The sequence below is a fragment of the Pseudomonas sp. O230 genome (assembly GCF_045447035.1).
In the GTDB taxonomy this organism is placed as follows: domain Bacteria; phylum Pseudomonadota; class Gammaproteobacteria; order Pseudomonadales; family Pseudomonadaceae; genus Aquipseudomonas.
Window position 1 is genome coordinate 230,687 of sequence record NZ_JBJGXN010000008.1, and the last position, 56,682, is coordinate 287,368.

A 56,682-nucleotide genomic window follows, 5' to 3' on the forward strand; every position below is an offset into this window, starting at 1 on the left:
AGTAATGCATGTGTGCGTTTCATAGGGGGCGACTCCCGGGCTCAGCAGAACCCAATCGTTACTCCTTTTTAGATTTCATCCCGGAAACCCAAGTTTTAGATCGATTAGCACTTGGGATCACTGCGAAGTGGACTACACGCTGTATTCCTCGATCCCGGCTTTCCGTCGGAGCGATCTCGCAAAACCAATCGGGTTTTCCTTCAGGCTTACCAGCTGCGCCCGGCATCATTAACCCATCCATCTCTGCAATCCTCTTCTGCCTGTTCATCCAGCGGCGGACGATTTATGAACGAACTGAAACCCCAAAATACTCAAGACCCACATTTCGCCTCATTACTTGGAAATCTCGGTGAGCTCATCCGTGATTCGCGACATAAGGTGCTACGAGCGGTCGATACCGTTCAGGTACAAACCTGTTGGCAGATTGGGAGGCATATTGTCGAGTTCGAACAGGATGGGGCTCGGCGGGCGGGTTATGGGAAGCAATTGCTGGCAACGCTAGCCGAGGTACTGACCGCGGAGTTCGGGAGGGGTTCTGACAACTCCAACCTTCGCTACATGCGCCTTTTTTACCAAGCATTCCCAATTCGTGACGCACTGCGTCACGAATTGAGCTGGACCCACTACCGCAGGTTGCTGCGAGTCGATAGTGACACGGCACGTCAATGGTATATGGACGAAGCTGCCAGCCAAAACTGGTCATCCCGCGCTCTGGAGCGCCAGATCAACACCCTCTACTATGAACGCCTCCTGACAAGCCGCGACCGACCCGCCGTCATGCAAGAAGCCGCCACCAACATCCAGAAAATGAAAGCGCAGCCACGGGATTTCATCAGGGATCCGGTGATGCTGGAGTTTCTTGGCTCGACCAACGCAGGCCTCACCCAGGAAACCAATCTTGAGCAGGCATTGATCCATCAACTTCAAGCCTTCCTGCTGGAACTGGGCAAAGGCTTCGCCTTCATAGCCCGCCAGCAACGCATCAGTACAGAGAGCAAAGATTTCTATATTGATCTGGTGTTCTACAACTACCTGCTCAAGTGCTTCGTCATCTTCGATCTGAAGCGTGGCGAACTGACCCATCAGGATGTCGGCCAGATGGACATGTACGTACGCATGTATGACGACCTCAAACGCGAACCGGAGGATGGCCCTACCGTCGGCATCATTCTCTGTGCGAAAAAAGATGAATCAGTGGTGCGCTACTCGGTGTTGAAAGACAACGAACAACTCTTCGCCAGCAAATACAAAACGGTCCTGCCAACCGAAGACGAACTCCGCGCTGAACTGGACCGGGAACGGGCGGCAATCGAGGAGCGACTGCTCGATCAAATCCCACTGTAACCACGCATGGATTGTTCACCTGCCGCGCAAAGACTATCGTTGGCAACTACCCGCAAAGGTCCACGCCCGATGAATTTGCAGGACATGCCATTGGCCCCCACTCAAATCGAGTTGCCGCTGCCAATCGCCGTTTCTGGCGAACCGTTCAAGGAGCCCGCCGCAGACGGTTTCATCCTCGGCGGTTTCACCTGGCGGCACGCCGGTCAGGACATTGCGCACCCGGTCGTCATCATCAACGCTGCCACCTCCGTCCGCTGCCGGCATTACTCACGTTTCGCCGATTATCTGTTTGCCAACGGCTTCGACGTCATCACCTATGACTACCGCGGCATTGGCGAATCACGCCCTGCATCATTAAAAAATCTCGACGCTTCATGGTCCGACTGGGGCGCGCTGGATTTCGAGGCGATGCTCAAGCGCGCTCAGCGCGAGTTTCCCGGCCAGCCCATCGACGTGGTCGGCCACAGCTTTGGCGGCTGTGCAGCGGGCCTGGGAGCCTCAGGACATCTGATCCGACGCCTGGTGACCGTCGGTGCGCAATTCGCCTACTGGCGCGACTACGCGCCCGCTCATCGCTGGCGGATGTTCGGCAAGTGGCACGTGGTGATGCCGCTGATCACGCTGATCTGCGGATATTTCCCCGGCAAACGCCTCGGCTGGCTGGAAGACACGCCCGCCGGCGTGGTTCGCGACTGGAGCACGCCCACCGCCCGCTACGAAACGCGCCCCAGCGGTCGAGCCGTCGCCGCCAAGACCGGCGCCCTACCCTTTGCGACGATGACAGCCAAAACCCTGGCCATCAGCATTGCCGACGATCCTTACGGCACGATCCCGGCCATCGAACGCCTGCTCAGTTACTTCAGCGGCGGTACGAACACCCACCTGCGAATCGCCCCCGAAGACATCGGCGAAGCAGAAGTCGGACATTTCGCCTTTTTTCGTAGCGCATACCAAGCCACACTATGGCCCATTGCATTGTCCTGGCTGCAAAGCGGCGAACTGCCCCCCGACACCCCCGGGCGGACAGTGCCGCGCAGCGAGTCCTTTTAACGCACGACGGATCAAAACCATGGCCTCCGCCAACAAGCAGCAAAAACGCGCCACCCGCGCCAAAGCCAAGGCCAAGCAGAACCGCACCCAACGGGCTGCTGCGCCGGTCGAGCTGGACCCGAACGACGATCGCATCGACTTCGAATCGGTGGACCTCACCGAACTGTTCAAGAAAATGATCGACGCGGAAAAAACCAGTCAGCAAGCCATGTGCATCGCTTTCCTTGAAGACCCATTGCTGGAACTGGTGTACGAGCAAGAAGGCGAAGAAGGTGCAATGGACTTCATCCTCGCCGCGCTGATCGAATACCGCCAATGGTCCACCGAAGTCGACGAAGCCGGTGCCCTGGCGTGGATCGAATCCCCGGCCTTCCAGGCTGATTATGTGGCGGCGTCCGACGTGATCGCAGCCCAAACCCAACAGAAAAACTGAGTTCCCATGGCATCCCTGAACAAGCAACAAAAACGCGCCAAGCGCGCCAAGATCAAAGCCAAACAGATCAACATCCACGGCAGAAAACCCGCCGCGCTGGACGATGACCTGGGCGACATCGGCGAGCCGGTCCCGGAATACACCCTGGCGATGTTCAGTAAAATGCGCGACGCGGAAGCCACCAGCCGCAACGACATGCTACTGACCCTGCTGACGAACCTCGCGCAGATCATCAGCGACCACCCAGAACTGCTGGACATGGAAAACGCTGACAACGAAGCCATGGCCGCCACCCACCTCGCCGCCGACATGCTGATCGACTACCGCATGTGGACCGACGGCATGGACCGCGACACCGCACAAGCGTGGCTGACCGACCCGCAGTTCATCACCGACTTCGGCGATGCGCTGGACAGCTATCGCCAGTCGCTGGACGCGCAGGAAGAAAAAGCCGAGTAAGCACCACCGTCAGAAACAAAAACGGCCGCTCGTCATCACTGACAGCGGCCGTTTTGCGTCACGCGGTAAGAATCAGTTCAGCACCACCGCGCCAACCTTTTGCAGCTTGCGACGGCGAGCCACAAACAGCCCCGCAGCCACCACACAAAGGCTCAGCAGACCGGTCGCGAGGATTTCCACGCGGTGGGCGTCCTGGAACAGCATGATGGTCAGGGCCGCGACGATGAAGACGATCACCGCGTAGGTCAGGCCCGGGAACAGCCACATGCTGAAGGCGATTTTTTCACCGCGGGCCACACGCTGTTTGCGCATGCGCAGTTGCGAGATCGCGATCACCAGGTACACCAGCAACGCGATGGCGCCGGAGCTGGCCAGCAGGAATTCGAACACGGCGGCCGGGGCCACGTAGTTGGCGAATGTGGCCAGGAACGCTGCGCCAGTGGACAGCATCACCGCCCAATATGGCGTGCCGCTTTTGTTCGTGCGCGTGGACACGGCCGGTGCATCACCGCGCTTGCCCAGGGAAAACATCATGCGCGACGACGTGTAGAGCGCCGAGTTCAGGCAGCTGGTCACAGCGACCAGTACCACGATGTCGACGATCATCTTGGCGTTCGGGATGCCCATGCGTTCAAGCACGGTCTGGTAGGAACCGAGGGCGGCCAGTGCCGGGTCGTTCCATGGCACCAGGGCCACGACGATGAAGATCGATACCAGGTAGAACAAACCGATCCGCCAGATCACCGAGTTGGTGGCCTTGGAGATTTGCTTGCCAGGGTTCTTCGATTCCGCGGCCGCGATGGTCACGATCTCAGTGCCCATGAAGGAGAACATGGTGGTCAGGATAGCGCCGAGCACAGCCCCCATACCGTTAGGCAGGAAGCCTTGGGTGTCGAACAGATGCGACACACCGCTGACCTGACTGGTCGGCAGGAAACCGAAAATGGCCAGAAGGCCAAGGCCGATGAAACCGATGATCGCCACGACTTTGATCAGGGCGAACCAGAATTCAAACTCACCGTAGTTCTTCACGCTGAACAGGTTAGTGACGGTCAGCAGCATCGTGATGACCAGCGCGAAGGCCCAGATGTCCACGCCGGGGAACCAGGCATGCAGGATCGTCGCGGCGGCGTTGGCCTCCAGCGGAATCACCAACACCCAAAACCACCAGTACAACCAGCCGATGGTGAAACCGGCCCAGTGACCGATCGCGCGATCGGCATACGTCGAGAAGGAGCCGGTGTCTGGCGAGGCAATCGCCATTTCACCGAGCATGCGCATCACCAACACCACCAGCATACCGGCGGCGGCGTAGGCCAACAGCACGGCCGGGCCTGCTGCAGCGATTGCGTGGCCCGAGCCAACGAACAGGCCGGCGCCGATAACCCCGGCAATCGACAGCATGGTCACATGACGCGGTTTGAGCCCCTGTTCGAGGCCGTTAGAGCTTTGGGTATTGCTCATTGAAACTACCTTTGTAAGGAAAAGCGAATGCGTGCATCCCCCCGTGAACTCTCTTCTGTAAAAAGAAACAAACGGGGCGTTCCGGAATCTGCACGCAATAATTGCGCCAAAATGTTTCAAGTCTCGCTAATCCGGCGATCTCGCCCTGACCGGACAGTCATCGCAAGTCATTGAAAATAATGGCACTTTGCCAGAGCGTTACCCTGCGACTCACTTAATGAACGAATCGGCGCACCGGAAACACACCGCAAAAAAGCGCATCGCACAATAAAAGTGCAGATCAGGAACGTTTGGCCGGTTAGCGCTTCCAACACCCCGCCAAAGCTGGCAACATCGCGCCCTTTTTTGCGATAGCCGCCGCGCTTTTAAGTTAATGCCGAGGTTAAAACGGCTGTTCGGTTGATAGCAGCGCGACAGTCTGCTGTACCGATGCGACAACCTGTCACATGCCACCCGTTTACCGCCCTTGGCGCTGTTGGCTGCCATTCAGACGCTATGCTAGGTTGGCCGCCTCGCCAGGAAGGCCCGCCAACAGCAGGAGCGCAACATATATGAGGAACGCACATGGCTGAGGCCCCGCCCGCGCTTGAAATCCGCAACTTGCACAAACGCTACGGACAGCTTGAGGTGCTCAAAGGCATCTCGCTGACCGCCCGCGACGGCGATGTGATCTCGATCCTGGGTTCCTCCGGTTCCGGCAAGTCCACGTTCCTGCGCTGCATCAACCTGCTGGAAAACCCGCACCAGGGTCAGATCCTGGTGGCCGGCGAAGAACTCAAGCTCAAAGCCACCAAGAATGGCGAACTGGTCGCAGCCGACGGCAAGCAGATCAATCGCCTGCGCAGCGAGATTGGTTTTGTGTTTCAAAACTTTAATCTGTGGCCGCACATGAGCGTGCTCGACAACATCATCGAAGCGCCGCGTCGCGTGCTCGGCCAAAGCAAAGCCGAAGCCATCGAAGTCGCCGAAGCCCTGCTGGCCAAGGTCGGCATCGCCGACAAACGCCACGCCTACCCGGCGCAACTGTCCGGCGGTCAGCAACAACGCGCCGCCATCGCCCGCACGCTGGCGATGCAGCCCAAGGTGATCCTGTTCGACGAACCCACCTCCGCCCTTGACCCGGAAATGGTCCAGGAAGTACTTAATGTCATCCGCGCATTGGCCGAAGAAGGCCGCACCATGCTGCTGGTCACCCACGAAATGGGCTTTGCCCGTCAAGTGTCCAGCGAGGTGGTGTTCCTCCACCAGGGCCTGGTAGAAGAGCAAGGATCGCCACAGCAGGTGTTCGAAAACCCGCTTTCGGCGCGCTGCAAACAATTCATGTCCAGCAACCGCTAACGGAGCTACCCGCATGCAGAACTACAAAAAGGTCTTCCTGGCAGCCGCCGTCACCCTGGCATTCAGCGCCGGTGCCATGGCCGAAACCTTGAAGATGGGCATCGAAGCGGCCTACCCGCCGTTCAACAACAAAGATGCCAGTGGCAATGTCGTCGGCTTCGACAAGGAAATCGGCGACGCCCTGTGCGCCAAGATGAAAGTCGACTGCACCGTGGTCACGTCCGATTGGGACGGCATCATCCCGGCCCTCAACGCCAAGAAGTTCGACTTCCTGATCTCCTCGATGTCGATCACCGACGAGCGCAAGCAAGCGGTCGACTTCACCGACCCGTACTACTCGAACAAGCTGCAATTCATCGCCAAGAAAGACGTCGATTTCAAAACCGACAAAGACGCGCTGAAGGGCAAAGTGATCGGCGCCCAACGCGCGACACTGGCCGGCACTTGGCTCGAAGACAACATGCCAGACGTTGAAACCAAGCTCTATGACACCCAGGAAAACGCTTACCTCGACCTGACTTCCGGTCGTCTGGACGGCATCCTGGCGGACAAATACGTCAACTACGAGTGGCTGAAAAGCGACGCCGGTCGCCCTTACGAATTCAAAGGTGACCCGGTGGAAGAAAGCGACAAGATCGGTATCGCCGTTCGCAAGAACGACCCGATCCGCGAGAAGCTGAACGTCGCGCTGAAAGAAATCGTCGCTGACGGCACCTACAAAAAGATCAACGACAAGTACTTCCCGTTCAGCATCTATTGATTCTGACCTGCCGGACCGGCGCCGTTCTCTGACGGCGCCAGTCCCCGGCATTGCCTGCCGCGATTTGAAAAGAAATCCATGACTATCGATCTCTACGGATTCGGCCCGGCGCTCGCCGCTGGCGCGCTGATGACTGTGAAACTGGCACTCTCGGCCCTGTGCCTGGGGCTGGTACTCGGTCTGCTCGGCGCCTTGGCCAAGACTTCCCCGTACAAGCCGCTGCAATGGCTTGGCGGCACTTATTCGACCCTGGTGCGTGGCATCCCGGAATTGCTCTGGGTGCTGTTGATCTACTTCGGCACGGTCAACCTGATGCGTGCCTTGGGCGAGTTTTTCGGCAATCCCGATCTCGAACTCAATGCCTTCGCCGCCGGTGTCATTGCACTGGGCCTGTGCTTCGGCGCCTACGCCACGGAAGTGTTCCGTGGTGCAATTCTGGCGATCCCCAAGGGTCACCGTGAAGCCGGCGTGGCTCTGGGCCTGTCGAAATTCCGAATTTTCACCAAGCTGATCATGCCGCAGATGTGGCGCATCGCACTGCCCGGTCTGGGCAACCTGTTCATGATCCTGATGAAAGACACCGCACTGGTGTCAGTCATCGGTCTGGAAGAAATCATGCGTCACGCGCAAAACGGCGTAACCGTGTCCAAGCAACCGTTCACCTTCTATATGGTGGCGGCATTCATGTACCTGGGCCTGACGATTCTCGCCATGACCGGCATGCACTTCATGGAAAAACGCGCCGCTCGCGGCTTCGCGAGGAGCACCCAATGAACTGGGAAGTCATCATCAAGTGGCTGCCAAAACTGGCTCAGGGCGCAACACTGACCCTAGAGCTCGTGGCCATCGCCGTGATCGCCGGCCTGTTGCTGGCGATTCCGCTGGGCATCGCGCGCTCGTCGCGCCTGTGGTGGGTGCGCGCATTCCCCTACGGCTACATCTTCTTTTTCCGGGGCACGCCGTTGCTGGTTCAGTTGTTCCTGGTCTACTACGGCCTCGCGCAGTTCGACGCAATCCGTAACAGCTCGATGTGGCCATACCTGCGCGATCCGTTCTGGTGCGCCACCGCCACCATGACCTTGCACACCGCGGCCTACATCGCCGAGATCCTGCGCGGTGCGATTCAGGCGATTCCACCGGGCGAGATTGAAGCGGCGCGCGCCCTGGGTATGTCCCGCGCCAAGGCGTTGTTCTACATCATCCTGCCCCGTGCCGCGCGCATCGGCCTGCCGGCGTATAGCAACGAAGTGATCCTGATGCTCAAGGCCAGCGCGCTGGCCAGTACCGTGACCCTGTTGGAACTGACCGGCATGGCCCGCACCATCATTGCCCGAACCTACCTCCCGGTGGAGATCTTCTTCGCCGCTGGCATGTTCTATCTGCTGATGGCTTACGTGCTGGTTCGCGGCTTCAAGCTGCTGGAGCGCTGGTTGCGCGTCGATGCCTGCCAAGGGCGTTGATTCCTGCGTGTTGACGGGCGACGCCTTGCTCGCCCGTTTCACGGCGCTGGATGCTTTTCTGATCGAGCATCAGGCGCTGTGGAAGCCTCGACCGTTTACTCATCTGCAACTTTCTTGGGAAGCGTCCTACCCGGAGTTGGCTGGATGGCTACGTGGACGGTCGCTGGAAGACGCGGAAAACAGTCATAACCAACCTTGTCTGCTGGATGCGCCGGAGCCGTTTGCTTCGTTGGCGGCGCAATCCCTTGAACTGGGTTCGGTGGGCGAGTTACCCGCTCATGCGCTGGAGACAGCCGGGCATCGCTTGAATGTCGATGTGCCGGGGCGCAAGTGGCAGCAGATCGAGGCGTTTGCCAGCCGCTTGACGTTTGCTGCGCCGTCGACGCATTGGCTGGATTGGTGTTCGGGCAAAGGTCACTTGGGTCGACGGTTGCTGCAAACCGGTCAGCAGCTCACTTGCCTTGAATACGATCCGGCGCTCGTCCTTAGCGGCCAGGCACTCAGCCAGCGTCATCAGTTGCATGCGTTGCATGTCGAGCAGGATGTGCTGGCACTTGGCGCCGCCTCTTTGCTGAACGCCGATCACACGCCGATCGCACTGCATGCCTGTGGCGATCTGCATGTGCGCCTGATCCAGCTCGCCAGCGCCGCCGGGTGCAAACAAATGGCTGTTGCGCCGTGTTGCTATAACAGGATCAGTCTTGCTGCGTACCAGCCAGTTTCCTCTGTCGCTTTGCGCTCCGACCTACAGCTGTCACTCGATGATCTCTCACTGCCGATGAGCGAAACCGTCACCGCCGGTGCCCGTGTCCGGCGTCAGCGCGACACGTCCATGGCCCGGCGCCTGGCCTTCGACCTGCTGCAACGGCAACTGCGCGGCGTTGACGAATACCTGCCCACGCCTTCCCTGCCCAGCGCCTGGCTGGACAGCTCTTTTGCCGACTACTGCCATCATTTGGCCGCGCTTAAAGAGTTATCCACAGTCGGCCCGCAAGACTGGTCAGCGCTCGAAGCCGCCGGTTGGCAGCGACTGGCAGAAGTACGCAATCTGGAACTGCTGCGTGGGCTTTTCCGACGCCCGCTGGAGCTTTGGTTAAACCTTGATCGAGCACTTTTCCTCGCCGAGCAGGGTTATACCGTTCGACTCGGCACCTTCTGTGAAACCCCACTCACGCCGCGCAATCTCCTGCTGCTGGCGGAGCGCGCCTAAACAGCCACAGCCTGTGGATAACTCTGTTGATGAAATATCGTGGATCCAATATTCACGCCTGTTTCAGGGCTGAAACTACACTGTTCAATTTTTGTACACCCGAATAAAAAACCGGAAAAACAGGCGTTTGCGAGAAAATGAGAATGGATCCACATTTTCGATCTTAATCGCGTGCGTCGGTCTCGTCGTTGTGCATAAGCATTAAGCCAAAAGAACATAAACGACCCGCTAATCCTCAACTATCTTTGCCATGCGTCAGAATTCTCTGATGTCAGGGACAGCAAGGAGCTGGGAAAAATGAGCACATTGAACAGTGCGCAGGAAGCCGTCGATACCGTCGCCAACGAAGCCATTTACGCTGCGCTGCAGCAAACCTTCGCGGTGGGCGGCGCCATCATTAACAACGCAACAGGCGAAGTCATCGCCGCGCTGCACAACAACGTACTGATGCCTTTCCCAGGCAGTGGCATGACTTACTTTCTACCCCATGACCCGACCGCCCACGGCGAACGACAGTTGGTCGACTGGTACTACGAAAACGTCGCCCCACTAAACTTGCCACCACCTAATCAACTGACCGTCGTCACCACGCTTGACCCGTGCGCCATGTGCGCCGGTTCGCTGCTGACCGCAGGATTCAACGTCGCCGTCAGTGCGATCGATGATTACGCAGGCATCAACTACAACAGCCAGTTCACCTTTCCATCGCTGCCGCCGCAAATTCGCCAGCAGGCGCAGGACACTTGGGGCTATTACGCGATTGCAGCGCCGGTCAGCCGCGCCTATCAGGGTTCGAACAGCCCGGTGTTTGCCAACCAGACGATCGACTCGGCGGCGTACTTCCTGTGCAGCTCGATCTTCTCCGCCAGCGTCAACACCGTGCGCGATGCCAGCAACAACAGTGGCCTGCCCCCAGATCAACTGCAAAACCCGGCAAACCTGCCGGCCAACAGCAAAGTGCGCCAAGCGCTGACGGCGCTCAGCCCGTTCGCGCTGACCGTGCAATCGGCGAACCCACGCGACCCCGGTGCAGAACTTGCCCCGCCGCTGCTGAAAACAGCACAACCCAACCCAAAAACTCCGGTATTCAACTCGGTAGCGCTGATCGATCCGTTCGGCAATTTGCTGGTGTGCCTGGGCGGCGCGGAGAACCTGTCGCCGATTCGTACAGCGTTCATGGAAACAACCCGCAACTACGCCGTCATGCGTTGGACCCTGATGAACGACCCCGACCCGGCCGTTCGCGCTGAAGCCGGGCAATACCTGACGCACCCGAAATACGGCACATTCGTCTTCCTCTATGCCCCCGACCCAGCAACGCCGCAAGCCGTGATGACCTTCGGCGCCTACGGTTCGACCATGGAAGGCCCCGTGCCGCAAAGCTTTCCGTCCAACCTGCAATACGTGCTGCTGCCGGGCAATACCACCGCCCAAGCGTTGTCGACACTGGCCCAGAACCTGCCGCCGTTCTATACGCAAAGCGTGCAAGTGGCGCCGGCGCAGGTGCTGAGTCAAGACTTGATCAACGCGGTTAAAAACGGCGTGTAATGCTGCGCTGACCAGCTCCGCAGAAGCGTCTGCGGGGTTGGTCTGACGGCTGTATAAAAATAGTCTGAATTCAGGGGTTTACAGAACCAACGCAATCGCTATAATCGTCGCCCTAACACGCCGGTATAGCTCAGTTGGTAGAGCAACTGACTTGTAATCAGTAGGTCCCGGGTTCGACTCCTGGTGCCGGCACCATACAAAACGAAGCCCTCGTAGAAATACGAGGGCTTTGTTGTTTCTGGGGTTTCATACCCGGTTTGGTAACAGCCTCTCAGTTGATTGGGGGGGGGCAGCCTTTTTCACTGGCACCTCGCCGCGCTGCTGGGTGGGCTCCCGCGTTTGTTTTACGCCGAAAGGACTCCCCATGTAGCGCAATGACCGAAACTCGCTTCAGACCCACCAGCCAACCTCCTGCCACCCTTTCCTCCTCGCGGAGGAAACACCACGCCGAACATAGATCTGCCCCCCTCCCTGCTGTTCAAACTCGTGGCACAAATCCACCAGGAAGTCGGTCGGATTGCCGGTCTGTCCTTCAGTCACACGATGCACCAACACGCCCGAGGCGGCTTCCCGCGCGACAAGCTCGCACACTGGCGGAGTGCCTGGCCTTCTTGGGCTACAAAGAACGCGCCGAGCCGAAAGCTGCTGCGATAAAACCCGGACTCGGGATCGTGCCGAACTCCGGCAAGAGTGCTTGTCGAATCAGCGTTACAGTTGGTCCCGCAAGACTTCCACCACACGTTCCTGCTGCTCGACCGACATGCCTACCCAAAGCGGCAGTCGCAGCAAGCGCTCCGAGAGGCTCACCGTGTTGTCCATGGCGCCATGGACACGGCCGTAACGCTGGCCAGCCGGCGAGGAGTGCAAGGGCACGTAATGGAAGACCGAATTGATTCCCTCTCGCTTGAGGCCATCGAGCACCGGTTGTCGCGGCACGTCTGCGGGCAGCAGCACGTAGTACATGTGCGCGTTGTGCTGGCAGTCGGCCGGCACGATAGGGCGGCGCAGTGCCCCGCTGGCTTCCAGCGGCGCCAGCAATTCGTGATACCGCTGCCAGATGGCAAGCCGCGCCTGCGTGATGTTTTCGGCCTCTTCCAACTGCGCCCAGAGAAACGCAGCAATCGCGTCCCCCGGAAGGAATGACGACCCGACTTCCTGCCAGGTGTATTTGTCGACCTCGCCGCGGAAGAAACGGCTACGGTCAGTGCCTTTTTCGCGGATGATTTCTGCGCGCAACACATACGCAGGATCATTGACGAGCAATGCGCCGCCCTCGCCCGAAATGACGTTCTTGGTCTCATGGAAGCTAAAGGCGCCGAAGTCCCCGATACTGCCCAGAGGCCGGCCCTTGTAAGCGGCCATGACCCCCTGCGCCGCATCCTCGACCACCTTCAGGTTGTGACGCTGGGCGATCTCCATGATCGTATCCATCTCGCAACTCACGCCCGCATAATGAACCGGCACGATGGCCTTAGTGCGCGGCGTGATGGCCGCCTCAATCAGCGCCTCATCCAGGTTCAGGGTATCCGGACGGATATCGACGAACACAGGAACGCCGCCGCGCAAAACGAAGGCATTGGCCGTGGAAACGAACGTGAACGAAGGCATGATGACCTCGTCGCCCGATTGGATGTCCAACAACAACGCGGACATTTCCAGCGCTGCCGTGCACGAGTGGGTCAGCAAGACCTTGCTCGAACCGGTACGTTCGGCCAACCACTCATGACACCGCTTGGTGAACGGGCCATCGCCGGCGAGGATATTGCCGAACTTGGCTTCAGCGATGTAATAAAGTTCTTTCCCCGTCATGTAGGGGCGATTGAACTGGATCGTTTTGTCTTCCATCATTTGAGCCTTCGCACGCAAATTTTAGTCGGGCCGAACTAGACATCACATCGTTATGCAAAGTGGGGGGCATCCACTCTTTTTCCGGACGAAAAGCCGCCTGGAAACACCGACCGGAAAGCTCGCTCACACCTTGATGAGCAAACACTCCAGCCACATCACGAAACCAAACAGCACATTGAGCGCCTTGGGTACCGCTAATTCGGCGGTCTCGCTAGTATCGCCCCGCTGTTGCTTCTTGGCGCAGCGTGAAATCATCATCGCCGGCAGCCGTTGACGACGGTCTTCATGGGTGCTTGCCGCTAGGTTCCCAGGCGTTCGGGTAGACACACCCTGGGCATTTTGCCTGCGCGACCTGCTGGAGATGGAAGGAAATGCAGAACAACAGCGCCAGTGCCCAGAAACGCAACGCAGCCGGTGAAGGGTTGTACGCAAAATTCAGAACAATCGCGACAAAAACCGGTGCCATCAGCAGGTAGTCATACAGGTACGGATGAATGGTAATGGCCTGCGGCCACAGCAGGCAGGTCATCACGTATTGCGAAAAAAGCAGGTAGTAGAACATGCTGATGCCGGCCACCGGCGAGGTCCCCGCCGGTGCCGCAACGCCGGCAGGCTCACGCCGTTTGACCATGCGGAAATAGGCCAACTGGGCTACCAGGAACAGGATCGGCACGGCAATGGGCGGAATTGGCCGCGGGTCCGCCGGATCAAGTATCGACTTCAAGATGTGGGTGAAATAAGAGGTGTCGCCATCCAGACCAGCGCGAAACAGCCAGCCGCTGTTGGACGAGCTGAAACCCAGTGCCTTCGATATCAGTGGGGACGGCAGATAGAAGGCAGCGGCCGCAACGAAAGCCACCAATGCCAGACGACACATCCGTCTGTCGAGACCGTCGCTGCGGCATGCCAAAACCAGCAAGGCAGCGCCCAGCAACCCCGCCGAGACCGGATTAAACAAGGCAAAAAACACGATCACTGTTATGACCGCTCCGGACCGTTCCTGATTTTTCCAGATCAAGAACGCAGCCAGCGCCTGGAACGCAAATATCAATGGAAACGGATTGTCGACGTTGAATCTGGCCGAAGAAATCCAGAATCCCGGCATCGACACCATGAATACGACCGATAACAGAATCAGCAGTCCCTGACCGAATGCCAGGCGCTTTTCCACCAAACGGGACAGAAAAAAGAACGTAACGCCTGCCAGCGAAATGATGTTCAGGAAAGCCCCTGTCACTCTCATCGGTAATGCCGGCACATACATTTCCAGTTTAAAGAGGGAGTACATGTAGAACAGATAAGCCGTGGAGTGGTTGGAATACGCGATCTTGTTTGCGTAGTGCTCCATCGAATAGAAGACGAGGAAACCGTGCTGCGAAAAAGCGTGTTGCTCCCAGATGGGAAACGTGATGTTTCTCAGGCGCTCGGGCGCGTTCACAATTTGGCCTACCGCTGCCCGGAAGCCCAGTGCGTACACCATGCCGATGGTTATAACGACTGCCAGCAAGTATAAGCAGCAGAAAAACTTATTATTTCTTATAAAGATCATCTTTTCTAATATTCACAATAAGCTTGGGATAATTGGTGCCAGTGCGGGAGGCCCAACGCGGCGTTTGCTGCCAAACAAAGAACCGGGTAGCGATCGGGGGAATGGCCCGTAGAATAGAGGATTACGTTCAGGCGGCGGCGCAATCATAGTCTAGATGCAGGGTCTGGTGAAGCGCTCCTCGTAGAGAATGACGAATTGGTTCATCGTGCTTTTCCAGTCGTGGGCGGGCGTTGGCGAAGCTGCGAACCACACGCGCGCAGGCAGTAATGGTCTTTCCGAGGCGATTAGTCTTTGATGGCAGACGCTCGGATGACAAGCCATTTATTGAGGGCGCTATCCCAAATCTGACAAACAAGGGCCAACCTGTTTGGTATGACAAAATCAATATTGATTATGGTGAGAAAATCGTTACGGCAATTCAGCAAGTCATATCCTCATCTGGTGCCGTGGTGTTTTTCGTTACGCCTCACTTTCTGATGTCTCTTGTTGCAGAAACGGTTCGCTCAAAGCTGCTAGAGCCAGACCCACGCACCAAACCAGGATCACCCATATTCCTGAAAAAGGCAGCCGTGATGGGCTCGTCACGACGCCCTGCGGTGCTTTTACATTGAAGGCCCGATTCTTGAAGTCATAGCTTTCAAGTGTGATACCGGCACCCCGGCGGAAACCCTCGATGCCATCGCCGCCCACGGGGCCGCCGTCAAGGCAGCACATCAAGCCCTCGTATCGGTGCGAGGACTTTGTTGTTTCTGCGGTTTGGAAACGCAGGCCTTATTGATCCACGGGCGCTCTAATTACCCTTCTGGCATTGCTCAAGAATGAGAACTGCCCCCGGATAATGAAACCCGGACGTGCTGGTAACCAAACCACTCTCCGGATCCGGAAAGTAGGCCGCCATGTAATGGGTCCGACCAGCTGTCCGGCTACTCAACTGCTCATGAAGTTCTTCGTACCAAGCCTTGATGTAGGCCGTGACCGGTTTTTTGCCCGAGTTTTCCAGCAATTTCTCGAAATCTGAATCGGGAAAGAACGGCGCGGCGAAAGTAGCTGAAAATCGGTAGTTCGCTTCCTGCACACTCAACTCTCTAACATTCTTCCAGGCAGATTTCTTTTTCTTGAAGATGTTCTTGCTACGAGGACCCGTTGCGGTGCGCGTGCCAATTCGTTGCCATGCCTGCTTGGCTTCGAATGCAAAAGAAACTTCGGGTGTTTGCACCATCAGATCGGCACGACCGATGCGATGATTTTTCTCAAGATTTTCATCAGGGGCCCCGCGCTTGGTCGTGCTGTATTCCTCAAGCGCCGACCACTGATTGATCCATGCCGCGCCCGCCAAAACGCTGATGCTGGTCCGCTCGTTGTACCACCACGGTGCATCACCGAAGGACTGTCCAGTCGCTTTATCAACATTGCGCAGGTAGCGGTCAATCGACTTTTTCCACCCCTGCAATAGCTGCCGGATATGTTCATCGTGTGCGAAATGTTCAGTGTTGAAACCGTCAATGGTAAAAAAGCTCATGAAATTATCTCAATTCCTTTTGGGCGCTGTGGCAGGGACAATTATTGATGGCCACTAATACGACATCATCCGCAATAACGCCAGCCAACTGCCGGATAAATGTGGGCGAAAAATAAAAAAACCCTCGCGGCAAGGCGAGGGTTTTGTTGTTTCTGCCGTTTGGAGAAGCCGGTCTTAGTGACCCGCGCTCTGCCCACCATCCACGTGCAGGATTTCACCCGTAACAAAGTTGGCGCTGTCCAGATACACAACCGCCTGAGCAATGTCGCTGATCTCGCCCATGTGCCCGACCGGGTGCAGAGCGCCCAGTGCTGCGTGGGTTTCTTCGCCGTGCATCGGGGTTTTGATGATGCCTGGGGAAACCGCGTTCACCCGAATCCCGCGCTTGGCGTATTCGATGGCCAGGGATTTGGTCGCCGCGTTCAGGCCACCTTTGGTCAGCGAAGCGAGTACCGATGGCACGCCGTCGATGGCGTGGTCGACCAGGCTGGTGGTGATGTTGACGACGTGGCCGCTGCCTTGTTTTTCCATCTCGGTGATGGCGAGTTGGGTGATGTAGAAGAAGCCGTTCAGGTTCACCGACAGCACATTGGCGTAGTCTTCAGCGGTGTACTGGGTGAACGGTTTGGCGACGAAGATCCCGGCGTTGTTGATCAGGGTGTCGACGCGGCCGAAACGTGCGATGGCTTCGCGGATCACTTGTTGAGCGACTTCCGGGTTGCCGATGTCGCCGGCCACGGTGAGGATGTCTGGATCGGTGGATGGCTTGATCGAACGCGAAGTGGCGACAACTTTGTAATCCAGATCACGGAATGCCTTGACCATGCCTGCGCCGAGACCTTGGGAAGCGCCGGTGATAACGATGACTTTTTTCGAATTGCTCATGATGAACCTCTACTCATAAATGATGGTTTGAAAAGTAATGAATCAAGCTTCGGCGGGTTCCTTCGCCATTTGTCTCAACATCTGTTCGTAGTACTCGACCGACTGTGAACCGGACACCAGCTGACGACCGTTGAGGATCATGGCCGGTACCGAATTGATGCCGTGTTGCTGGTAAAACGCTTCAAGTTCACGCACTTCTTTGGCGAACGCGTCGGACGCCAACACTTCTTGAGCCGCTGCTGCATCCAGCCCTGCTTCTGCTGCCAAACGGACCAGCGTATCGCGATTGCTCGGGTTCTGGCCGTCGGTGAAGTAAGCGCGTAGCAGGATCTTTTTCAGTGCAACCTGCCGCCCTTCCTGCAACGCCCACAACAGCAACCGATGCGCATCAAACGTGTTGTAGAAGTGGCTGCGCTTTTCCAGATCGAAGGTGAAACCGATGGCCTCGCCGCGAGCGATCTGCATGGCTTTACCGGCGGCAACATCTTCGGCAGTGCGGCCGTATTTGCGCATCAAGTGCTCGACGGCTTTCTCGCCTTCCGGCGGCATGTTCGGGTTCAACTCGAAGGGCTTGTAGGTCAGCTCTACCGAGACCTCACCGGCCACGTTCGCGATCGCCTGCTCTAACGCCGTCGCGCCCAATGCACACCAAGGGCACACCACGTCGGAGATGAAATCGATGGAGACCGACGCAGTCACGACTTGCCCTCCTTCTCAGCCAGTTGCTTGCGGTACTGGGTGGTGGTGATGCCGGCGTAGCCCCAGTTATCGGTGTCGACTTCTTCGATCACAATGTGGGTCAGGTGCGGGTCTTTCTTGAGCACGCGCTCCAGTGTTTCAGTGATTTCAGCGATCACCTGAGCTTTCTGCTCAGAGGTAACGCCATCGCGGGTGATGCGTACGCTTACGAAAGGCATGAGGAAGATCTCCAGTGACCTGCTCATCGGGATGATGGGTAGGTGTTGGAGTTCAATGTAGGAGTTTGGGGGGTGGGGATAAAGGTGGGGGCGGGAACATCATTAGTTACGTGGTGTAATGACCAGCTCGAGATGTACGCTGAAAAAATGGAACAGTAATCTTTAAATGGCCAGATTAGTTACGTGCAACAAATCTGGCCTTTCCTTAGTCCTAGACTGCTTGCAGGTCACGCAAAGCCTCAGGATGCTGACTCGCAACACGCAGCAGCGTTTGCGCCGCTCCCGTCGGTTGCCGACGCCCTTGCTCCCAATCCTGCAACGTCCGCAAACTGACCCCTATCAGCTTCGCGAACGCACTTTGAGAAACGCCCACTTTGGCACGCGCTTCAGCAGCTGCTGACAGCGGCACCTCTGTCACGCGAGCCGCTTTGCCGGCTTTCATTTGACGCACAGAGTCCAGCAAGTCCTGCTGGAATTGCTCCAGTTCATTGACCATTGCTGATTTCCTCCTTCAGATGCTTAAGGAAGGCTGCGGGCAAATTGTCGAATTTCGCCTTGGTGTAGGCGATCAGCAACCAGATAGAGCCTTCTGAGAGCGTGTTGTAGTAAATGACACGTGTACCACCTCGTTTGCCCATCCCGCTACGGGACCAACGAATCTTGCGCAGACCGCCGCTGCCAGGAACCACATCACCGGCCAACGGATTAGCCGCCAGCCAGGTAATGAATTCATGACGTTCGCCATCGTCCCAGATGGATTCTGCGTAACGCTTGAAAATTTCGGTTTCGATAATCGTGAACATGAGCCCGACTATACGGCCTTGCCGTACATAGGAGCAATGCGCGTTTGTCAGATCAAGCTCCTAAACTTTCCACTCAGGCCACCACCTAGCCACGATTGCGCATCCTCCCCCCTCAAGCTACCTTCAAACCGTCGCTGCCAATTCAGCGACCGGGCCTGAGAACCCAAGTAAGATACAGGCGCACAAGCGCCCCAAATCACGATTGCCGGCGTTTTTTTGTGTCTGCATTCCCGTGTAATGGCGGCTGTGCGTGGGAGACCTTCGGGTCTGCCGGGTTCCTGTATCTCCGGTTTCTCAGCCCGCGCATAGCTGCCACCCATTCGCCTGAGAACGAACGTGGTAGCTCTAACTTTGATTCAGGAGTTTTTGCTAATGCCCGTTATTATTCCGTCCAAAGCTTCCACCTCTGCTACACCGGTCACCACCCACCATCGCCCAAAAATCGGGGGTGCCCAATGACCAATCCCCAAGACCTGAAAACCATCGGCCTCACGCACTTCTCCTTCCATGCCAACGAACCGCTCTTCCGCATCAGCGCCGGTGTCCCAGTAATCGAGGCCCTCTCCCATGCCTCCGATCTGCTTCACGTCGCCAAACTTCTCGCATCAGACGCCGCGATAATTCGTGACACCGACCGGCATGCCTGGGCGTCGCATTTCTTGCAGGATATGACGAAGGCGATCATTGATGATGTGGTGAAGGTGTTGGACGCACCGATGAACAATCGCAGCCAGTAACACCATCACGCGTACCGAAAGTGCGCACATAAAAAGCCCCGAATCAATCGGGGCTTTTTGTGTAAATCGGTCATCTACCCACGGGCTGATTTGGGTGGTATCGATCGCTCACACCACTGTCTATCGGCTCCTCCCCCCGAACAGACTGAGCCACAGCTTCGATAATGGCGGCCCAGATATCCGGCCTGGTCAGCACAGGCATTTCCTTGGCCAGTACGTTGCTCAGTGTCCCTTCGTTCTGCTCAATGGATCGCAAGAGCCGATCAGCTTGTTGATCAGGCATCTCAACGATTTCCTTGATTGCCTGCCTGGCCCTTATGTGACTGCGTAAATAGCGCGACTCTTCACGCATCTGTTCGGTGATGGTGCGGCGAATGACGTTAGACATGAAAACAACGTGTGGCCCCAGGTTGGGATAGCGCCACACCGGGCGGGCCTGATCCTGGCCTGTGAATTCAATATTCGAGACCACGCCGTCAGGGTACTGCGTACGAGTACTGGCGAATGCTACCTGGTCTCGTACGCCCTGCATGAGCGGTTTTGAAACCTGATCCAGCACGCTGTCATAAAGACGCCGCTCAGCAGAATCGTCGGTGATAACAGCTGAAATCGGAAGAATCACCGGGTCTGGAATGGCCCCATCACGACGCAGAATGTCGTTGATCAGAAAGCGATGGACCCGACCGTTGCCGTCGGCCAGCGGATGGATATAGACGAAAGCGAACGCGGCTACAGCACTGCGCATGACCGGGGATTGCCCTTGAGTACGATTCAGAAAGACGCGAATGCCTTCCAGCATCCGCTCCAGATCGCTCTCCGGGGGAGCGACGTAATGGACAATTTCCTGATAGCGCACAGTTTCGCCAACAAACACCGGAGATTGCCGAATCCCCAAGCGTGTCAGTGTGGTCACTGCGCCAAGGATTTCTTCTTGCATCTCAGCAAGTGCAGCATCAGTGAGCGGCAGTTCGCCCTGTCCGGTTCTTCGCGCCAACACATCTGCGAAGCGCTGGATACGCGTAGAACGATCCGCCTCCCCTTCAATGGCGAAGCTGGCTTTGCTTTCCCTGAGCGTCATCCATGCGGCGGCGCGCAGCAGAAGCGCCTCGCCAAACTCTGCCGTCAGTTGCCCAAAGAGGTGAGGCACATTAAGGTCCGCTGCTGACTTGACAGCTGCTGTCTTGACGACGATTGGGCAGAAGTAGCTAGAGCCAGGCAGGTTGTCATTCACTCGCCAACGCGGCACTTTCACCGCCTCTTCGGGTGAAGCTGCCACCATCAGGTCGGCGTTGATGGCATCGACATACTTACCACCTATAGGTTCTGGCGCTTGCAACTGCTCGCCAGTGAGCCACTCATACAAGAACGCTGACCTGCGGGCATATTGGCCAGTGGGTTCGTCATTCAACCAGCCTTGTACCGGTGCAGCACCCACCTTGGTAAACAGCCTGGTCAAGAACTCCAGGTTCGGGACTTCATGCCGCAGGTGAAATTGCAGATGGGATGAAAAGTCCGGATCGGGGCGCATGTTTTCCGTAAAGGTCTCAAGACGAAACCCGTCTTCGACCTGAGTTGACCGTCGGCTACCGACCTGACTTAACACGGGTAGCCGTGCCATCGGCCGCACGTCGAATGTTGTTGCCAGCCAGGCAGCACCGATGGCGTCTACGGGAAACTCGCTCACGTCACACTCCTTTTAAAACTTCGGCCGAATCAACCACCACAAAATGAAGAGTAACGATCAAAATCAGCTTTCGCTGCATAAAAATGATTATTTTTTGGTGCTAATGCATAAAAACGAACATGCAGAGCCCATCAATGAGCTCCGTGATTGAATTGGGCCCCGTCGAACTGACCCAATACGCATAAATACGAGTTTATTTGCTCAAAAACGATCATAAATCTGGCACTTTGCACAAAATCGTTTCGAGCACAGAGGTGGGGGGCAATCAAGCGACGATCACGGTTTCCACGGTGATTTGCTTGAGCGCATGAAACGGCGCGAGAGCCGCTTCATCAGCAGTGGCACCAGTAATCAACCGCCACTCCCGCTCAATCGGCGTCCAATGCTGCTGCCGCGCGCGGCCGAGTTTGTCGGTGTCGGCAAGAACGACGATTTGTGCCGCCCGTTTGATGATGCACTCCTTTAGATACGCCTGCTGCGCACTCGCCTCGCACAAACCAAACTCCGCTACCACGCCATCCGCACCGAGGAAGGCCTTGTCGACACTCAACCGGCTCAATGTCAGCTCTGCCAACGGCCCCAGCGTGCTCATGCTCGAACCGCGCAGGTCGCCGCCGATCAAGGTCAACCGCACGCCCGGCGCATTGGCCAGGGTCATCACCGCCAGCAGATTGTTGGTGACCACATGCACGTCCTGCCGCGAGCACAAATGATGGGCCAGTGCGGCGCAGGTGGTGCCGCCGTCGAGCAGGACGGTATCGCCGTCCTGGACATGCGCCGCCGCAGCCTGGGCGATCGCGTCTTTTTGCTCCCACTGAGACGTCTTGCGTTCTTCGAGTGAGGCTTCCGGTTCATGCACGCCGACCACGGAAGTAGCGCCGCCATAGGTGCGCACCAGGTGCCGCTGTTTGGCGAGCATGGTCAGATCACGGCGCACCGTCGCTTCCGAAACCCCGAGCGCCGCGCTCAATTGCTCGACGTTGGCATCGCCAATGCGTACGAGGTCGAGGATGGCGCGGTGGCGTTCGGAGGCTTTCATGGTGGATCTCGCACGATGGACGGTGATCGATCTTACACGACAGCGCCCGTGCGGCTCATCCCCGTCGCGTGGCCAGCTCCGCGCCCTGGCGCAGCGCTTCGAGCAGGCTGCGCTCATCGGCGATGCCTTTGCCGGCGATGTCGAACGCGGTGCCGTGGTCGACCGAGGTGCGGATCACATCCAGGCCGACGGTGACGTTCACCCCGGCTTCAAGTCCGAGCACTTTGACCGGGCCATGGCCCTGGTCGTGATACATCGCCACCACCAGATCGAAGTCGCCGCGTCCGGCACGGAAGAACAGGGTGTCGGCGGGCAGCGGGCCGGTGACGTCAAGGCCGCGTTCCTGCAACAGCTTCACCGCCGGGATGATTTTTTCTTCCTCTTCGCCATAACCGAACAGGCCGTTTTCACCGGCATGCGGGTTGATCCCGCACACGCCGATGCGCGGACGGGCAATGCCGGCCTTGATCAACGTCGCGTTGCCGCGTTCGATGGTGCGCTGGACCAGGCCCGGCTCGATCTTGCGGATCGCGTCGATGATGCCGATGTGGGTCGTGACATGAATCACCCGCAGCTGCGGCGCCACCAGCATCATCGACACCTCGTCGACGTTGGTCAGGTGCGCGAGCATTTCGGTGTGGCCGGGGTACTTGTGGCCGCCGGCGTGCAGCGCTTCCTTGTTCAGTGGCGCCGTGCAAATGGCATCAATCTGGCCGGCCTCGGCGAGTTGCACGGCACGGGCGATGTATTGGTATGCGGCGTCGCCAGCGATGGGCGACAGTTCGCCGAACGGCAGGTCGTCGGGGATCAGGTCGAGGTCGATGCAGTCGATCACGCCGGTCTCGTAAAGCGCTTCGGACGCATCGTTGATACGGCGCACTTTGGCGCTACCGCCGACGATCACATTGGCCTGCTCGAGACGGCGTGCATCGCCAATCACCAGCGGTCTGCATTGTTGATAGACGATGTCGTGAGTCAGGCTCTTGACGATGATTTCCGGACCGACACCCGAGGCGTCGCCCATGGTGATGCCAATGACGGGGAGGTAGTTGCTCATAGTGTTCATTCGAGTCCTTGGATTCGTGTGCGTTGGGGCGGGGAGCGATCGGCGCTGTCGCTCAGGTGTTGCCATGCCGCATACAACGCGTGATCGGTGCCGAACGCGCCGGCCTTGGTCACAATGCCGGGACGATGGCCCTGCCGGGAAACAGTCGGGCGGGCGAAGGCAACGCCGGCTTCGATTTCGCTAATGAGTTGCAGGCTGTCGATGCCGACGGTGGTCAATATCGCCCGCGCGGTCTCGCCGCCCGTGGCGATCAGACCGCCGACCTTGGCGAAGTGCGGTTCGACCAATACGGCCAGCATGCTCGAGAGTTGCGCGCCCTCCTGCGGATCGAACGCGACATCGCGGCCGATGCGCAGCAGCAGGTCACTCCAGCCGTCCAGTTGCTCGCCGATGCGTGCCTGCCAGGTTGCCCAATCTTCATGGGCAATACCTTGGCGAAGGACCTCCGGCGGGACGATCAATTCGCTGACACCGCCGCGCTCCTTGAGCAGCGCGCATTGGCGCTCGCAGACACCGGAAAGGCTGCCGACGAGGATCAGAATCGGCGCCTGGCTTTTTTCCTGCGCGGTGGGTTCGATGGCCGTGAATCGCACCTCGGAAAAGTCGGGGAGACTGGCGATTTCCCGCGCCAGGCCACCCGAGCCGATCCAGAACAGCGGCTGCTCCATCGACGCGGTCAGGCGAGCGAGGGTCAGCAGATCGTCTTCGGTTTGTGCATCGACGATCAGCGCTTGCGTACTGCTGCGGGCGACTTCGGCGATGTGCTGCGCGAGCGCATTTTCGTTGCCGCGCAAGGTCTCGAGGTCCAACTTCGCGGTGCTCAGGCCGGCGGCGATGAGCATCGCTTCAACATCCGCTGGACGATCAGCGTTTTCAAGTTTCCAGGTGTCGGTGGTTTCCAGCGGCTGGCCGTTGACGAACACCCGACCGCCGCGCAACGTGCGCCCCGTCGCGGGGAACGCCGGGGCAACGATGGCCAGGCCGGCCAAGGGTTGCAGGGCAGCAACTTCCGCCGCCCAGTTGCCGCGCAGGGTCGAATCGATTTTCTTGTACAGCCGCTGCCCGGGCTGATGCAGTGCCTTGAATGCAGCGACGCTGCGCTCGGCGGCGTGCGCCGGCGAGAGGCGACGCGTGTCGGTGTCGGCGGCGATCACCTGTGCATCGGCCTTGTCATTCAAGGGGTCGAGCGTGACCACCGTTTGCAGCCCCACGCTTGCAAAGCCAATGGCGCAATCCGCCGCGCCGGACAGATCATCGGCGATGATCAGAATCCTCATCGCAACGCCTCCTGCTTTTGAGGTTCGATCTCCTGCTCAGGGATGACGACAGGGTTGCGTTGTTGCACGCGTTTGGCGACGGCTGCGGTGAGTATCGGCGCCAGGATCGCGGTGACTACCACGCAGGCCGCTACCAATATGGTCGCGCTCTTGGCGGCTTCGGCGTAAACCGGATTGGCCGCCGCAATCAGCGCAGGAACGGCTGCGGCGTTCCCCGCCGTGGTGGCCGCAGCGACACCGGCGACGCCCGTGCCACCGGTCAAACGATCAGCGAAGAACAGCGGAATGCCGGTCAACACAACGACCGCAACACCCATGCCGAGACCCAGCAAACCGGCCTGCCAGACGTTGTGCAGGTCCAGACTGGCGCCCAGTGCCAACGCGAAGAACGGGATCATCACCGGAACGGCCTTGGCCAGGAAGTCGCGCATGTCACGGTCGAGATTGCCCAGCAACATGCCCAGCGCCAGCGGCAGGATGCTGCCCACCAGCGTCGGCCACGGGAACGCCGACAGGCCGGCTATGCCGAGGGTGACCATGGTCAGAAACGGGCCGGACTCCAGCGACATTACGGAATAGGCACCGACATCTTCGGAGCGGCCGTACTGCCCCATCAGCGCCATGTACAAGCCGCCGTTGGTGTCATTCATCGCGGCGACCACCGCCAGCGTCGAGATGCCGGCGAACAGGCCTGACGATATCGGCTGCTCACCGAGAAAATGGCCGAGCACGATACCGATGAGCACCGCGATGCCGACTTTGGTAATCAGCAGTGTGCCGCCCTTCTTGAGCAAGTAGGGCGTGGCTTTGATGTTGATGCTCGCGCCCATGCACACATAGAACACCGCGAGGATAGGCAACGCTCCGGTGAACAGCGCGTTGGTGAAGGAACCGAAAAACTTCGGCGTATCAGGCATGAAGGTGGCGACCAGCGAACCGATCAGCAGGGGCACGATCATCATGCCGCCCGGAATGCGTTCTATGGTGCGTTTGATAGGAAATTGGGCCACGAGGGTCTCCTTTTATAATTGTGGGGTAAGACGTGTTTCACCTCGAAACTGACTGAACTGATCACCTTGTGATTGACTCAGTCAAAATAATCTTATGACACTCGTATAAAATGCGCAAACCAATCATTTGTGATGCTCGTTTTGATCATTTTCCGTACGCAACGATTGAGCAGTGACGCTCTTGCCGCCACCTAGAGCCTCGCGCCGCCCACAAAAAAGCCCCGAACCAGTCGGGGCTTCTTCTTTATCAGCCTTGAATCAGGCCTCGATACGGCAACCGATCATCAGAAAATGTTGATCGGGTAATCCACGAACACACGCACTTCGTTGCCGCTGACGTTGTATTCGCTGGATTTCTGCGAAACACGCAGGATCGAGCTGCGCAGTTTCACGCTCAGGTCTTTGGCCGGGCCACTTTGCACGACGTACTTGAACTGGTTGAAGATTTCGCGCTCGGTACCGCCTTCGCTGGTGGAAGTGGTGATGTTGTCGCCGCGCACGTAAGCCACGTTGTAGCTCAGGCCTGGAACGCCGAAAGTGCTGAAATCCAGACCGTAGCCCAGCTGCCAGCTGCGTTCGTCTTCGGCGTTGAAGTCGGACCAGTAGGAGTTCGCCAGGTAGATGGTGTTGCCGCCATCGCCAACGCGACCTTGATCTTTCTGGTAGCCGCCGTAGGCGTAGCCCAGGTTGCTGTCGCCGGTGCTGCGCTGGTGCGCGACGGTGAACGAGTGTGGGCCGGTGGCGAAGGTCGCTGCCAGGCTCCAGATTTTGTTGTCGTCGCCGGTGGCACCGCTTTCGCGGACGTAGGAGTTGTCCAGCTTGGTGCGGTAGCCGTTGAAGTCGAGGGTCAGGGACTGATCCTTGTCGATCGGGAACACGTAGTTGGCGTTCACGTATTGCTTCTTCAACACGTCTTCAACGTCGGACGCGTACACCGCCGCCTTGAACTGTTCGGTGAACTGGTAGCTACCGCCCAAGACGTTGATCGACTTCAGGCCACCACTGTCACGGCCTTCCGCGCTTTTGCGCGATTCGGCGGTGAAACGACCGGCGTTCAGTTCCAGGCCTTTGATCTCCTTGGAGGTGATCAAGGTACCGGTGTAGCTTTCCGGCAGCAGGCGCGAGTTGTCGTAGCTCAATACCGGCAGGGCCGGCATCTGGTCGCCGTAAGTCAGCGTAGTGCTGGAGAGACGGAATTTGACCGCTGCGCCGCCCTTCGACAGGTCATCAGCCGCGTTGCCGCTGTCGCCCTTTTTGAAGAAGTCGATGCCTTGCGCGCCGGTGCGACCCTTGCCGCCATCCAGACGCAGTGCGTACAGACCAAAAGCGTCCACACCCACACCGACGGTGCCTTGGGTGAAACCGGACGAGAACGTGCCGATGGCCGCTTGGCCCCACTCGGCTTTGTCCGGTCGACCGTCTTTGTAGTCACGATTGATGTAGGCGTTGCGCAGCAGCACTTTGAGGCTGCTGTCTTCAACAAAACCCTTGGATTCGGCCTGGTCGTTTGCCATGGCCTGTGTCGCGCTCAACATCCCCAGAGCGATCAGGCTGATTCGCTTGTTCAACATTTTGTTTTCCTTATTACGGGTTGATACGCGCTGTGTCGAACGGCTGAAACGGCGCTGTCGCACTCTTTTTTTCACCCCGAAACAAAAAGGCCCGCCCACGATAAATCGCGGGGCGGGCCTTCTTATTATTTTGAGTCATGGCGGTTAGCCACAGGCGTTGGGGCGAATCCTATCCGCGCCCTGAACCATGTGTCAATTTCATGAATCGTCTGGCAATAGGCGAAAATCGTCTAAGAACTTCTAATTGCAGCCATGCAGACCACAGGCTTGAAACTCGGCTGTAGCCTCGGGCGCGGGAAGCATCTGACTCAACCATGCCGCGAAAGCTTGTGGCTTGCCGAGCCATGGGCTGATGTCGACCAACGTGAATTGGCCATCCTGCTCCAGGACGAAGGTCGGAAAACCATGACCACCGACATTGGCCAACAAGGCGCGACTGGCTTTGATGTGGCGATCGATTTCTGCGTTCTTGAACGCTGACTGGAAGGCTTCGGGCTCCAGGCCGATGTCGTTGGCGAGTTCGAACAACACGGCTTCATCGGCGATGCGCCGCCCTTCCACGTAATGCGCGCTCTGCAAACGGCCCAACAATTCCAGGCCACGGCCAGCGATCTGCTGCGCCGCGAGTACGGCGGCAATCGACGGAGCGGAGTCGAACACCGCCGTCTCATCGCGCAACAACCCTTCGAAATACGCTTCGCCGAACGGCTGACCGGTGTACTCGGCGATGCGCCGGTCGTGGGGCATCACGTAGTTACGCAAGTGTGACGAGACCGTCTGGCGATTGGCGCCGGTCATCATGCCGCCGCCATGGGCCATCAACGGTAAAACGGCCTGAGCGGCCTGCACCAATGGTTTTGCGCCATAGCACCAGCCGCACAACGGGTCGTAAATGTAGTGAAGGATCATGGGAAGGCTCCGGCGAAAAGGTAGGAAAATTCGATGCCGGCAGGTTAGCCCTGGGCCGGTTTCGGAAAAACGTCGGAATGGCTTTCAGTCTGTTTCGTAAATCGGTCGAATGTTGCGAATCCTTTCTGTAACAACTCCGACACAAATTGAAACAATCAAACAACGGAACTTTTCAGGAATAATTCACGAGAGCAAATCATAAGCATTATCATTCGCGCCCTGTACGTTACAACCCAAAAATCCTACGGACGCGTCCTTAAATGCCTGCCCCTTTTCGCCTTACGCCCTTCAGTCTTGGGCTCTCTGCCTTGCTATCTGCCGGTTTTTCCTACGCCGCGCCTACAACCCTGCCGGCCACTTCGATCAGCGCCGAAGCAGAGGCCGACGATCCGCGCGTGAAAGAAACCAGCACAGCGACCCGCACCGCCACGCCGGTACGCTACGTGCCACAAGCCATCGACTCGATAAAAACCTCGAACGTCGTCGATTACGGGACCAACGATCTGGGCACAGCGCTGAGCGGCATCCCCAACGTGAGCAGCGGCGCCGACACGCGCTTCGACAGCTTGCGCATTCGCGGTTTTGACGCCAGCAACGACTTTTATCTCGACGGGATTCGGGACGACAGCCAATACGTGCGCGACCTGCACAACATCGAGCGCATCGAAGTCCTCAAGGGGCCCGCGGCAGTGTTGTACGGTCGTGGCAGTCAGGGCGGGATCGTCAATCGGGTCAGCAAGTTGCCGGAATTCGGCCGCCGCTCGACCATCGAAGCCCAGGGTGGCAGCAACGATTTGCGCAGCCTTTACGCGGACCTGAGCACCGACCCCAGCGAAAACATCAGCCTGCGTCTGAACATGGGCAACATGGATCAGAACAGTTTCCGCGATGGCGTCAGCGGCAATCGCCAGTTGTTCGCGCCGTCGATGAGCTGGCAACTGACACCCGACCTGAACTGGTTGGTGCAGTACGAATACAGCCGCTACAACCGTACGCCGGATCGCGGAGTGCCCGGTGTCAACGGACGCCCGGCGGATGTCGGACGGGATACGACCTACGGCAGCGATCACGATTTCATCGATGACAAGTCGCAATCCCTACGCTCGAAACTCAGCTACGACATCAACGAGAACTGGCAACTGCGCCAGACCTTGGGCGTATTCAAGCTCAACAGCGATTTCGACAACACCTACCTGATCGGCTACACCCCGGCGACCAACTCGGTCACGCGCCAGCACTGGCAGCAGGACCTGAACACCCGCAACGTGTTTAACAACGTGGAGCTGGAGGGTGGTTTCGATACCTTCGGCCTTGAGCATCGACTGCTGACCGGCATCGAAATCGGCAGCCAGCGCCGCGACCCGATCCTGTACACCGCCGCCACGACCGGTCCCGGCAATCGGCCTGTACCGGCGCTGAACCTGGACAACCCCAATCGCAACTTGCGTCACACCGGGCGCATGCAGGTGTCCAGCGACAACCACACCGAAGTCGAGAGCCGCGCAGTGTACGTGCAGGATCAACTGCGCCTGAGCGATGAATGGCAACTGTTGGGCGGTCTGCGCTACGACACCTTCGACATCGAATCGACCAACAACCTGCGGGGCATTTCCAAGGACCGCGACAGCCACAGCACCAGTCCACGTGTAGGACTGGTCTGGACGCCACTGCAGAATCATTCCTTCTATGCCTCGTGGACCAAGACGTTTTCCCCGGCGGGTGGTGGCTTGATCGGCATCACGCCGGGCGCTGCCGGCAACACCAACGACCTGAGCCCCGAGCTGACCAAGCAGAAGGAAATCGGCGTGAAAAGCGACTGGCTCGACGATCGCCTGAGCACCACGCTGGCGATCTACGAACTGGAGCTCTACAACCGTCGCACCAGCGACCCGCTCAACCCGACCATCATCTTGCTTTCCGGTCAGCAACGTTCACGCGGGATCGAGCTGACCGGCACCGGCAAGATTGTCGGCAACTGGTACGTGCGCGGTGGTGTGGGCGTGCAGGACGCGACGGTCGAGAAGGACAACAACGGCTTTGAAGGCAAGCGCATCAGCAACGTGGCCAAGCACAACGGCAGCCTGTTCCTGACCTGGAAACCGGAAATGGGCTGGTACGCCGAAACCGGTTTGACCCTGGTGGGCCAGCGTTACGCCGACAACCTCAACACCACCGTGCTGCCGGGTTATGGCCGTTGGGATGCGTTGGCCGGGTTCCGTCAAAAGGATTGGGATTTGCGCGCGGCGCTGAACAACATCAGCGATAAAACCTATTACTCGTCGGCCACCAGCGCGGCGCAGATTCAACCGGGTGAACCGCGCAGCCTGGTGGTGACCGGGACTTACAGCTTCTAAACGCCTCAGACTCCGACAACACGCAGAACCTGTGTAGGAGCTGGCTTACCAGCGATGGCGGTTTATCATCCAGCATCAATGTTGAATGTAATGGCCTCATCGCTGGCAAGCCAGCTCCTACAAGGGTCCTGCGTACTTTCCTGCAAAACCATCGCCCATAAAAAAGCGCCGCCTTCCCGGCAGCGCTTTTATCAATCCGTTGTTTTTCTTCTTATCCTTCCATCACATCCCACAACGCATCCAGTTCCGCTTCGCTGAATAAACCAGCGGGGTAGCGCTCGATGATCATCCGGCGCGGATCAGGTTCCCTGATCTGACGCGTTCCATTGGATTTCAACCATTGCGCCAGAATCTGGAGCGATTCGCTGTTTTTTACTGCCAGGGGATGCAATGCCCGCTCTCTCACCACATTAACTTCGGCGTTCATTTCCGCGCTCTCTCCTGGTTTGTGAGCGGCTAACTTATCCAAGGTTTATGACAGAACATCGAAGTTCTCCCCCTCCCTGTTTACACCAGGAGAGATACAAGAGCTGTGCCAATCTGTCGGGATGGTCGACAAGCGGATACAAAAAAGCCCGCAGTCCTGATGGGCTGCGGGCTTTTCTGCGAGGCGTCCGGGAAAAACCTCTGCGGGAGCGATTTTTCAATCAACTCAAGATGTTACAACTGCACTCACTCTTTGTGTGGCGCAGGCTGCTGTTGGGTAAGGCAGTGAATGTTACCGCCGCCCAGTAACAGTTCGCGGCCCGGCACCATCACCACTTCATGTTGCGGGAACAGGCTCTGCAGAATCTCTTTGGCCGGACCGTCCAGCGGATCGTCGAAGCTTGGCGCGATGATGCCGCCGTTGACGATGAGAAAGTTCACGTAGGAACCGGCCAGACGAACGGTCGGATTACGCTCCTGGGTACCGTCCACCGGGTCGACACCGGCGCACTCTTCTTCGGTCGCATACAGCGGCCCCGGAATCGGCATCTTGTGCACCGTGAATGGGCGACCTTTGGCGTCGGTGCTGCTTTCGAGCACTTTCATCGCCGCCTGGCAGCGCGGGTAGTTCGGGTCTTGCGGATCATCGGTCCAGGCCAGCAATACTTCACCCGGACGCACGTAGCAGCAAAAGTTATCCACATGGCCGTCGGTTTCGTCGTTGAACAAACCGTCCGGTAGCCAGATGATTTTATCCACGGCCAGGTTCGCGCTGAGTACCGCTTCAATGTCCGCTCGGTTCAGGTGCGGGTTGCGATTGCGGTTGAGCAGGCATTCTTCAGTGGTGATCAGCGTGCCTTCGCCATCCACGTGAATCGAACCCCCTTCGAGCACAAAACCCTCGGTGCGATAACGCTGACTGCGTTCGATCTCGAGGATCTTGCCACCGACCTGCGAATCGCGGTTCCACGGCGAATACAACCCACCGTCAAAACCGCCCCAGGCGTTGAAGTCCCAGTTCACGCCGCGGACTTCACCGCTGTTATTGATGACGAATGTCGGGCCGGTGTCGCGGACCCAGGCGTCATCACTGGACATCTCGACCACACGAATATTCGGCACGTCGAGACGCGCCCGCGCATTTTCGTATTGGCCGGCGGACACCGCCACGGTCACCGGTTCGAAACGCGCGATGGCCTTGGCCACCGCCACGTGTGCGGCTTGTGCCGGTTTGCCGCCCAGGCGCCAGTTGTCCGGCCGCTCGGGCCAGATCATCCAGGTCTGGGTTTGCGCCGCCCACTCGGCGGGCATGTAAAAGCCGTCGGCGCGCGGGGTGCTGTTTAAAGTGGTCATGCGGTCAGGACTCCAGGGAACCGTCGAGGGTTTTCAGCGCATTGTATAGGTTAGGGCGACGATCACGGAACGAGCCCCATGCGCTGCGGATGTGCTCAAGCTCGTCGAGGTCGAAGCTGTGAACCAGCACGCCTTCTTCGGTTTTATCGAGTTCCTGAACCTTCTCGCCGAACTGGTTGGCGATAAACGACGAGCCGTAGAAGGTGATGTCGTACCCGTCCTGCTCCTCATTGCCGATGCGATTGCTGGCGATCAGCGGCATCAGGTTGGCGCCGGCATGTCCCTGCTGCACACGCTGCCAGTGATCGCGGGACGAGATGGTCTTGTCGTGCGGTTCGCTGCCGATGGCGGTCGGGTAGAACAAAATTTCCGCACCCAGCAACGCCATGCTGCGCGCGCATTCCGGGAACCACTGATCCCAGCAGATGCCCACGCCGATTTTCGCGTAACGGGTGTTCCAGACTTTGAAGCCGGTGTCGCCCGGATTGAAGTAGTACTTTTCGTGGTAGCCAGGGCCGTCCGGGATGTGGCTTTTACGATAAATCCCGAGATTGGAGCCGTCGGCATCGATGATCGCGATGCTATTGAAACGCGCGCGGCCGGCCAATTCGTAGAAGCTGATCGGCAGCACCACTTGCAGTTCCTTGGCGACTTTCTGGAAATGCTTGATGGCGACGTTGTCTTCAACCGTCGTGGCCAGCTGCAGGTAATCCGCGTTCGGCTTCTGGCAGAAGTACGGCGCCTCGAACAGTTCCTGGATCAGGATGATCTGCGCGCCTTGGGCCGCCGCCTCGCGGACCAGCCTTTCAGCGGTTTCGAGGTTGGCTTCAAGGTCCCAGGAACAGGCCATCTGAGTGGCGGCGACGGTAACGATACGGCTCATGAATCATCTCCGGGCAAGTGCTGTGGGTCGAGTTTGGCATCGACCGATGACAGAAAGAGAAGCGCCGGGCGTGATGAGGCACGCCGATGCAATGCCGACTTTATAGCCGATAAAAATCGGCTTTAAAAGCGATTAATCTTCCTTACGTCGAAAACAACAGCACTTAAACCCGATAACAATCGATATTTCGTGAGTGTTTTTGATGACGCCTTCGCGGGCAAGCCCGCTCCCACAGGTTTTATGTCGGATGCTGATAATGAGCACGACGCCAAACCTGTGGGAGCGGGCTTGCCCGCGAAAGCGATTTCAAACCTTACAAACCTTCGTCCAGCACCTTCGCCAGCATGTCGACAAAGAAATCCACACTCTGCCGCGAGGTGACCATCGGCGGTTTGATTTTGAGCACGTTCAGGAAATCACCGGTCGGTTGCATGAAAACTCCCAGCTCCCGCAGGCGATCACACAACGCGGTGGTTTCCTCGGTCGCTGGCTCCAGGGTTTCGCGGTTGCGGACCAATTCGACGCCCAGATAAAACCCGGAGCCGTGCACCGCGCCCACCAGCGGATGACTGTCGATCAGCGCCTCAAGACGTTCCTTGAAATACCCGCCCACGACCTGGGCGTTTTCCCAGAGTTTTTCCTCTTCCATCACATCCAGAACCGCCATGCCGATCTGGCAACTGACCGGGCTGCCACCTGCCGACGAGAAGAAATAGCCCTCGGCCTCCAGCGCTTCGGCGATTTCCCGACGGGTGATCACCGCGCCCAGCGGTTGGCCGTTACCCATGCCTTTGGCCATGGTGATGATGTCCGGCACCACACCCTGCTCTTCGAAGCCCCAGAAGAAATGACCCATGCGCCCGTAACCGACCTGCACTTCGTCGGCGATGCACACGCCGCCCTGCGCACGAACCAGGCCGTACACCTGTTTCAAATACCCCGGCGGCAGCGAGATGCCCCCGGCATTGCCGTACACCGGCTCGCAAATGAAACCGGCCAGCGGGCGTTGTTGCTCAGCGATTTTCGCCAGGGTGTGTTCGACGCTGCGCACGTAGTCTGGCGCACTGTCCGCGCCACGGAATTCGCCGCGATAGGTGTTCGGCGCAGTCACCGGGTGCACCCAGTCGGGACGGCTACTCAAGGCCTTGGGGTTGTCGGCAATCGAAGTCGAGACCGCGTCCGCGCCCACGGTCCAGCCGTGATAGGCCTCCAGCACGCTGATGATGTCGCGGCCGCCGCTGTAGGCCCACGCCAGACGGATCGCCAGGTCGTTGGCCTCGCTGCCGCTGTTGACCAGGAACACCCGGTCCATGCCCTCCGGCGACAGTTTCAGCAAGCGCTCGGAAAACTCGGCAACCGCCGCGTAGTTGAACCGCGAATTGGTGTTGAGCAGCGACCATTGACGGCTGGCGACGGCGGCCATGCGCGGGTGACCGTGGCCAAGCACCGCGACGTTGTTGAGCATGTCGAGGTAGGAGCGGCCCTGCATGTCGATCAGGTGATTGCGCCAGCCACGCTCGATGCGCGGCGGGTCGACGTAATAGTGCTTCTGCGTCCGGGCGAAACTGGCGTCGCGGCGCGCCAGCAAGGTCTGCGAATCAAGCTCGGCTTGCGCATCGCACGCCAGCCCCAGCAACGCCGCCGGTGACGGGCACAACGCTTGCCAGGCCGGCGCACGCGAAGGCGTGCAAAACAACGGCGCATCGAGCGACGCGCCTCGGCACAACTGCACCCGCAACGGCCCACTGACCGAACCCAACACCTGGCCTTTGACCAGCGCGGCGCCGGTGTGCAACGACGGCGTCACGTCCCATAACCGCACGCTCAACTGCGGGCCGTCCAGTTGCAGCACGCCCGGCGCCGGTTGATGAACAACCCCGGCGAACGGCGATTCGACCGCAGTGCCATGCGGCACTCGCAACTCGACGTGCAACGGGCAAGTGTCTGGCTCGGCCGCACTGTCCGGGCGGGTGCGGGATAAACGGTACTGGCCATAACGGCTCGCCGCCAAACCGTGGGCCGCAGCCGCTTCGCTCAACAGACGTTGATCGATCCCCTCCTGCTCCCAATTACCGGCCTCGAAATGTGCGCTCAGTACGCCCAGATCGATCAAGGCGAATTCACGCCCGACCAGGCTCGGCAGCAGCGGCGCGAAGCCGTCGCTGCCGATGTCCGCCAGGCTGTGGCCGACCGACGTGAGGATCGCCGCTTCCATCAACGCCAACGGCACCGACGTGGCCACCCGGAAAATTTCCCACTCGTGTGTCAGGTTGTCGCGACTGTAGGCATTACCCGGATCGATGCTGACCTGCTGCTCGCCGCTGAGCACCAGCACCGCCGCCCGCGCAACGATCAATGGCCACAGCGCCAGCAGCTCTTCGTGTTGCAGCGGATTGACCGCGTGATAAGCCTGAACCGCCGGCAAAATGTAGAACGGATCGCCACCGGCATGGTGCAGCAGCGCTGCGCAGGTCACCGACAGATCGGTAATGCGCCAGGTGCGGACCAGATCGCCGAAATCGATCACGCCCTGCAATTGCCACTGGCGTTGCGCATCGCGCTGCCAGACTACGTTGTCGTCGGTGATGTCCATGTGGATGGCCTGCACCGGCAACTTGTCCACCAGCGGCTGCAAATGCCGCTCGGCCTGTTCGGCCACTTCGGCGATCGACGCGCGTTGCCGGTCATCTGCAATCACCGGCAGCAAATGCGCGATCAACGCGTTGGCGTGGCGGGCGTCCCACTGAAGGGTACGCTCAAGGCCCGCATGATCGAAAGCGGCAAGCGCCAGGTCCATTTTGCCGCAGAGCCGTCCGAAACCGGCCACCACGGAACCGGGCAGATGATCGAGGTGCGTGAGCGACTGACCTTCGATGTAATCGAGCAGGCGCACATGCACCGCTTGCCCGTCGACCTCCAGTGAAAGCAGGTCTGCGCCGTTCCGGGCAGGGATCACTCGCGGCACGTGTACCGAGGCGTGTTCAGCCAAATGCTTGAGCCCCGCGTGCTGGGCGTGCAGTTCCAGGGCCGAATAGTCGCCACGGCAGATTTTCAGGACGAAACGCCCCTGTTCGCTGTCGACGCGGAAGTTGAGATCCTGCTGGCTGCCGAGCGCCTGCAGTTTTCCGCTCAGCCCGTAATGCCCCTCGAGCAGCTCTAGCGCTTGCTCCGCAGACACTTGCGGACTGGGCAAACTGGCGCGATGAATCAACGTGGCGAGCGGCATACAACAACCCCTGAAATGTTATTAGGCGCTTATATCGCCACTGCATCGGTCGATAATCAACCCCCCTGTTGACGCGGCAAACCTTAAATAGCCGTCACTGCCCTCTTGCACCTCCACTCTGCTGCCGACAAGCTATGATCATTCGCTATATCGTCTGACGGAAAAAAGGCTGGCCCACATGCGTATTCTCATCACCGGCGGCGCCGGTTTTATTGGCTCTGCCCTGGTTCGCCAGCTGATTCGGCACACCGAGCATGAAGTGCTCAACCTGGACAAACTGACCTATGCGGGCAATCTCGAATCGCTGATCAGCATTGCTACCGATACTCGCTACGAGTTCGTGCAGGCCGATATCGTCGATCAGGCGGCCGTGAGCGCGGTACTGGCGCGTTTCCAGCCACACGCCATCATGCACCTGGCAGCTGAGTCCCACGTCGACCGCTCCATTGACGGTCCGTCGGATTTCATTCAAACCAATATCGTCGGCACCTACAGCCTGCTTGAGGCGACCCGCGCCTACTGGTACACACTGGCCGAGCCGGAAAAAAGCGCCTTCCGCTTCCACCATATCTCCACCGACGAAGTCTACGGCGACCTGCACGGTGTCGATGATCTGTTCACCGAAACGACGCCTTACGCGCCCAGTTCGCCATACTCCGCCAGCAAGGCGGCCTCCGACCATCTGGTGCGCGCCTGGCAACGCACCTACGGCCTGCCGGTGCTGCTGACCAACTGCTCGAACAATTACGGGCCGTTCCACTTCCCCGAAAAACTGATCCCGCTGGTAATTCTCAACGCTCTGGCCGGCAAACCGCTGCCGGTCTACGGCAACGGCCTGCAGATCCGCGACTGGCTGTTCGTCGAAGATCACGCACGAGCGTTGCTCAAAGTCGTCACCGAGGGTGTCGTCGGCGAGACGTACAACATTGGCGGACACAACGAACAGACGAACATCGACGTGGTGCGTGGCATTTGTGCCCTGCTCGAAGAGCTCGCCCCGGTCAAACCAGCCGGTGTCGACCGGTATGCCGACTTGATCACCTTCGTCCAGGACCGCCCGGGGCACGATCTGCGTTACGCGATCGATGCCAGCAAAATCGAGCGCGACCTGGGTTGGGTGCCGGAAGAGACCTTCGAAACCGGCCTGCGCAAAACCGTTCAGTGGTATCTGGAAAATCTGGAATGGTGCCGCCGCGTTCAAGATGGCAGTTATCAGGGTCAACGACTAGGCTCCACCGATATCAAGGAGTTACTCGCATGATTAAAGGAATTGTGTTGGCTGGGGGGTCGGGCACGCGCTTGCACCCGATCACGCTAGGCGTTTCCAAACAGCTGTTGCCGATCTACGACAAGCCGATGATCTACTACCCGATCTCGGTTTTGATGCTGGCTGGCATCAAGGAAATTCTGGTGATTTCCACCCCGCAGGACCTGCCGCAGTACCGAAACCTGCTGGGTGACGGCAGTCAGTTCGGTGTCCATTTCAGCTACGCCGAACAACCTTCGCCGGATGGCCTGGCCCAGGCTTTTCTGATTGGTGAGGAATTCATTGGCGACGACTCGGTGTGCCTGATCCTCGGTGACAACATCTTCCATGGCCAGCATTTCGGTGCCCAATTGCAAAGAGCGGCGCAGCTAACCAGCGGCGCAACTGTTTTCGGCTACTGGGTCAAGGATCCGGAACGCTTTGGCGTGATCGACTTCGACACAGAAGGCCGCGCCATCTCGATCGAAGAAAAACCGCTCAATCCAAAGTCCAGCTATGCGGTCACCGGGCTGTATTTCTACGATAACGACGTCATCCGCATTGCCAAGGCCGTCAAACCGTCACCGCGCGGCGAGCTGGAAATCACCGATGTAAACAACGCCTATCTGCAACGCGGCGATCTTCAGGTCGAGCGCTTTACCCGCGGTTTCGCCTGGCTCGACACCGGCACTCACGACAGCCTGCTCGAAGCTTCGCAGTACGTGCAAACCATCGAGCACCGCCAGGGACTAAAAGTGGCTTGTCTCGAAGAAATTGCCTACATGAATGGCTGGATCGATCGCGAGCATTTGCTTGAGCGAGCGAAGTATTTCGGCAAGACAGGTTATGGCCAGTATCTCTACACGATTGCCGGAGAAGCATAATGAAAGTCACCCCCACCCAGTTGCCAGAGGTGCTGATTATCGAGCCCAAGGTGTTTGGGGACGAACGTGGGTTTTTCTATGAAAGCTTCAATGTCCGTGAGTTTGAAAACGCCACGGGCCTCAAGAAAGCGTTCGTACAAGACAACCACTCGCGTTCGCGAAAAGGCGTGTTGCGTGGTATGCACTATCAGGTGGAACACACCCAGGGCAAGCTGGTTCGGGTGACGGCTGGGGAAGTGCTCGATGTGGCCCTTGATGTCCGCCGCAGTTCGCCGAACTTCGGACGCTGGGCCAGTGTGCGCTTGTCCGCACAGAACAATCGCCAGTTGTGGATACCGGAAGGCTTCGCCCACGGCTTCCTGGTACTCAGCGAGTACGCCGAGTTTCTCTATAAAACCACTGACTATTACGACCCGGCGTCAGATCGCTGCATTCGCTGGGACGATCCGACACTGGCCATCGACTGGGAACTGGAAGAAGCGCCTCAACTGTCAGAAAAGGACAAACACGGTAAAAGCTGGCAGGAATCTGAACTGCTTTCATGAAAATCTCTTCGCGAATTCTCATCATTGGCCAGCACGGCCAGGTCGCCCGCGAACTGCAGCGTTGCTTGAGTGCGGCTGAGGAACTCGTGGTGCTGGGGCGCGACCAGCTCGATCTGGCTCAACCGGAACAAATTCGCCAACAGGTCCGGCGCGTTCATCCCGACCTGATCATCAACGCCGCCGCCCACACGGCGGTCGATCGGGCAGAAAGCGAACCTGCGCTGGCGTTCGCCATCAACGCGACGGGCCCGGGAATTTTGGCCGAAGAAGCACTGGCGCTGGGCATCCCGCTGATTCACTACTCCACCGATTACGTGTTCGACGGCAGCAAAAGCGCGCCTTACAACGAAGACGATGCACCGCACCCTCTGGGTGTTTACGGCCAGAGCAAACTGGCCGGTGAACAGGCGATCACGGCGGTACAGGGCAAGCATCTGATCCTGCGCACCAGCTGGGTCTACTCGACCCACGGTCACAACTTCCTGCTGACCATGCAACGTCTGCTGCAAGAAAAACCGGAGTTGCGCATCGTCGCCGACCAGATCGGCGCGCCCACCTGGGCCGGTACAATTGCCAACAGCACCCTCGCCCTGATCGAGCGCTGGCAGGCCGGTGAGAGCGGCGCCTGGGGCACTTATCACCTGACCGCCCAGGGTGAAACCTCATGGTTCGGTTTTGCCCAGGCCATTGGCGAAGCACTGCGGGAACAGGGCAAGCCTTGCGCGCACCTGCTGCCCATCCCCTCCAGCGATTACCCGACGCCTGCCGCCCGACCGTTGAACTCGCGCCTCGATTGCAGTCGCCTGCTGCGCGAGTGGGGCGTCAGCCAGCCAGACTGGCAAACCGCGCTGCGCGAGTGTCTTGCCGGGCAAGCCTAGGCATAATGCGCCTGTACCCTCAGGCGCCTGATGCTCATGACTCCGACCCTCCCCCGCAGACCCCGCTGGCGCAGCCTCGCCCTGTTGGCGCTGTGCCTGGCGCCGTTGCTGTGGCCGCTGGAGCATCTGGCCGAGCGTTACTACCGCAGCGAATTGGCCGGGCAGAACCGGCAGACCCTCGACCTGTACGTCGCCAACCTGCTGGGCACGCTGCACCGTTATGAAGTGTTGCCGCAGATCCTCGGCGACCTGCCTGCGCTGCGCGCCACGCTCGGAGCCCCCGACGACGGTGTGAGCCAAGGCAATGCCAACCGGCTGCTGAAAAACATCAGCGCGCAAACCGGCGCCGAAGTCATGTACCTGATGGACACCACCGGCAAGACCCTAGCGGCGTCCAACTGGGACAAACACGACAGCTTCGTCGGCCGAAATTTTTCCTTCCGCCCGTATTTCAGCGAAGCCATGGCCGGGCGTCTCGGGCGGTTTTTCGGGCTGGGCACCACGTCGGCCAAACGCGGTTACTTCTTTGCGGCGGCGGTGCGCGACGGCGAGAAAGTCCTCGGCGTGCTGGTGGTCAAGGTCGACCTGGACCACACCGAAAGCCTTTGGGGCAAAACCCCGGAACAACTGCTGGTCACTGACCACAACGGCGTGGTCATCCTCACCTCGCGGCCGGAGTGGCGATTCCGTGCGACCCGGCCTCTGGGCGAAAGCGAGCGCGCGGCTATCACCGCGATTCAACCCTATCCGACCCGCGACCCGAAGCCGTTGAATCTTAATCCTGACGCCTGGCTGACCCAGACCCGGCAGATCGACGAAACCGGCTGGAGCGTCAGCATCCTTGCGCCGCGCACCTTGATCGATCGCCCGGTGCGCACGGTGGTCGCCATCGGCGGCGCGACGCTGCTGGTGTTGATGCTGCTGCTCGGCCTGATGATGCAACGCCGCCGTCACTACCTCGAACGCATCGCCTTCGAAGCCAAGGCCCGGCGCGAACTCGAAGGCCGGGTCGCGGAACGAACCAGCGACCTCGAAGGCCTGAACCGCCGATTGAAACAGGAAGTGCTGGAGCGCGAACACGCCCAACAGGAACTGGTACGCGCCCAGGATGACCTGGTGCAGGCCGGCAAGTTGTCGGCGCTGGGGACCATGTCGGCAAGCATCAGCCATGAACTGAATCAACCGCTCGCCGCCATCCGCAGCTACGCGGAAAACGCCGAAGTGCTGCTCGATCATCAACGCACCGACGATGCGCGTGGCAACCTCAAACTGATCAGCGAACTGACCGGGCGCATGGCCTCGATCATTGCGCACCTGCGCGCGTTTGCCCGGCGTGATCGCCACGCCCCGGAAAGCGTCGCGCTACAACCGGCACTCGATGACGCGCTGGCACTGTTGGCCAAACGGCGGCGCAGCATGGAAGTCGAGCTGATCCGCGATTTGCCCGCCGCCACGCTGTGGGTCGAGGCCGGGGAAACCCGTCTGCGCCAGGTGCTCGGCAATCTGTTGGCCAACGCACTGGACGCGCTGACGGAAAAAGGCCCGCCGCGTAAACTCTGGTTGAGTGCCCAATCCACCGCCGACGGCGTCATTCTGTACATTCGCGACAACGGTCCCGGCTTTTGCATGGAAGCCCTTGGTCGCGCCAGCGAGCCCTTCTACACCACCAAGACCCGCACGCAGGGGCTCGGTTTGGGGCTGGCGATTTGCGAAACCCTGATGCGCGCCTTCGGCGGTGAACTGTCGTTCGCCAACCACAAGGAAGGCGGCGCCCTGATTACCCTGAAACTGCGCGCAGGCGCACCGGGCGTGAGCCTGCAACCGTCCGAGGACCGAAGTGCATGACCATCGACAACCGCATCCAGGTCGTGCTGATCGACGACGATCCGCATCTGCGCCAAGCCCTGAGCCAGACACTCGATCTGGCCGGCCTGAAAATCCTCCCGCTCGCCGAAGCCAGGGGCCTGGCCGGGCAACTGGAGCGTGACTGGCCGGGCGTGGTGGTCAGCGATATCCGCATGCCCGGCATGGACGGTCTCGAACTGCTGACCGAACTGCACGCCCAGGACCCGGAGCTGCCGGTGCTGCTGATCACCGGTCACGGCGACGTGCCGCTGGCGGTCCAGGCGATGCGCGCCGGGGCTTATGACTTTCTGGAAAAACCGTTCGCCAGCGACGCCCTGCTCGACAGCGTCCGTCGCGCGCTGGCCCTGCGCCGACTGGTGTTGGATAACCGCAGCTTGCGTCTGGCGCTGAGCGACCGCAATGAACTGAGCACCCGACTGGTCGGGCAATCGGCGCCGATGATGCGTCTGCGCGAACAGATCGGCGCGCTGGCGGCGACCAAAGCCGATGTGCTGATCCTCGGCGAAACCGGCGCCGGCAAAGAAGTTGTGGCGCGGGCGCTGCACGATTTGTCGAGTCGGCGTAACGGCCCGTTCGTGGCCATCAACGCCGGGGCCCTGGCCGAATCCGTGGTGGAAAGCGAGTTGTTCGGTCATGAGCCGGGCGCGTTTACCGGTGCGCAGAAGCGCCGTATCGGCAAGTTCGAATTCGCCAGCGGCGGCACGGTCTTCCTCGATGAAATCGAAAGCATGAGCCTGGACGTGCAGGTGAAATTGCTGCGTTTGCTGCAAGAGCGAGTGGTCGAGCGCCTGGGCGGCAATCAGTTGATCCCGCTGGACATCCGCATCATCGCCGCGACCAAGGAAGACCTGCGCCAATCCGCCGATCAGGGGCGCTTCCGCGCCGACTTGTATTACCGCCTCAACGTCGCCCCGCTGCGCATTCCGCCGCTGCGCGAACGCGGTGAAGATGCGCTGATGCTGTTCCAGCATTTCGCCGATGAAGCCAGCGCTCGCCATGGCTTGCCGCCCCATGAATTGCAACCGGGGCAGCGGGCGCTGTTGTTGCGTCACACCTGGCCGGGCAACGTGCGGGAATTGCAGAACGCTGCCGAACGTTTTGCCCTGGGCCTGGAACTGGCGCTGGACAACAGCGCGCCGGATGGCGCGGCGGGCACAACGGTTGAAGCGGTCAGCGGCGGCCTGAGCGAGCAAGTGGAAAACTTCGAAAAGTCGTTGATTACTGCCGAACTGGCGCGCGCTCACAACTCGGTGCGCAGCCTCGCCGAAGCCCTCGGCATTCCGCGCAAGACCTTGCACGACAAACTGCGCAAGCACGGGCTGAATTTCGCCGATCACCATCCGACCGACGAACTCGATTGATCGACCGTCGAACCGTCCTCTTCAAACAAAAGGCCCCGTCATGAACCGCGACAGTCGTCACCTGGAATCAATCCTCCATCGCGACATTCCCCTGACGCAGGCCATGGGCGTCAAAGTGCTCGACTGGCACGACCAGCAATTGCGCCTGTATTTGCCGCTGGAAGCCAACGTCAATCACAAAAGCACCATGTTCGGCGGCAGCCTGTATTGCGGCGCGGTGCTGGCGGGTTGGGGCTGGCTGCATTTGCGTTTGCGTGAGGAAGGGATTGAAGACGGGCACATCGTGATTCAAGAAGGGCAGATCAGCTATCCGCTGCCGGTGACCATGGACGCAACCGCAATTTGCCAAGCGCCGAGTGCAGCGATGTGGAAGAAGTTTTTGGCGATGTATCAGCGCTATGGGCGGGCGCGGCTGACGCTGCATTCACGGATTGTGAATGCAGGAAGTGCAGAAGATGCGGTGACGTTTACCGGGCAGTACGTCCTGCACCGGTAAACCTCTACGCTCCCACACTCTGCGTGGAACGACCTCGACTTTGCAGGCGCCGGCTTGCTGGCGATCCAGTCAACGCGGTGTCTCTGTTTCACCGCATCGCCTGAATCGCCGGTCAGCCGGCTCCTACGAGGTTGCGAGCGCCAGCAGCTTTTCGCGCCAGGCAGCCTTCGCCGGCAGTGCCAGGAAAAACTCGTTCCGCAAAGACTCCCGCGCCGGATAACAAAACGGCGCACCGCTCAAATCCAGCACTGCACCACCCGCCCCTTCCAGCACACCCTGCGCCGCCGCCGTATCCCACTGCGAAGTCGGCGCCAGACGCGGATAACAATCCGCCGCGCCTTCCGCCAGCAGACAAAACTTCAGCGAACTGCCGATATTCGCCAGTTCCAGTTCACCCAGGCTGTCGCTCAACCCGGCCAGCAAGCGTTCCTGCTCGGGACTCGAATGCCGGCGACTGGCGACCACGGTGAACGCCTCACCTGGTGGTGGCACCTCGCGGACATGAATGGGCGACGGTTGCGCGCCTGTATCACCACGCCACGCGCCCAGCCCGGCACCACCGACGTAGAAACGTCCGTTGGTCGGCATCGACACCACGCCAAACACCACCCGCCCCTGTTCGATCAACGCGATGTTGACGGTGAACTCTTCGCTGCCCGAGATGAACTCCTTGGTGCCGTCCAGCGGATCGACCAGCCACCAGCGCTGCCACCCGGCGCGAACGCTCTGCGGGATGTTGGCGTCTTCTTCGGACAACACCGGGATGCTCGGATCCAGCGCCGTCAGCCCGGCCAGAATCAGATGATGGGCAGCCAGATCGGCGGCGGTGACCGGCGAATCGTCGGCCTTGGCGGTCACGGTTGTGCCGGTGCGCCAGAACGGCAGGATCGCGTCGCCAGCCTTCAATGCCAGCTCAACCACCGGGGCCATCAATGCATGCGGGAAATTATTCATGGCAGGAATACCCCGCGCTGGGTCAGCAGATCACGAGCCAGGTACAGTGCCGCCAAGGCACGGCCCTCGGTGAATTTCGGGTTCTGGGCCAGGGCCGACAGCTCTCGCAGGTTGATCTTGTCCACCCCCATCGGCTCAGGCTCGTCGCCCTCAAGTCGTTCTTCGTAAAGATCAGTGGCCAGCACCACCTGAATCTTCTGGCTCATGTAACCCGGCGACAAGGACAACTCGGTCAGGTGCTCCAGCTGTCGCGCGCCGTACCCGGCTTCTTCCTTGAGCTCACGCTCGGCCGCCGCCAGCACATCTTCACCCGGCTCGATCAAGCCTTTGGGCAATGACAGCTCGTATTCATCGGTGCCGCCGCAATACTCCTCGACCAGCACCGCGTGGTCCGCGTCAAGCATCGCCACGATCATCACCGCGCCATACCCGGCGCCTTTGCCGACCAGTCGCTCATAAGTGCGCTCCACGCCATTGGAAAAGCGTAATTTCAGCTCTTCGACGCAGAACAAGCGGCTGGTGGCGACGATCTCGCGGGCGAGGATGGTGGGTTTCTGGCGCATGAAAAGCTCCTTGGCGTGAACGCGTTACTATACCCGGCCTATCCTGATTGTTGACCTCGGATATCTTTTTTACCGCTGGAGAAGTTTTTTATGTCACTGCTGCCGTGGCGCGACATCGACACCGTTCTGCTCGACATGGACGGCACGCTGCTGGACCTGCACTTCGACAACCATTTCTGGCTGGAACACCTGCCCCGGCGTTACGCCGAATTGCACGGGGTGAGCCGGGCCATGGCCGAGATGGAATTGCAGCCGCTGTTTGAACGTAACGCCGGCCAGTTGCAGTGGTATTGCCTGGATTTCTGGAGTGCCGAACTGAAGCTGCCGGTACGCGAGTTGAAACTGGAAACCGCGCACCTGATTGCATTGCGCCCGGATGCGGATACGTTTCTGGAGGCGATCAGGCAGGCCGGCAAACGTGTGGTGATGATCACCAATGCGCACCGTGATTCGCTGTCGCTGAAACTGGAACGGATTGAACTGGCGCCGTACTTCGAGCGGTTGATCAGCTCCCACGATTACGGCTTTCCCAAAGAGAATCCGCAGTTTTGGCAGGCACTGCAGGCGGACATCGGCTTCGATCCGGCGCGCAGCCTGTTTATCGACGACACATTGCCGATCCTGCGCAGTGCGCGGGATTTCGGTGTTGCGCATTTGTTGGCGGTGCGGGAGCCGGACAGCCGTAAAGGGCCGAAAGACACAGCGGAGTTTGCGGCACTGGTTGATTATCGGGAGCTGATTGCCGGGCTTTAGACCGCGTCGTCTGCATCGCGGGCAAGCCACGCTCCCACAGGTGTTGTGTCGTTCACTAAAAGTGCATACGCCACAACACCTGTGGGAGCGGGCTTGTCCGCGATAGCCATCACACGGTTTGGAGACTTACTCAGGAATCCGCAACGACTGCCCCGGATAAATCTTGTTCACGTCCTTGAGCATCGGCTTGTTGGCCTCGAAGATTTTTTGATACTTGTTGGCATCGCCATACACGCGCAAGGAAATCGCGCTGAGGGTGTCGCCCTTCACCACCGTGACAAACTTCGCGGCCACCACCACTGGCCCGGTCACCGTAATCTGATCATCCACGCTGCCGACACCGGCGATATTGCCCACGGCCAGCAGGATTTTTTCCTTCTCTTCCTGGCTCGCCACCTCACCGGTCACCGTGACTTTGTCGCCATCCACCGTCGCCTGCACATTCGGATTACCCAGGCCGACTTTGCTGATGTGCTCCTTCAACTGCTCGCTGGCATTGGCGTTGCCCGGCGTCAGCAAGTCGATAAGCTTTTCGCCTGCTTCTTTCACAAAGCTAAAAATACTCATGGTGCACTCTCCTTGGTTTTTGGTTCCAGACGCAAAAGCCTAGACCAAGGTTGCAACACTCGGTCCCCACCCGACCAATGACGCCGCCGCCCCCCAGGCGCTAGAATCCCGACCTCCCCGCACCCTGGAGCGAAGATGGACATCAAGCAGCTGAAATTCCTCATCGCCCTCGACGAAACCCGGCATTTCGGCCAGGCCGCGGCGCGTTGTCATATCACCCAGCCGACCCTGTCCATGCGCTTGCGCAGCCTTGAAGAAGAACTTGAGTTGCCCTTGGTCAACCGCGGCCAACGCTTCGAAGGTTTCACCGCGCCGGGCGAACGGGTGCTGGCGTGGGCCCGCACGGTGCTGGCGGCTTACGACGGTTTGCAGGCCGAAGCGGCGGCCTGTCGCGGGAATCTGGTCGGCACGTTGCGTCTGGGCGTGGTGCCGCTGTCGAGTTTCGATCCGCTGCCGCTGTTGCAACGCTTGCACGGCGAACACCCGAACCTGCGCTTCGAACTCTCGGCGCTGAGTTCCGAACAGATCCTCGAACAACTGGCGAACAATCGCCTGGACCTCGGTGTGTCGTACCTGGAACGTCTGGATGCCGAACGTTTCGACTCCCTGGCCTTCAGCGAAACCCGCATGGGCCTGCTCTACGATCAGCGCTTCTTCACGTTCGGGGAGGCGCCGCTGAGCTGGGAGGCGCTGATCGAACTGCCGCTGGGCATGCTCACCAGCGGCATGCATTTCCGCCAGTCCATCGATCACAATTTCCACAGCCGCGGCCTTACTCCGCAGCCGCTGTTGCAGACCGACGCCGTGCATCAACTGTTACAAGCTGTTCACGGCGGGTTGTGTTGCGCGGTGATGCCGCTCGAAGGCGGCCTGGAAAACCTGACTGACCATCTGCGCCTGCAACCGATCGAAAACGCCCAGACCCTCGGCCGGCTGGGGCTGATCATGCGGCGTAGTGCTCCACGCTCGGCGTTGGCGGAAGCCTGTTTCGCGATTTATCAACAATCAATGACAAACTCTTGATCGACGCCATCTATCGGCAGATCAGTAATAGCGATTAGACGCGACACTTTGACGCGCATAGGCTTAAAGCTGACTAAACCGTCGGTGATGCCCCATGAACGCCAAGCGTCCCGTTTGCGCGGCGCCAGCCCTCGAAACGCCCGCGCCTGCCGCCAGCCAAACGTACAGTTACAGCGATCTTCAATACATCGAATCGGCCAGCACCGCGCTGGCCGAAGAAGTTGCGTTGGCGATTTCCTATAACGGTATCAGTCAGGCCGTGATGCTGGTGACACCGACGGACCTGGAAGACTTCATCGTCGGTTTCAGCCTCGGCAGCGGCATCATCGAAGATCCCTGCGACATTTATGACCTGCAACTGAGCGGTTCGGGATCGGCGCAGTACGCGCAAGTGACCATCGCCAACCGCGCCTTCTGGAACCTCAAACAGCAGCGTCGGCAACTGGCCGGCACCAGCGGTTGCGGGCTCTGCGGCGTGGAAGCGGTCGAGCAGGCCTTGCCGGACCTCAAGGTGTTGCCCGGCACACCGCTGCCGCCCGCCGAATGGCTCGATGGTTTGCGCCAACGCATCGGCGCATTCCAGCCGCTTGGCCAGCATTGCGGCGCAGTGCATGCGGCGGTGTTCATGAACGGTCAGGGCGAATTGCTGCTGGGCCGCGAAGACATTGGCCGGCACAACGCCCTCGACAAGCTGATCGGCGGGCTGATCCGGCAGAAGATCCCGACCACCGGCGGCCTGGCGATTGTCACCAGTCGTTGCAGCCTCGAATTGATCCAGAAAGTGTTGCGCGCCGGCATCCAGACCCTCGTCAGCCTGTCGTCGCCCACCGGCCTTGCCGTGCAATGGGCCCGTCGTCACAACTTAAACCTTATCCATTTGCCCCAGAAGAATGCGCCGCGGGTCTACAGCCCAGCGTTGGAGAATCAAGCGTGAGTCAACACCGTCAAGCCGACCAGAAACCCGTTCCTCGCTACAAGCCCTATAAAGGCCCGGCCGGCGGTTGGGGCGCGCTGGCCAGCGTTGCCCGGGCCTGGTTGACCAGCGACAACGCGCTGAAAAACCTGCGCATGATGCTCAAGACCAACAAGAACGGCGGATTCGACTGCCCCGGTTGCGCTTGGGGCGATTCCAATGAAGCCGGCATGGTGGCGTTCTGCGAGAACGGCGCCAAAGCGGTGAACTGGGAAGCGACCAAACGGGCGGTCAACCCGGCATTCTTCGCCAAACATAGCGTCACCTCGCTGCTGGAACAGAGCGACTACTGGCTTGAATATCAGGGCCGCCTGACCGAGCCGATGGTCTACAACGCCGAAACCGATCGCTACCAACCGATCAGTTGGGATGATGCCTTCACCCTGATCGCCAAACACCTGCGCGGTCTGTCGAGCCCGGATCAAGCCGAGTTCTACACCTCGGGACGTGCCAGCAACGAAGCGGCGTTCCTCTATCAATTGTTCGTGCGCGCCTATGGCACCAATAATTTCCCCGACTGTTCGAACATGTGCCACGAGGCCAGCGGTGTCGCATTGGCGCAGAGCGTTGGCGTCGGTAAAGGCACCGTGACCTTCGACGACTTCGAGCACGCCGATGCGATTTTCGTCTGGGGCCAGAACCCCGGCACCAACCACCCACGGATGCTCGAACCGCTGCGCGAAGCAGTGAAACGTGGCGCGCAGGTGGTGTGCATCAACCCGCTTAAAGAACGTGGCCTGGAACGCTTCCAGCACCCACAACACCCGATCGAAATGCTCACCAACGGCGACAAACCGACCAACACCGCGTATTTCCGCCCGGCGCTGGGCGGCGACATGGCGATCATGCGCGGCATGGCGAAATTCCTGCTGCAATGGGAGCGCGACGCGCAGAAAGCCGGTGAGACCGCCGTGTTCGACCACGACTTCCTCAATGAACACAGCGTCAACGTGCTGGAATACCTGGGCACCGTCGACGATACGCCGTGGGAGCAGATCGTTGAGCAGTCCGGCCTGACGCTCGTGGAAATCGAGCAGGCGGCGCGCATGTACGCCAAAGGCAAAAACGTGATTATGTGCTGGGCGATGGGCATCACGCAGCATCGCCATTCGGTCGCGACCATCCAGGAAATTGCCAACCTGATGCTGCTGCGCGGCAACATCGGCCGGCCGGGCGCCGGTCTGTGCCCGGTGCGTGGTCACAGTAACGTGCAGGGCGACCGCACAATGGGCATCAACGAGCGTCCGCCGGTGGCGTTCCTCGATTCCCTGGAGCGTCGTTTCCAGTTCAAGGTGCCGCGCGAAAACGGTCATAACGTGGTCGAAGCGATTCATGCCATGGCCGCAGGTCGGGCAAAAGTGTTTATCGCTCTGGGCGGTAACTTCGCCCAAGCCACTCCGGACAGCACGCGCACCTTCCAGGCCTTGAGCAATTGCGACCTGACCGTGCAAATCAGCACCAAGCTCAACCGCAGCCATTTGGCTCACGGCAAAGACGCGCTGATCCTGCCGTGCCTGGGCCGCACCGACATTGATATCCAGACCGAAGGCCCGCAAGCGGTGACCGTGGAAGATTCGTTCAGCATGGTTCACGCTTCCAACGGTCAGTTGCAGGCGTTGTCGAACCAGATGCGCTCCGAGCCTGCGATCATCGCCGGTATCGCTGCCGCGACCCTGGGCAGCAAACCGGTGGACTGGAACTGGCTGGTGGCCGATTACCGGCGCATCCGTGACCTGATTGCCGACACCATTCCGGGTTTCAAGGACTTCAACGAGAAGATCAAGAATCCGGGCGGTTTCTACCTCGGCAACAGCGCCGGTGCTCGTCGCTGGAACACGCCGTCGGGGCGCGCCAATTTCCGGGCGAACGCCCTGCCCAAGGATCTGGTGCACGAGCGCACTCGCGCTACAGGCGTGTTGCCGGATCTGATCATGCAGTCGATGCGCTCCCACGATCAGTACAACACCACCATTTACGGCCTCGACGACCGTTATCGCGGCGTGAAAGGTCAGCGTGATGTGCTGTTTGTGAACGAAGCAGACATTATTCGCCTGGGGTTCAAACCGGGGCAGAAGGCCGACATCGTTTCGATCTGGGACGATGGCCGGGAGCGGCGGGTGAAGGGTTTCACGCTGCTGGCGTTTGATATTCCTGCCGGGCAAGCGGCGGCGTATTACCCGGAAGTGAATCCGCTGGTGCCACTGGAAAGCACCGGGGATGGCAGCCATACGCCGACGTCGAAGTTCGTGGCGATCCGGCTGGAAACGGCGAGTGAGACTGGGTTGATTTTGGCGAAGTCGGCGTAGCGCTTCGTCTGATCTGGACTCATCGCGAGCAGGTCGTATCGCGATGGCTTCGGATCAGGAAACACCTGTATCCGCACCATCCGATGACTTTCCAATCACCCACAAAAAAGGCCGTTTCTTCACAAAAACGGCCATTCCGAAGTAGCTAAAGACCGGCGAAAAACAGTTAAGTTCCGTCTAAAAAACAGCAACTTAGGTATATCTTCTGAAGTCGTGTCACTCGTCGGATTTCGATTGTAAGCACCATGACTCAGCCTCAGGATCGCGCCGTCATCCCCTTGAGGTTCCCCTATGAAGTTCTCCTCGATTCTCTTGTTGTCCCTTGGCCTGGTCAGTGGCTTCGCTTCTGCCGGAGGCACCACCGAAGCAGGTGTGGGCGGCGCATTGGGCGGGGTTTTGGGCTCGGTCGTCGGTCAATCGTTAGGCGGTAACACAGGTTCAACCATTGGCGCGGCCCTGGGCGGCGCGGGTGGTAGCGCAGTCGGCGCAGACAAACGCAGCCGTGGCGAAGCGGCCATTGGCGGTGCGTTGGGCGCAGCGGGCGGTAACGTGGTCGGCCGCAGCATGGGAGGCACCACCGGCAGCCTGATCGGTTCCGCAGCAGGTGGCGGCGCCGGTGGCGCGCTGGGTAACTACATGGGCAACAAGAGCGACGAGGACGATGATCGTCGCTCCTATCGCGGCCATGGTGACGATCGTCGCTACTACCGTGATGGTCATCCCGGCCGCGGTCACGCCTATGGCCACCGCAAGCATCACAATCGCTATCGCGACTGAGGCTTGAATCGCCTCGTTTACCGGTAGATCAAGAAATCGCAGCCTTCGGGCTGCGATTTTTTTTGCCGGTCAAACCACCAACCGCTCCAGCGCACCGCGCAATCCGCCAGGAATCGCCACCGGCTGATTCGACGTCCGATCCACAAACACATGCACGAAACGCCCCGCAGCGCAGGCTTCGTCCTCTCCGGCCTTGAATACCGCCAGTTCATATTGCACCGAACTGTTGCCCAACTTGCCCACGCGCAAACCGATCTCGATCCGGTCGGGGAAAGCGATAGAAGCAAAGTAATCACAAGCCGAACTCACGACAAAACCCACGACTTCGCCGTCATGGATATCCAGACCGCCGACTTCGATCAGGTAAGTGTTCACCGCCGTGTCGAAGAAGCTGTAGTAGGTGACGTTGTTGACGTGACCGTAGGCATCGTTGTCGTGCCAGCGCGTGGTGATGGGCTGGAAGTGCGGGTAGTCGGTGCGTTGGGGCATCAGCATCGGTTCCTGAAATTGGAAGGCAAGTAAACCGTGTCGCTATCATCGCTGGCAAGCCAGCTCCTACAGGATAGTGGGGACCTTGCAGGGGGCCGGTGCAGGCGCTGGATCAATCACCTGTCAGCAAACCCTTTATCCACCGCCGCCAACTCCCCAATCAACCGCGCCGGTTGCCAGTGATCACCCTGCCGGGTCTCAAGCGCCAACAACCGCTGATGAATATCCGCCAACCCCTGCTGATCCGCCCAGGTCATCGGCCCGCCCTTGTCCGCCGGAAAACCATACCCGTTGAGGTACACCAGATCGATGTCATGCGCTGATTGGGCAATCCCTTCCTGAAGAATCTTTGCCCCCTCGTTGACCAGCGCCAGCAAGCAGCGCTCCAGAATCTCCTCGGCCCCGATCTCGCGACGCTGGAAGCCCAAGCCCTCGCTGACCTTAAGCACCAGCGCATCCACCTGCACATCGTGCTCAGCCTGGCGACTGCCCGCTTCGTAGTGGTAATAGCCGTTGCCACTCTTCTGCCCGAAACGACCCAGTTCGCACAGACGATTATCCACTTGGACCTGCGGCGCATCCTGCCCCTTGCCCGCCAGCTCCCGAGCCCGCCATTCGAGGTCGATACCGACCACGTCGTACATGCGAAACGGCCCCATGGCGAAACCGAAGCCCTGCAGCGCCGCATCCACCTGATAGGGATAAGCGCCTTCAAGCAACATCTTGCGCGCTTCCAGCACGTAGGTTTTGAGCATACGGTTGCCAATAAAACCCTCGCAGTTGCCCGACACGACGCTGACTTTGCCCATGCGTTTACCCAGTTCCAGCGCGGCATCCAGCACCGCCGGCGAAGTCTGTGCACCACGAATGATTTCCAGCAGTTTCATGATGTGTGCCGGGCTGAAGAAGTGCAGGCCCAGGACCTGTTGCGGACGGCGCGTGGCGGCGGCAATGGCGTCGATATCCAGCGCCGACGTGTTGCTGGCCAGTATGGCTTCGGGCTTGAGCAGACCATCCAGTTCGCGGAAGATTTTCTGCTTGAGCTCAAGGTTTTCGTAAACCGCTTCGATCACCAGATCAACCTCGCGGATTGCCGCGTAATCGGCAGCCGCCGTGACCCGTGCAATGCGCGCGTCCGCTTCAGCCTGATCAATCCGCCCCTGCCGCACGTTGTGCGCGTAGATCGCCGCCACGCTGTCCAGCGCCTGCTCAAGCATCTGCGGATTGTTGTCGACCCACTGCACCGGCACCCCGGCATTGGCCAGGCACATGACAATGCCACGGCCCATGGTGCCCGCGCCGATCACGGCAGCGCGCTGAATGTTGAACGGTGTCTGGCTCATAGTTGTTCTCTTGTTGGCGATCCAAAGTCAGACCTCACCATAGTCAGCCACCGGGCTTTTTTGAAATTTATTCCTGTGATGGGAGACATTCAGCGGATGGATCTAACCCGGTAAATGCGCCTCGGTCCAACTCCTCACATCGCCGTACGGATGATCCTCCAGCGCTGCAAACCCCGGAATCGACCGGGCCTTGAGCTTGGTAAACAGCGGCACGCTGATCCCGCACAAAAACCGCGTAACACGCTCCGCTGACGGAACGCTGCCGACGTGCTGTTCATGCCTGTGGATAAAATCACCGCACAGCGCCTCGAAGTTTTTATCCACAAGCGCCGGCAACTCCGGTGGTTCGGGCAGTCGCGCCACATGCCCGTGACACACCGAGCAATGCCCACACTGCTGCGGCGCGTTTTCATCACCGAAGTACTCGGCCAGGCGTTTACCCAGGCAGTGGTCGGTGGCGAACAGATCCAGCATGGCGTGAATCCGCGCGATCTCGGTGCGTTCGTGCCGAGTGAAACAATCATGCAGTTCGGCACTCAGCGCCTGACTGTCGAAATCCGTTTGCAGCAGGCTGTAGACCTCGGTCATCTGCTTGCTTTCCAGCTCGAGCCAACCCTTTTCCTGGAAGTAATCCAGCGCCTTGACCACCCGATTGCGCTCGGCTTGATGCTGCTCGTACAACGCATCGAAATTCACCGTAGCCCAAGTCCGCGCGCGGCTGGAGGTCTGGATGATCGCCGCGACGAAGTCCTTGCGCTCACCCTCGAAGCGGGCGAGCAAGTCTTCCGGCTCCAGCAAATACTTGAAGCGGTATTCGGCGTAATAGGCATAACGCGGGGCGATGATCCTGCGTAGCTCCAACTGCACCAGCAAGGTCTTGAGCGGCAACTGGCGAATGTTGCTCTGGTCGGCCAACGGCCCTAGCAGAAACTCCCATTGCCCCTCGGGCGCGGCGGCTTGCAATTCGTCGAGCACATGACGGATGCCGTCCAGTTCCGGTGTGTCGCCGTAGACGAAGTTTTCCAGCACATTGAGGCTGTCGCGGTTGGCCAATACCAGGCAGTCCGATGGCTGCCCGTCACGTCCGGCGCGGCCGATTTCCTGGCTGTAGTTTTCGATGGATTTGGGCAGGTCGAAATGCACCACGTTGCGGATGTCACTCTTGTCGATGCCCATGCCGAAGGCGATGGTGGCGACGATGCAATTGGACTGGCCGCCCATGAAGCGTTTCTGAATGGCTTCGCGCTTTTCGTGGGGTAAACCGGCGTGATAAGCCTCGGCCTGAATGCCATTACGACCCAGGTGTTCAGCGATGTGCTCGGCGGTTTTCTGCAAAGTGACGTAGACGATGCTCGGCTGGTCGGGACGCTCGCTCATCCATTCGACAAGGCGTCGGCGTTTGTCCTGACCGCGCACCGGTTCCACCAGCAAATTGAGGTTTGGCCGGTAGAAACCGGTAGTCACCACATCTTCAGGGGCAATGGCGAATTTCGCTTCCATGTCGGCGATTACTTTCGGAGTCGCAGTGGCGGTCAGCAACAATGCCTGAGGGATATTGAACTGACGCTGATAGTCCGGGAGCTTGAGGTAGTCAGGGCGGAAGTTATGGCCCCACTCCGAGATGCAATGCGCCTCGTCCACCACCAACAAAGAGATCGGCACCTGCTGCAAGAAATTGCGGAAGCGCTCGTTCTTCAGGCGCTCCACGGAAATCATCAATATCTTCAATTCGCCAGACTTGGCGCGCGCCATTACATCGCTGGCGTCGTCGCGGCTTTGAGCCGAATCGATACTGCCTGCCGAAATGCCATGGCGTTGCAGAAACGCCAATTGATCCTGCATCAACGCCAGCAACGGCGAAACCACCAGCGTCAGGTGCGGCAGCAAGACCGCCGACATCTGGTAACACAGGGACTTGCCTGAGCCCGTGGGGAAAATCGCCGCCGCCGAGCGCCCGGCCATCACTGCGCTGACCACCGCCTCCTGGCCTGGCCGAAACTGTGGATAGCCGAAAACCTGTTCCAGGGTGTTGTGCATAAGCTGTCACTCCGTTGACCGCTGCGAAGCCCAAAGCCTAGCCGGTGATCGCAGCGAGTCGAGAAAAGGTCGGGGGCAAAAACGATACGGGATGATACAGCGTCCATCAGGGTAAGCCTTCGCCACAGGTTGAAACAAACGGGGCACTTTGCCTCCCTGACGCCCGGCCCCATTCCAGCGGTAAGGTTCGCCTTCAAAAAATCACTATTCGTGAATGGTTCATCACGGCAGGAAGCCTGATGTGCACGGATACTCATGAAGGAACGACCATGCGTCAATTACCCCGTTTTTCAACCACCACCGCGCTTGCATTGCCATTGTTGTTGAGTGGATGCCTGACAACTCCCACGCAGCCCTCCATCGACCCTACCCAGTTCGAAACTCCGGAATATCAAGCCCAAAAGGGCTTGGCGATTGTTCAAGCATCAACCCTTTATGCCCGCGGCGGCACTGGCCAAGGCGTTGCCGTAGCGCTGGTCGACTCAGGCCTGAACAGCAACTTGCCGGAATTTCAGGGAAGGATCGCTGATCCGGGTTTTGACTATGTCGAGAACCGTACCGGCACCTTCGACCGGGTCGGTCACGGTACCCAGATGGCCGGCATTCTCGCCGCCAACAAGGATGACCAGGGAATGCACGGCATTGCATTCAACGCACTGCTGATCCCGTTCCGTTTCGGCGACGACAATGAGCCGTTTTTCTTCGACACGCAGATTGCTCAATCCTGGCAGGCCGGTTTCGACAAGGGGGCGCGCATCCTCAACAACTCGTGGGCCAACGCCATTCCAGCGACCGAGATCAATGAGGCGCGTTACAAGCAGGTCATGCCGGAGTCGTTGCTGACTGCCCGGAAACTGGTTCAGGACGGCGCTGTTTTTGTGTTCCCGACGGGTAACGAACTGAAACGAGAACCGCTGGCAGAACCCGGTTTACCAGTCGCCATTCCCGAACTGGAAAAGGGCTGGATCGCCGTAGTGGCACTAAAAAACGACGGCAGCGCCATCAATGCCAAATCCAACTATTGTGGTGTCGCGGCTGCCTGGTGCATCGCGGTACCTGGCGGCGATGCCGGCGCAGGACAAGGACTGCTGAGCACCAACAAGGACGGCAAATACGTACAGACCGCCGGCACTTCGCCTGCTGCCGCCATGGTCAGCGGTGCCCTTGCAGCATTGCAAAGCCGCTATCCCGAGCTCACCGCGCAGCAAGTCCGCGAACGCCTGCTGGCAACGGCGAACCGCACAGGTATCTATGCCAACAGTGAAGCATACGGTCGAGGATTGATGGATCTTGAAGCGGCCTCGCGCCAGGCTCCGGAATCCATGGTCGACTGAGCCGGGATGGGTGAGAGAGTGTCACCGGGATTTGCCATCGACAGCGTCAGGGCACCAATACCGCCACACGCAGCTGCTCATTTAACGCCTGCTCATGAAACACCTGGCTCTTGCTCGCCCACACCGCATGGGCCGGGCTGATTTCACCGGTGAACGCCGCCGCCA

At 59.3% G+C, this 56,682-nt stretch carries 55 protein-coding genes and 1 tRNA gene (2 of these 56 only partly in view); 27 read left to right on the forward strand and 29 right to left on the reverse strand.

Annotation, left to right across the window (positions count from 1 at the left end; genetic code table 11):
- Window positions 1-23, reverse strand: partial view of a carboxypeptidase regulatory-like domain-containing protein gene (locus ACI77H_RS18970; protein WP_407013253.1) — the start only. Its footprint begins 427 nt before the window's first position; the window shows 23 of its 450 coding nt (coding positions 1-23); the start codon lies at window positions 21-23; its stop codon lies off the left edge, out of view.
- A gap of 262 nt (window positions 24-285) precedes the next feature.
- Between ACI77H_RS18970 and ACI77H_RS18975 the strand changes: the two genes are divergently transcribed.
- The 4 genes from ACI77H_RS18975 (at window position 286) to ACI77H_RS18990 (ending at window position 3,286) form a co-directional block, all read left to right on the forward strand.
- Window positions 286-1,344, forward strand: coding sequence for a YhcG family protein (locus ACI77H_RS18975; RefSeq protein WP_407013254.1), 1,059 nt, complete (start codon window positions 286-288; stop codon window positions 1,342-1,344).
- Window positions 1,345-1,413: 69 nt separating this feature from the next.
- On the forward strand, window positions 1,414-2,394 hold the full coding sequence (locus tag ACI77H_RS18980; RefSeq protein WP_407013255.1) for an alpha/beta fold hydrolase: 981 nt from the start codon (window positions 1,414-1,416) through the stop codon (window positions 2,392-2,394).
- A 19-nt stretch (window positions 2,395-2,413) separates the two neighbouring features.
- Entirely contained in the window at window positions 2,414-2,827 is a 414-nt protein-coding gene (locus ACI77H_RS18985; protein WP_407013256.1) for a hypothetical protein, read from the forward strand.
- Window positions 2,828-2,833: 6 nt separating this feature from the next.
- Window positions 2,834-3,286: a hypothetical protein gene (locus ACI77H_RS18990; RefSeq protein WP_407013257.1), complete on the forward strand. Its 453-nt coding sequence runs from the start codon at window positions 2,834-2,836 to the stop codon at window positions 3,284-3,286.
- A gap of 72 nt (window positions 3,287-3,358) precedes the next feature.
- On the opposite strand, the gene gabP is transcribed toward ACI77H_RS18990, so the two are convergent.
- Complete coding sequence (gene gabP / locus ACI77H_RS18995) at window positions 3,359-4,750, reverse strand: GABA permease (protein WP_407013258.1); 1,392 nt, start codon at window positions 4,748-4,750, stop codon at window positions 3,359-3,361.
- Window positions 4,751-5,314: 564 nt separating this feature from the next.
- Between gabP and ACI77H_RS19000 the strand changes: the two genes are divergently transcribed.
- The 7 genes from ACI77H_RS19000 (at window position 5,315) to ACI77H_RS19030 (ending at window position 11,261) form a co-directional block, all read left to right on the forward strand.
- Window positions 5,315-6,088, forward strand: a complete 774-nt coding sequence (locus ACI77H_RS19000) for an ABC transporter ATP-binding protein (RefSeq protein ID WP_407013259.1) — start codon at window positions 5,315-5,317, stop codon at window positions 6,086-6,088.
- Between the two features lie 13 nt (window positions 6,089-6,101).
- On the forward strand, window positions 6,102-6,848 hold the full coding sequence (locus tag ACI77H_RS19005) for an ABC transporter substrate-binding protein (protein WP_150631828.1): 747 nt from the start codon (window positions 6,102-6,104) through the stop codon (window positions 6,846-6,848).
- Between the two features lie 78 nt (window positions 6,849-6,926).
- Window positions 6,927-7,622 carry an ABC transporter permease gene (locus tag ACI77H_RS19010; RefSeq protein WP_407013260.1) on the forward strand — a complete coding sequence of 232 codons (696 nt, stop codon included), beginning with the start codon at window positions 6,927-6,929 and terminating at the stop codon, window positions 7,620-7,622.
- Entirely contained in the window at window positions 7,619-8,308 is a 690-nt protein-coding gene (locus ACI77H_RS19015) for an ABC transporter permease (RefSeq protein ID WP_008041034.1), read from the forward strand. The genes ACI77H_RS19010 and ACI77H_RS19015 overlap by 4 nt, the downstream gene beginning before the upstream one ends.
- On the forward strand, window positions 8,289-9,518 hold the full coding sequence (locus ACI77H_RS19020; protein ID WP_407013261.1) for a methyltransferase: 1,230 nt from the start codon (window positions 8,289-8,291) through the stop codon (window positions 9,516-9,518). The genes ACI77H_RS19015 and ACI77H_RS19020 overlap by 20 nt, the downstream gene beginning before the upstream one ends.
- 297 nt (window positions 9,519-9,815) lie before the next feature.
- Entirely contained in the window at window positions 9,816-11,066 is a 1,251-nt protein-coding gene (locus tag ACI77H_RS19025) for a nucleoside deaminase (protein WP_407013262.1), read from the forward strand.
- Window positions 11,067-11,185: 119 nt separating this feature from the next.
- Window positions 11,186-11,261: transfer RNA gene (locus ACI77H_RS19030), tRNA-Thr, on the forward strand.
- A 513-nt stretch (window positions 11,262-11,774) separates the two neighbouring features.
- On the opposite strand, the gene rffA is transcribed toward ACI77H_RS19030, so the two are convergent.
- The 3 genes from rffA to ACI77H_RS19045 all read right to left on the reverse strand — a co-directional run bounded on the left by rffA (window position 11,775) and on the right by ACI77H_RS19045 (window position 14,421).
- A complete protein-coding gene (gene rffA, locus ACI77H_RS19035) occupies window positions 11,775-12,911 on the reverse strand; it encodes a dTDP-4-amino-4,6-dideoxygalactose transaminase (RefSeq protein ID WP_407013420.1) in 1,137 nt (378 codons plus the stop codon).
- 126 nt (window positions 12,912-13,037) lie between these two features.
- Window positions 13,038-13,172: a hypothetical protein gene (locus ACI77H_RS19040; RefSeq protein ID WP_407013263.1), complete on the reverse strand. Its 135-nt coding sequence runs from the start codon at window positions 13,170-13,172 to the stop codon at window positions 13,038-13,040.
- 25 nt (window positions 13,173-13,197) lie between these two features.
- Window positions 13,198-14,421: a hypothetical protein gene (locus tag ACI77H_RS19045; protein WP_407013264.1), complete on the reverse strand. Its 1,224-nt coding sequence runs from the start codon at window positions 14,419-14,421 to the stop codon at window positions 13,198-13,200.
- Window positions 14,422-14,729: 308 nt separating this feature from the next.
- Here ACI77H_RS19045 and ACI77H_RS19050 point away from each other — a divergent pair, with 308 nt between their 5' ends.
- Window positions 14,730-15,074, forward strand: coding sequence for a toll/interleukin-1 receptor domain-containing protein (locus ACI77H_RS19050; RefSeq protein WP_407013421.1), 345 nt, complete (start codon window positions 14,730-14,732; stop codon window positions 15,072-15,074).
- 179 nt (window positions 15,075-15,253) lie between these two features.
- On the opposite strand, the gene ACI77H_RS19055 is transcribed toward ACI77H_RS19050, so the two are convergent.
- The 6 genes from ACI77H_RS19055 to ACI77H_RS19080 form a co-directional block, all read right to left on the reverse strand.
- Window positions 15,254-15,982 carry a hypothetical protein gene (locus tag ACI77H_RS19055; protein WP_407013265.1) on the reverse strand — a complete coding sequence of 243 codons (729 nt, stop codon included), beginning with the start codon at window positions 15,980-15,982 and terminating at the stop codon, window positions 15,254-15,256.
- A gap of 174 nt (window positions 15,983-16,156) precedes the next feature.
- Window positions 16,157-16,867: an SDR family NAD(P)-dependent oxidoreductase gene (locus ACI77H_RS19060; protein WP_407013266.1), complete on the reverse strand. Its 711-nt coding sequence runs from the start codon at window positions 16,865-16,867 to the stop codon at window positions 16,157-16,159.
- 42 nt (window positions 16,868-16,909) lie between these two features.
- Window positions 16,910-17,566 (reverse strand): DsbA family oxidoreductase, encoded by a 657-nt coding sequence (locus ACI77H_RS19065; protein WP_407013267.1) that lies wholly within the window; start codon window positions 17,564-17,566, stop codon window positions 16,910-16,912.
- The gene (locus tag ACI77H_RS19070) at window positions 17,563-17,784 is read right to left on the reverse strand and encodes a 4-oxalocrotonate tautomerase family protein (RefSeq protein WP_008025002.1); all 222 of its coding nucleotides are present in this window, start codon (window positions 17,782-17,784) and stop codon (window positions 17,563-17,565) included. The genes ACI77H_RS19065 and ACI77H_RS19070 overlap by 4 nt, the downstream gene beginning before the upstream one ends.
- Window positions 17,785-17,995: 211 nt before the next feature.
- Window positions 17,996-18,280: a DNA-binding transcriptional regulator gene (locus tag ACI77H_RS19075; protein WP_218536832.1), complete on the reverse strand. Its 285-nt coding sequence runs from the start codon at window positions 18,278-18,280 to the stop codon at window positions 17,996-17,998.
- Window positions 18,270-18,587, reverse strand: coding sequence for a transcriptional regulator (locus ACI77H_RS19080; protein WP_407013268.1), 318 nt, complete (start codon window positions 18,585-18,587; stop codon window positions 18,270-18,272). Before ACI77H_RS19080 ends, ACI77H_RS19075 begins: the two co-directional genes overlap by 11 nt.
- A gap of 455 nt (window positions 18,588-19,042) precedes the next feature.
- Between ACI77H_RS19080 and ACI77H_RS19085 the strand changes: the two genes are divergently transcribed.
- On the forward strand, window positions 19,043-19,324 hold the full coding sequence (locus ACI77H_RS19085; protein ID WP_407013269.1) for a DUF3077 domain-containing protein: 282 nt from the start codon (window positions 19,043-19,045) through the stop codon (window positions 19,322-19,324).
- 70 nt (window positions 19,325-19,394) lie between these two features.
- Here ACI77H_RS19085 and ACI77H_RS19090 read toward each other — a convergent pair whose 3' ends face one another.
- From ACI77H_RS19090 to ACI77H_RS19120, 7 genes are all read right to left on the reverse strand, one after another.
- On the reverse strand, window positions 19,395-21,008 hold the full coding sequence (locus ACI77H_RS19090; protein ID WP_407013270.1) for a Fic family protein: 1,614 nt from the start codon (window positions 21,006-21,008) through the stop codon (window positions 19,395-19,397).
- A gap of 265 nt (window positions 21,009-21,273) precedes the next feature.
- Complete coding sequence (locus ACI77H_RS19095; RefSeq protein ID WP_407013271.1) at window positions 21,274-22,047, reverse strand: DeoR/GlpR family DNA-binding transcription regulator; 774 nt, start codon at window positions 22,045-22,047, stop codon at window positions 21,274-21,276.
- 55 nt (window positions 22,048-22,102) lie between these two features.
- On the reverse strand, window positions 22,103-23,104 hold the full coding sequence (gene pdxA / locus ACI77H_RS19100) for a 4-hydroxythreonine-4-phosphate dehydrogenase PdxA (protein ID WP_407013422.1): 1,002 nt from the start codon (window positions 23,102-23,104) through the stop codon (window positions 22,103-22,105).
- Window positions 23,105-23,109: 5 nt separating this feature from the next.
- Complete coding sequence (locus tag ACI77H_RS19105; RefSeq protein ID WP_407013272.1) at window positions 23,110-24,390, reverse strand: four-carbon acid sugar kinase family protein; 1,281 nt, start codon at window positions 24,388-24,390, stop codon at window positions 23,110-23,112.
- On the reverse strand, window positions 24,387-25,400 hold the full coding sequence (locus tag ACI77H_RS19110) for a 2-keto-3-deoxygluconate permease (protein WP_150631839.1): 1,014 nt from the start codon (window positions 25,398-25,400) through the stop codon (window positions 24,387-24,389). The genes ACI77H_RS19105 and ACI77H_RS19110 overlap by 4 nt, the downstream gene beginning before the upstream one ends.
- A 284-nt stretch (window positions 25,401-25,684) precedes the next feature.
- Window positions 25,685-26,971, reverse strand: coding sequence for an OprD family porin (locus ACI77H_RS19115; protein WP_407013273.1), 1,287 nt, complete (start codon window positions 26,969-26,971; stop codon window positions 25,685-25,687).
- Between the two features lie 240 nt (window positions 26,972-27,211).
- Window positions 27,212-27,880: a DsbA family protein gene (locus ACI77H_RS19120; protein WP_407013274.1), complete on the reverse strand. Its 669-nt coding sequence runs from the start codon at window positions 27,878-27,880 to the stop codon at window positions 27,212-27,214.
- Between the two features lie 260 nt (window positions 27,881-28,140).
- Between ACI77H_RS19120 and ACI77H_RS19125 the strand changes: the two genes are divergently transcribed.
- Complete coding sequence (locus ACI77H_RS19125) at window positions 28,141-30,234, forward strand: TonB-dependent receptor (RefSeq protein ID WP_407013275.1); 2,094 nt, start codon at window positions 28,141-28,143, stop codon at window positions 30,232-30,234.
- Window positions 30,235-30,445: 211 nt separating this feature from the next.
- Here ACI77H_RS19125 and ACI77H_RS19130 read toward each other — a convergent pair whose 3' ends face one another.
- The 4 genes from ACI77H_RS19130 to ACI77H_RS19145 form a co-directional block, all read right to left on the reverse strand.
- Entirely contained in the window at window positions 30,446-30,661 is a 216-nt protein-coding gene (locus ACI77H_RS19130; protein ID WP_407013276.1) for a hypothetical protein, read from the reverse strand.
- Between the two features lie 245 nt (window positions 30,662-30,906).
- A complete protein-coding gene (gene aguA, locus ACI77H_RS19135) occupies window positions 30,907-32,013 on the reverse strand; it encodes an agmatine deiminase (protein WP_407013277.1) in 1,107 nt (368 codons plus the stop codon).
- Between the two features lie 4 nt (window positions 32,014-32,017).
- Window positions 32,018-32,896, reverse strand: a complete 879-nt coding sequence (gene aguB, locus ACI77H_RS19140; protein ID WP_407013278.1) for an N-carbamoylputrescine amidase — start codon at window positions 32,894-32,896, stop codon at window positions 32,018-32,020.
- A 313-nt stretch (window positions 32,897-33,209) separates the two neighbouring features.
- Entirely contained in the window at window positions 33,210-36,122 is a 2,913-nt protein-coding gene (locus ACI77H_RS19145; RefSeq protein ID WP_407013279.1) for an aminotransferase, read from the reverse strand.
- Window positions 36,123-36,300: 178 nt separating this feature from the next.
- Between ACI77H_RS19145 and rfbB the strand changes: the two genes are divergently transcribed.
- The 7 genes from rfbB to ACI77H_RS19180 are packed head-to-tail and all read left to right on the forward strand — an operon-like array spanning window position 36,301 to window position 43,398.
- Window positions 36,301-37,383, forward strand: coding sequence for a dTDP-glucose 4,6-dehydratase (rfbB, locus tag ACI77H_RS19150; protein WP_407013280.1), 1,083 nt, complete (start codon window positions 36,301-36,303; stop codon window positions 37,381-37,383).
- Entirely contained in the window at window positions 37,380-38,252 is an 873-nt protein-coding gene (rfbA, locus tag ACI77H_RS19155) for a glucose-1-phosphate thymidylyltransferase RfbA (RefSeq protein ID WP_407013282.1), read from the forward strand. Before rfbB ends, rfbA begins: the two co-directional genes overlap by 4 nt.
- Window positions 38,252-38,797, forward strand: coding sequence for a dTDP-4-dehydrorhamnose 3,5-epimerase (rfbC, locus tag ACI77H_RS19160; RefSeq protein ID WP_407013283.1), 546 nt, complete (start codon window positions 38,252-38,254; stop codon window positions 38,795-38,797). The genes rfbA and rfbC overlap by 1 nt, the downstream gene beginning before the upstream one ends.
- Window positions 38,794-39,675, forward strand: coding sequence for a dTDP-4-dehydrorhamnose reductase (gene rfbD, locus ACI77H_RS19165; protein WP_407013284.1), 882 nt, complete (start codon window positions 38,794-38,796; stop codon window positions 39,673-39,675). Before rfbC ends, rfbD begins: the two co-directional genes overlap by 4 nt.
- 36 nt (window positions 39,676-39,711) lie before the next feature.
- Window positions 39,712-41,520 carry an ATP-binding protein gene (locus ACI77H_RS19170; protein ID WP_407013285.1) on the forward strand — a complete coding sequence of 603 codons (1,809 nt, stop codon included), beginning with the start codon at window positions 39,712-39,714 and terminating at the stop codon, window positions 41,518-41,520.
- Entirely contained in the window at window positions 41,517-42,902 is a 1,386-nt protein-coding gene (locus ACI77H_RS19175) for a sigma-54-dependent transcriptional regulator (RefSeq protein ID WP_407013287.1), read from the forward strand. Before ACI77H_RS19170 ends, ACI77H_RS19175 begins: the two co-directional genes overlap by 4 nt.
- 40 nt (window positions 42,903-42,942) lie before the next feature.
- Entirely contained in the window at window positions 42,943-43,398 is a 456-nt protein-coding gene (locus ACI77H_RS19180) for a thioesterase domain-containing protein (RefSeq protein WP_407013288.1), read from the forward strand.
- 123 nt (window positions 43,399-43,521) lie between these two features.
- On the opposite strand, the gene cysQ is transcribed toward ACI77H_RS19180, so the two are convergent.
- Together cysQ and nudE are read right to left on the reverse strand one after the other, a co-directional pair.
- Window positions 43,522-44,352, reverse strand: coding sequence for a 3'(2'),5'-bisphosphate nucleotidase CysQ (cysQ, locus tag ACI77H_RS19185; protein WP_407013289.1), 831 nt, complete (start codon window positions 44,350-44,352; stop codon window positions 43,522-43,524).
- Window positions 44,349-44,915, reverse strand: a complete 567-nt coding sequence (gene nudE / locus ACI77H_RS19190) for an ADP compounds hydrolase NudE (RefSeq protein WP_407013290.1) — start codon at window positions 44,913-44,915, stop codon at window positions 44,349-44,351. The genes cysQ and nudE overlap by 4 nt, the downstream gene beginning before the upstream one ends.
- A gap of 90 nt (window positions 44,916-45,005) precedes the next feature.
- Between nudE and yrfG the strand changes: the two genes are divergently transcribed.
- Window positions 45,006-45,668 (forward strand): GMP/IMP nucleotidase, encoded by a 663-nt coding sequence (gene yrfG, locus ACI77H_RS19195; RefSeq protein ID WP_407013291.1) that lies wholly within the window; start codon window positions 45,006-45,008, stop codon window positions 45,666-45,668.
- A gap of 126 nt (window positions 45,669-45,794) precedes the next feature.
- Here yrfG and lysM read toward each other — a convergent pair whose 3' ends face one another.
- Window positions 45,795-46,235 (reverse strand): peptidoglycan-binding protein LysM, encoded by a 441-nt coding sequence (gene lysM, locus ACI77H_RS19200; protein ID WP_407013292.1) that lies wholly within the window; start codon window positions 46,233-46,235, stop codon window positions 45,795-45,797.
- Between the two features lie 135 nt (window positions 46,236-46,370).
- Between lysM and ACI77H_RS19205 the strand changes: the two genes are divergently transcribed.
- The 4 genes from ACI77H_RS19205 to ACI77H_RS19220 all read left to right on the forward strand — a co-directional run bounded on the left by ACI77H_RS19205 (window position 46,371) and on the right by ACI77H_RS19220 (window position 51,314).
- Window positions 46,371-47,258 carry a LysR family transcriptional regulator gene (locus tag ACI77H_RS19205; protein ID WP_407013293.1) on the forward strand — a complete coding sequence of 296 codons (888 nt, stop codon included), beginning with the start codon at window positions 46,371-46,373 and terminating at the stop codon, window positions 47,256-47,258.
- Window positions 47,259-47,352: 94 nt separating this feature from the next.
- The gene (fdhD, locus tag ACI77H_RS19210) at window positions 47,353-48,192 is read left to right on the forward strand and encodes a formate dehydrogenase accessory sulfurtransferase FdhD (RefSeq protein ID WP_407013294.1); all 840 of its coding nucleotides are present in this window, start codon (window positions 47,353-47,355) and stop codon (window positions 48,190-48,192) included.
- Entirely contained in the window at window positions 48,189-50,537 is a 2,349-nt protein-coding gene (locus ACI77H_RS19215; protein ID WP_407013295.1) for an FdhF/YdeP family oxidoreductase, read from the forward strand. The genes fdhD and ACI77H_RS19215 overlap by 4 nt, the downstream gene beginning before the upstream one ends.
- A gap of 291 nt (window positions 50,538-50,828) precedes the next feature.
- Window positions 50,829-51,314, forward strand: coding sequence for a glycine zipper domain-containing protein (locus ACI77H_RS19220; RefSeq protein WP_407013296.1), 486 nt, complete (start codon window positions 50,829-50,831; stop codon window positions 51,312-51,314).
- A 69-nt stretch (window positions 51,315-51,383) separates the two neighbouring features.
- Here ACI77H_RS19220 and ACI77H_RS19225 read toward each other — a convergent pair whose 3' ends face one another.
- From ACI77H_RS19225 to ACI77H_RS19235, 3 genes are all read right to left on the reverse strand, one after another.
- A complete protein-coding gene (locus tag ACI77H_RS19225) occupies window positions 51,384-51,803 on the reverse strand; it encodes an acyl-CoA thioesterase (protein WP_407013297.1) in 420 nt (139 codons plus the stop codon).
- A gap of 116 nt (window positions 51,804-51,919) precedes the next feature.
- Window positions 51,920-53,146: a 3-hydroxyacyl-CoA dehydrogenase NAD-binding domain-containing protein gene (locus tag ACI77H_RS19230; RefSeq protein WP_407013298.1), complete on the reverse strand. Its 1,227-nt coding sequence runs from the start codon at window positions 53,144-53,146 to the stop codon at window positions 51,920-51,922.
- A gap of 102 nt (window positions 53,147-53,248) precedes the next feature.
- Window positions 53,249-55,183, reverse strand: coding sequence for an ATP-dependent DNA helicase RecQ (locus ACI77H_RS19235; protein ID WP_407013299.1), 1,935 nt, complete (start codon window positions 55,181-55,183; stop codon window positions 53,249-53,251).
- A 269-nt stretch (window positions 55,184-55,452) separates the two neighbouring features.
- Between ACI77H_RS19235 and ACI77H_RS19240 the strand changes: the two genes are divergently transcribed.
- The gene (locus ACI77H_RS19240) at window positions 55,453-56,517 is read left to right on the forward strand and encodes a S8 family peptidase (RefSeq protein ID WP_407013300.1); all 1,065 of its coding nucleotides are present in this window, start codon (window positions 55,453-55,455) and stop codon (window positions 56,515-56,517) included.
- A gap of 46 nt (window positions 56,518-56,563) precedes the next feature.
- Here ACI77H_RS19240 and ACI77H_RS19245 read toward each other — a convergent pair whose 3' ends face one another.
- Window positions 56,564-56,682, reverse strand: the 3' portion of a protein-coding gene (locus tag ACI77H_RS19245) for a polysaccharide deacetylase (RefSeq protein ID WP_407013301.1). 385 nt of this gene lie beyond the right edge of the window; 119 of the gene's 504 nt are visible here — the last part of the coding sequence; the start codon falls outside the window, past its right edge; it ends in the stop codon at window positions 56,564-56,566.

Bases quoted from the DNA above. Each gene is read 5' to 3' on its own strand.
- ACI77H_RS18975 (WP_407013254.1), top strand. From the start codon at position 286: ATGAACGAACTGAAACCCCAAAATACTCAAGACCCACATTTCGCCTCA.
- ACI77H_RS18980 (WP_407013255.1), top strand. From the start codon at position 1,414: ATGAATTTGCAGGACATGCCATTGGCCCCCACTCAAATCGAGTTGCCG.
- ACI77H_RS18985 (WP_407013256.1), top strand. From the start codon at position 2,414: ATGGCCTCCGCCAACAAGCAGCAAAAACGCGCCACCCGCGCCAAAGCC.
- ACI77H_RS18990 (WP_407013257.1), top strand. From the start codon at position 2,834: ATGGCATCCCTGAACAAGCAACAAAAACGCGCCAAGCGCGCCAAGATC.
- gabP (WP_407013258.1), bottom strand. From the start codon at position 4,750: ATGAGCAATACCCAAAGCTCTAACGGCCTCGAACAGGGGCTCAAACCG.
- ACI77H_RS19000 (WP_407013259.1), top strand. From the start codon at position 5,315: ATGGCTGAGGCCCCGCCCGCGCTTGAAATCCGCAACTTGCACAAACGC.
- ACI77H_RS19005 (WP_150631828.1), top strand. From the start codon at position 6,102: ATGCAGAACTACAAAAAGGTCTTCCTGGCAGCCGCCGTCACCCTGGCA.
- ACI77H_RS19010 (WP_407013260.1), top strand. From the start codon at position 6,927: ATGACTATCGATCTCTACGGATTCGGCCCGGCGCTCGCCGCTGGCGCG.
- ACI77H_RS19015 (WP_008041034.1), top strand. From the start codon at position 7,619: ATGAACTGGGAAGTCATCATCAAGTGGCTGCCAAAACTGGCTCAGGGC.
- ACI77H_RS19020 (WP_407013261.1), top strand. From the start codon at position 8,289: ATGCCTGCCAAGGGCGTTGATTCCTGCGTGTTGACGGGCGACGCCTTG.
- ACI77H_RS19025 (WP_407013262.1), top strand. From the start codon at position 9,816: ATGAGCACATTGAACAGTGCGCAGGAAGCCGTCGATACCGTCGCCAAC.
- rffA (WP_407013420.1), bottom strand. From the start codon at position 12,911: ATGGAAGACAAAACGATCCAGTTCAATCGCCCCTACATGACGGGGAAA.
- ACI77H_RS19040 (WP_407013263.1), bottom strand. From the start codon at position 13,172: ATGATGATTTCACGCTGCGCCAAGAAGCAACAGCGGGGCGATACTAGC.
- ACI77H_RS19050 (WP_407013421.1), top strand. From the start codon at position 14,730: ATGGTCTTTCCGAGGCGATTAGTCTTTGATGGCAGACGCTCGGATGAC.
- ACI77H_RS19055 (WP_407013265.1), bottom strand. From the start codon at position 15,982: ATGAGCTTTTTTACCATTGACGGTTTCAACACTGAACATTTCGCACAC.
- ACI77H_RS19060 (WP_407013266.1), bottom strand. From the start codon at position 16,867: ATGAGCAATTCGAAAAAAGTCATCGTTATCACCGGCGCTTCCCAAGGT.
- ACI77H_RS19070 (WP_008025002.1), bottom strand. From the start codon at position 17,784: ATGCCTTTCGTAAGCGTACGCATCACCCGCGATGGCGTTACCTCTGAG.
- ACI77H_RS19075 (WP_218536832.1), bottom strand. From the start codon at position 18,280: ATGGTCAATGAACTGGAGCAATTCCAGCAGGACTTGCTGGACTCTGTG.
- ACI77H_RS19080 (WP_407013268.1), bottom strand. From the start codon at position 18,587: ATGTTCACGATTATCGAAACCGAAATTTTCAAGCGTTACGCAGAATCC.
- ACI77H_RS19085 (WP_407013269.1), top strand. From the start codon at position 19,043: ATGACCAATCCCCAAGACCTGAAAACCATCGGCCTCACGCACTTCTCC.
- ACI77H_RS19095 (WP_407013271.1), bottom strand. From the start codon at position 22,047: ATGAAAGCCTCCGAACGCCACCGCGCCATCCTCGACCTCGTACGCATT.
- pdxA (WP_407013422.1), bottom strand. From the start codon at position 23,104: ATGAGCAACTACCTCCCCGTCATTGGCATCACCATGGGCGACGCCTCG.
- ACI77H_RS19105 (WP_407013272.1), bottom strand. From the start codon at position 24,390: ATGAGGATTCTGATCATCGCCGATGATCTGTCCGGCGCGGCGGATTGC.
- ACI77H_RS19115 (WP_407013273.1), bottom strand. From the start codon at position 26,971: ATGTTGAACAAGCGAATCAGCCTGATCGCTCTGGGGATGTTGAGCGCG.
- ACI77H_RS19120 (WP_407013274.1), bottom strand. From the start codon at position 27,880: ATGATCCTTCACTACATTTACGACCCGTTGTGCGGCTGGTGCTATGGC.
- ACI77H_RS19125 (WP_407013275.1), top strand. From the start codon at position 28,141: ATGCCTGCCCCTTTTCGCCTTACGCCCTTCAGTCTTGGGCTCTCTGCC.
- ACI77H_RS19130 (WP_407013276.1), bottom strand. From the start codon at position 30,661: ATGAACGCCGAAGTTAATGTGGTGAGAGAGCGGGCATTGCATCCCCTG.
- aguA (WP_407013277.1), bottom strand. From the start codon at position 32,013: ATGACCACTTTAAACAGCACCCCGCGCGCCGACGGCTTTTACATGCCC.
- aguB (WP_407013278.1), bottom strand. From the start codon at position 32,896: ATGAGCCGTATCGTTACCGTCGCCGCCACTCAGATGGCCTGTTCCTGG.
- ACI77H_RS19145 (WP_407013279.1), bottom strand. From the start codon at position 36,122: ATGCCGCTCGCCACGTTGATTCATCGCGCCAGTTTGCCCAGTCCGCAA.
- rfbB (WP_407013280.1), top strand. From the start codon at position 36,301: ATGCGTATTCTCATCACCGGCGGCGCCGGTTTTATTGGCTCTGCCCTG.
- rfbA (WP_407013282.1), top strand. From the start codon at position 37,380: ATGATTAAAGGAATTGTGTTGGCTGGGGGGTCGGGCACGCGCTTGCAC.
- rfbC (WP_407013283.1), top strand. From the start codon at position 38,252: ATGAAAGTCACCCCCACCCAGTTGCCAGAGGTGCTGATTATCGAGCCC.
- rfbD (WP_407013284.1), top strand. From the start codon at position 38,794: ATGAAAATCTCTTCGCGAATTCTCATCATTGGCCAGCACGGCCAGGTC.
- ACI77H_RS19170 (WP_407013285.1), top strand. From the start codon at position 39,712: ATGACTCCGACCCTCCCCCGCAGACCCCGCTGGCGCAGCCTCGCCCTG.
- ACI77H_RS19175 (WP_407013287.1), top strand. From the start codon at position 41,517: ATGACCATCGACAACCGCATCCAGGTCGTGCTGATCGACGACGATCCG.
- ACI77H_RS19180 (WP_407013288.1), top strand. From the start codon at position 42,943: ATGAACCGCGACAGTCGTCACCTGGAATCAATCCTCCATCGCGACATT.
- cysQ (WP_407013289.1), bottom strand. From the start codon at position 44,352: ATGAATAATTTCCCGCATGCATTGATGGCCCCGGTGGTTGAGCTGGCA.
- nudE (WP_407013290.1), bottom strand. From the start codon at position 44,915: ATGCGCCAGAAACCCACCATCCTCGCCCGCGAGATCGTCGCCACCAGC.
- yrfG (WP_407013291.1), top strand. From the start codon at position 45,006: ATGTCACTGCTGCCGTGGCGCGACATCGACACCGTTCTGCTCGACATG.
- lysM (WP_407013292.1), bottom strand. From the start codon at position 46,235: ATGAGTATTTTTAGCTTTGTGAAAGAAGCAGGCGAAAAGCTTATCGAC.
- ACI77H_RS19205 (WP_407013293.1), top strand. From the start codon at position 46,371: ATGGACATCAAGCAGCTGAAATTCCTCATCGCCCTCGACGAAACCCGG.
- fdhD (WP_407013294.1), top strand. From the start codon at position 47,353: ATGAACGCCAAGCGTCCCGTTTGCGCGGCGCCAGCCCTCGAAACGCCC.
- ACI77H_RS19220 (WP_407013296.1), top strand. From the start codon at position 50,829: ATGAAGTTCTCCTCGATTCTCTTGTTGTCCCTTGGCCTGGTCAGTGGC.
- ACI77H_RS19225 (WP_407013297.1), bottom strand. From the start codon at position 51,803: ATGCCCCAACGCACCGACTACCCGCACTTCCAGCCCATCACCACGCGC.
- ACI77H_RS19230 (WP_407013298.1), bottom strand. From the start codon at position 53,146: ATGAGCCAGACACCGTTCAACATTCAGCGCGCTGCCGTGATCGGCGCG.
- ACI77H_RS19235 (WP_407013299.1), bottom strand. From the start codon at position 55,183: ATGCACAACACCCTGGAACAGGTTTTCGGCTATCCACAGTTTCGGCCA.
- ACI77H_RS19240 (WP_407013300.1), top strand. From the start codon at position 55,453: ATGCGTCAATTACCCCGTTTTTCAACCACCACCGCGCTTGCATTGCCA.